The following is a 57,671-nucleotide window of genomic DNA, read 5'->3' on the forward strand; positions in this document are numbered from 1 at the left end:
CAACACCAACAAGGCCACCGCAGCCACCAGCGCGGCGGGCCAGTTCCAGTGCGGCAGCTGCTCCAGCAACTGCGGCAGGAAGCGGATCAGGTTGTTATCGGTCAGGTGGACGCCCACCACACTGGCCAGTTGCTTGAGGATGATGGTCAGCGCCAGGCCGAAGGCAAACCCACGCAACACCGGCTTGGCAATAAACGAAGTGACGCCACCGAGCTTGAACAGCCCGGCCAGCAGAAAAAACACGCCAATGATCAGCACCAGCCCGAAGGCCAGGGACAGCCTCAGCGCCGGGTCATCCCCCGCCAGGCTGGCCGTTGCCGCCGCCAACACCGCTGCCGACGACGAAGTCGCCGAGACGATCGCGAAACGGCTGGTGCCGAACAGGCCGTAGCACACCAGCCCGGCAAACAAGGCAATCACACCGGCCTGGGGCGGGAGCGCGGCAATGCTGGAATAGGCCACCGCCTCCGGCAACAGCAAACCGGCAATCGATAAGCCGGCAATTATGTCCTGGGTTCGCTTCGACGCAACGACAACGGGCGTATCGGTTTCAGTTTTCAATCGGCCCCATCCATCCTGGCTAAAAATGTGTTCCAGCTTAGCGCCCATTGCCGCGCGGCGGTTGCGCCGCGTCAGGTTTTCCGAGCGAAAAAAAGGCCGACTCGCCACGCGTGCGAATCGGCCCTGTTCGGTGCAGCGTGCGGTCAGGAGAGCAGCGAGTAAATCAGCGCAGTAATCGCCACCAGGCCGACCGCCGTGACAAACACGTTGGACGCCTGCCCGCGGTACTTGGCCATCGCCGGCACCTTGCGGATCGCGTACATCGGCATCAGGAACAGGATCGACGCAATGATCGGCCCGCCCAATGTCTCGATCATGCGAAGGATGCTCGGATTGAGCGTGGCGACGATCCAGCACACCACCAACATGAAGGCGGCGGTCATGCGGTCCAGGGTCTTCGGTGCCGGACGCCGGCCGGTTTTCGCGACCAGGCCCTTGAGGCCTTCACTGGCGCCGATGTAATGGCCCAGGAACGACTTGGCAATCGCCACGAACGCAATCAGCGGCGCGGCGAAGGCGATGGTCCGGTTGTCGAAGTGGTTGGCCAGGTACGACAGGATCGACAGGTTCTGTGCTTTCGCTTCAGCCAGTTGCGCCGGCGACAGGGTCAGCACGCAACTGAACACGAAGAACAGCACCATCGCCACCATCAACAGGTGCGCGCGCGACAGGATCTGCGAACTGCGCTCATCGGCATGCGCGCCGTACTGGCGCTTCTGGTCCACCGCAAAGGCCGAGATGATCGGCGAATGGTTGAACGAGAACACCATCACCGGAATCGCCAGCCACAAGGTGTTGAGCAACGCCGAAGGTGCCGGCACCACGTTGGCGGTGCTGAGGATGCCACCGTTCCAGTGCGGGATCAGGTACACCGCCAGGAACAGCAAGGCGACGATGAACGGGTACACCATCAGGCTCATGGCCTTGACGATCGCCTGCTCACCGCAACGCACCACGGCCAGCAGGCCGAGGATCAGCACAAACGCCAGGATCGCCCGTGGCGGCGGCATGATGTGCAACTGGTGCTCCATGAAGCTGCCGACGGTATTGGTCAGCGCCACGCTGTAGATCAGCAGGATCGGGAAAATCGCCAGGAAGTACAGCAAGGTGATCAGCGCGCCGGCCTTGACGCCGAAGTGCTCTTCGACCACGTCGGTGATGTCGGAACCTTCACGGCCGGACAGCACGAAACGCGTCAGGCCACGGTGGGCAAAGAACGTCATCGGGAAGGCCAGCAGCGCCAGGATCACCAGCGGCCAGAAGCCGCCGAGGCCAGCGTTGATAGGTAGAAACAAAGTGCCGGCACCAATCGCCGTGCCAAACAAGCCAAGCATCCAGGTGGTGTCCTGACGACTCCAGCTTGTAAGGATTACAGGTGTCGTGACATAGCGTTCGTCGACGCTATTGGCCTGATCATTCATCCGGTCGGATCTCCGCATTTCCACAGCCGGCACGAGTCAGAAAAACCTGACAGGCAGCGCCCCGGCTATAACAGGGGCGCGATTGTCCGGGATTCTTTTAAATAAGCAAAGGCTTAGCTGAGGAATGGTTAAGCGGTGCAGAGGCTCAAGGACGAGGTTGTCGGCTATTTTTTGCGCATTTGGCACGGAGAGCCCCCTGGGTGGTAGCGTGTCAGACGAGTCCCTTGTGGATGCCCGAAACATCGTCACGCCTTATAAGAAGTTGCCCGCGACGCTTGACAGCCAAACTTATGCCCCAGCATGATCGGCCATGAACCTTTTTCAGCAGCACCTCACCCGCACCACCACCACGACCGCTTCCGGCGGGTCGTGCGGTTGCTGTGGGTGCTTGAACTAGACACCTCACGGATTCAACCCAAGGCCCCGCCAGCAATGGACGGGGCCTTTTTTATTGCGCCGCCATCCGGCACGCGAAAGGAGCAACACCATGGCTGACGCCCTGCTGATCATCGATATGCAAACCGGCCTGTACGCTGGCCCGGAGCACCCCTTCGAACGCGAACGGGTGCTGCAGACCATCAACCAACTGATCAGGCGCGCGCGCCACGCCGGCGCACCGATCTTCGTCGCCCGCCACACAGGCCCGGCGGGCTCCGCGATTGCCGCGGGCAGCCCGTATTGGCAGGTGTGGCATGAGCTGGATGTCGATGAAGCGCGTGACCAGTTCTTCAACAAAACCCGGCCCAGTTGTTTCCTCGGCACCGATCTGGCGCAGCGACTGCGCGCGATGCAGCTCAATGAGCTGGTGATTGTCGGGATGAAAACCCAGTTCTGCATCGATACCACTTGCCGCGTCGCAGTCGAACTGGGGTTCTCGGTGATACTGCCCGAAGACGGCCACACCTGCATGGACACTGCGACGCTGTCGGCGGCGGCGATCATCGAACATCACAATGCCACGTTGGCCGGGGCGTTTGTGCAACGCGTGAGCGCCGCCGCGATCAGTTTCTGACAACGCAAATACCGTAGGGGGCACGCGTCGCCCCCAACACCTGCAAGCTCGGCCCTACGACGATTTTTCTGCCACAGCAAAGCGATTTTGCTGACAAATCCCGCATACTCTTGCTCTCAAAACCTTCAGGAAGAGCCGTCCGATGACAACCACTGTTCTGGTCCTGGTCGAAACCATCAACGAATACCTGCCCATCATCGAAAGCAATGACTTTCATGTGATCCTGGCACCGACGCCCGCCGAACGCGCCCAGGCCATCAAGGCCCACGGCGGGCAGATCAAGGCCGTACTGACGCGTGGCCCGCTGGGCCTGTATGCCGAAGAAATCGCCGCGCTGCCGTTGCTGGAGATCATCTGCGTGATCGGTGCCGGCTATGAGCATGTCGACCTGCAGGCGGCAAGCAACCGCGGGATCGTGGTGACCAACGGTGCCGGGGTGAACGCGCCTTCGGTGGCGGACCACGCCATGGCCTTGCTGCTGTCATTGGTGCGCGGCATTCCGCAAACGGACGCGGCAGTGCGCCACGGCGAGTGGCCCAAGGTGATGCGCCCTTCCCTGGGCGGCAAGCAACTGGGGATTCTCGGCCTCGGCGCGGTGGGCCTGGAGATCGCCAAGCGCGCCGCCCTCGGGTTCGGCATGCAGGTGAGTTACCACAACCGCCAGCCGCGCGATGACGTGGACTACATCTATTGCTCGACCGCCGTGGAGCTGGCACACACCTCGGACTTCCTGATCCTGGCCACGCCCGGCGGCCCAGGCACGCGCCACTTGATCGATCGGCATGCCCTGGATGCATTGGGGCCGAACGGCTACCTGGTGAATATCGGCCGTGGCAGCGTGGTGGTGACCGCCGACCTGGTCGCCGCCCTGGAACAGCGGCGTATCGGCGGCGCGGCACTGGATGTGTTCGACGACGAGCCCAAGGTGCCCGATGCCCTCAAGCGCCTGAGCAATACCGTGCTGACCTCCCATGTGGCCGGGCTGTCGCCGGAAGCCGCCCACGATACGGTGCAGCGGGTGGCCGACAACCTGCTGGAGTACTTCGCCGGCCGGCCGGTGCTGACGCCGGTCGCCTTGCCCCCGCCCGAAAAATGACCGATCAGGCACGCTGATCATCATCCAACACGCGAACCTATTAAGCCGCCCCGACCTTGTGGCCGGGCGGCTGGGCGCATTAGATTAGCCAATAGTCCGAGGCCTTTAGAATAAGCAGAAGGGATAAGCATGGCGCTGAACGACCAATCGACCCAGATCCGCCCAGGCGAAGAACTTGATGCCAGCCTGATCGATCCCTACCTCAAGGCCCATATCCCGGGCCTGAGCGGCACGCTCAAGATCAGCCAGTTCCCCGGCGGCGCGTCCAACCTGACCTACTTGCTGGAATACCCGGGCCAGGAATTCGTGCTGCGCCGCCCGCCGTTCGGGCACAAGGCCAAATCGGCCCATGACATGGGTCGCGAGTTCCGCATTCTCAATCAGCTGAAAGACGGCTTTCCCTACTGCCCCAAGGCCTACGTGCATTGCACCGATGAATCGGTGATCGGCGCCGAGTTCTATGTGATGGAGCGCGTCAACGGCATCATCCTGCGCTCCGACCTGCCGGCCGAACTGGGCCTGGACGCGAGCAAGACCGAAGCGCTGTGCAAAAGCTTTATCGACAAGTTCGTCGAACTGCATCAAGTGGACTACAACGCCTGCGGCCTGGCCGACCTGGGCAAGCCCGAGGGGTACGTGGAACGCCAGATCCGCGGCTGGAGCGACCGCTACGAAAAAGCCCTGACCCCCGACGCACCTCGCTGGGAGGCCGTGCGCGCCTGGCTCAACGACAAGATGCCGGCCGACCATCCCACCTCCAGCATCGTGCATAACGACTACCGCTTCGACAACGTGATCCTCGACCCGCACAACCCGATGCAGATCATCGGCGTGCTGGACTGGGAGCTGACCACCCTCGGCGACCCGCTGATGGACCTGGGCAACACCCTCGCCTACTGGATCGAAGCCGCCGACCCGGCGCCCGTGCAACTGATGCGCCGCCAGCCGAGCAACGCGCCGGGCATGCTCACGCGTCGCCAGTTCGTCGACTATTACGCCGAGCGCGCCGGCCTTGAGATCGACAATTTCGACTTCTACTACACCTACGGCCTGTTCCGCCTGGCCGGCATCGTGCAGCAGATCTACTACCGTTTTTTCCATGGACAGACCCAGGACAAACGCTTTGCGCAGTTCATTCAGATGAACAAGCTGCTGGAGCAGATGAGCCTGAATGTCATCGGCAAATCCGCCCTCTGATCGACCGAGCCAAGACCCACAAGGAACCCCCATGTCCAAGACCAACCTGTTCGACCTCGACGGCAAGATCGCTTTTGTCTCCGGCGCCAGCCGTGGCATCGGTGAGGCCATCGCCAAGTTGCTGGCCCAGCAAGGCGCCCACGTGATCGTGTCCAGCCGTAAGCTGGAAGGCTGCCAGCACGTAGCGGATGCGATCATCGCCGACGGCGGCAAGGCCACTGCGGTTGCCTGCCATATCGGTGAAATGGAGCAGATCAGCCAGGTCTTCGCCGGCATCCGCGAGCAGTTCGGCCGCCTGGACATTCTGGTCAACAACGCCGCGACCAACCCGCAATTCTGCAACGTGCTGGACACCGACCTGGGCGCCTTCCAGAAAACCGTGGATGTGAATATTCGCGGCTACTTCTTCATGTCGGTGGAAGCCGGCAAGCTGATGCGCGAAAACGGCGGCGGCAGCATCATCAACGTGGCCTCGATCAACGGCATCTCGCCGGGCGTGTTCCAGGGCATCTACTCGGTGACCAAGGCCGCGGTGATCAACATGACCAAGGTGTTCGCCAAGGAATGCGCCGAATTCGGCATCCGCTGCAACGCCCTGCTGCCGGGCCTGACCGACACCAAGTTCGCCTCGGCGCTGGTGAAGAACGACGCGATCCTGAAAATGGCCCTGGCGCAGATCCCGCTCAAGCGCGTAGCGGACCCGAGCGAGATGGCCGGCGCGGTGCTGTACCTGGCCAGCGATGCATCCAGCTACACCACCGGGGTGTCGCTGAACGTGGACGGTGGTTTCCTGTCCTGACCACATAAGCAGCACAATCCCCAGGTGGGAGCAGGCCCGCTCCCACTTTTTTTATCGCGTTGTCATACAGCCCCTTTGGAGCAAACGTCGCCAGCGAGTAGTCTTGGACCGACTCAGCCCCTCAGGAAAAACATGGAACTGCACGTGATCATCAACGGCCGCAAGGACCTGGCCGAACAGCTTTACCAGCAACTGCGCGAAGCCATCGACTCCGGCCGCCTGGCCGCCGGGGCGCAATTGCCGCCCAGCCGCCTGCTGGCCGCGCAACTGGGCGTGTCACGCAAGACCGTGTCCGACACCTACGCCACCCTGACCTACGAAGGCCTGCTGGTTGGCAAGATCGGACGCGGCACCTTCGTCAACAGCCGCACTCCGCCGACCGAACGCCTGCAAACCGCCACCGACCTGGCCTGCGCCGCCAACCTGGCGAAGTGGCAGGCACTGCCCTCGCCCATGCATCACCCCACGCGCGACAGTGCCCTGCGCTACGAGTTCCTCGGCGGCGCCACCAGCCGCCACCAATTCCCCCAGGACGAATGGCGACGCTGCACCCAGGACGCCCTGCGCCGTATTGCCCAGAACAGTGGCCTCTACAGCCAGACCGAAGGCCTGCTGGCGTTGCGCAGCGCCATCGCCGGGCACATTGCGTTTTCCCGTGGGGTCAAATGCAGCGCCGACGACATCGTGGTCACCAACGGCGCGCAGCAGGCTCTCGACCTGATCGCCCGCGTCGTGCTGGAGCCGGGCAGCATCGTCGCCATGGAAGACCCCGGCTACACCCCGGCGCGCCAGTTGTTCATGGCGATGGGGGCAAACGTCATCGGGGTGCCCGTCGACGATCAGGGCATTCAGGTCGAGCGGATCCCCGACGGTGCGCGGCTGATCTATGTGACACCGTCCCACCAGTTCCCCCTCGGCATGCCCATGAGCCAGGCACGCCGCGAAGCCCTGCTGGCCCGTGCGTTCGAGCTGGGGGCGATGGTTATCGAAGACGACTACGACAGCGAATTCCGTTACGAAGGCCGTCCCACCGACTCCCTGCAAAACATGGACACCCGAGGCGTGGTGACTTACGTCGGCACCTTCTCCAAAACCCTGCTGCCGGAGTTGCGCCTGGGCTATGCGGTACTGCCGCCAGCCCTATATGGCGCGGTGCTCAAGGCCAAGCAATTGACCGATCAACACAGCTCCACCTTGCCGCAATGGGCGTTGGCCAAGTTCATCAGCGAAGGCTATCTGCTCAAGCATATTCGCCGCTGCCACAGCGTGTATGCCGGGCGCCGCGAGCGCATCCTGCAGCGCCTGGCGGGCGACCTGGCGCCGTGGTTCGAAGCGGTGCCCACCGTGGCCGGCTTTCATATGGCGGCCCTGTGCAAGGTGCCGGTGAATATTGCGTTGTTGATGCAGCTGGCACGCCAGGTCGACGTGGGCCTGTACCCGCTCGACGTGTTTTTTCACGACACGCCGGTACGCCCGGGCCTGATCATCGGTTTCGGCGCGATCGAAACCCTGGACATCGACCCGGCCCTGGACAAGGTGCGCGACATTCTCCAGCAGATTGGCTAGAGGTTTTTCGGCTGGATTGGTCATTGGTCGGCGGGAGCACGCGGCGTAGGGTGAAGACCTCTCGAACGACTCGGAAACTCGCCATGAAACGCTCACTCGCAACCGCCCTGATACTGGCCTCGTTCAGTGCCTTCGCCCATGAACCGGTGTACAACCAGGAGTCGATCAAGGTTCTGCAAGAGCACGCCCTGAGCAACGTGCCCGGCAAGAAAACCATCATGCTGAGCGTCGATTACGCCGCGGGCCAGGCCACCGTGCCCCACAGCCATACCGGCACTGCCGTGGCTTACGTGCTGGAGGGCGCGATTACGTCGCGGGTCAACGATGAACCGGCGATCACCTACACGGCCGGCCAGTCATTCTACGAGCCGGCGGGCTCGCGGCACTTCGAGTCGAGCAATGCCAGCCAGACCCGACCGGCGAAACTGCTGGTGGTGATGGTGCTGGATGACAAGGCTGAGGTGCTCACCCCTCTGGCGCACGAATAGCACCGCTGCGAGACTCAAGGGCGATTGAATCGACGGCGCAGTGCTTCGATCGGCTCGCGGCAGGCGCAACCTTCAAGATGGTCATTGACCATCCCCGTCGCCTGCATCAACGCATACATCGTGGTCGGCCCCACGTAGGTCCACCCGCGTTTCTTCAAGGCCTTCGACAAGCGCACCGAAGCCGGTGACGTCGGGTTGGCGCGCCAATACGCCAGATCCACCCGCGCCGGGCGTTCGTCAGGCGTCGGTTCAAACGACCATAGCCATTTCGCCAACGAACCGGCTTCCTCCACCAACTCGCACGCCCTGCGCGCATTGTTGAGGGTCGAGACGATCTTCGCGCGGTTGCGCACAATGCCAGGGTCAGCCATCAGGCGTTCGATATCCGCTTCGCCGTACTGCGCCACACGGCGGAAATCAAAACCGTCGAACGCCCGCCGAAAATGCTCGCGCTTGCGCAGGATGGTGATCCACGCCATCCCCGCCTGAAACCCCTCCAGGCAAATCTTCTCGTACAACTGAATGTCATCCGCCACCGGCACGCCCCATTCATGGTCGTGGTAGTGCGGATATTCCGGCGCAGCGGTACGCCAACTGCAATGGGTCAGCCCTGCGTCGTTGGTGCTCAGTCCTGGTTTGTCCATCCGTCACCTCGCGTACTCAGCGGCGGATGATAAGCGAAAAAATTTGCGCCCCGTCAACCGCTCAAGCACCGCCCTCGCAGAGCAACTGGTCAGACCGCAACCGGCCAAGCCGCGAAAATCACTTGTGACCTGGAAAAAACCCAGCGTAGACTGGCCACGCACTGGACTTACCGGTATGACCACAACAATTAAGCCCTGGACCCACCAGGGCACCGAATAGAGATCCCTCCCATGTTCAGATGGTGCTCGCGTTCGATTTTCCTGCAAGTCGTGATCGGTCTGATGCTCGGCATCCTCTGCGGCCTGGCCCTTCCCGAATTCTCCTCGCAACTCAAACCCCTGGGTGACGGTTTCATCAAACTGATCAAGATGTTGATTGGCCTGATCGTGTTCTGCGTGGTGGTCAGCGGTATCTCCGGCGCCGGCGACTTGAAAAAGGTCGGGCGCATCGGCCTCAAGTCGGTGATCTATTTCGAAGTGCTGACCACCGTCGCCCTGGTGATCGGCCTGCTCATGGCCTTCAGCACCGGCATCGGCAGCGGTGCGAATATCCACCTGGAGCAATTGTCCTCCGCCGGCTTGCATGAACTGGCCGACAAGGGCCAACACATCAAGGGCACCAGCCAGTTCCTGATGGACCTGATCCCCAACTCGGTGATCGGTGCATTTGCCGACAACAACGTGCTGCAAGTGCTGCTGTTCTCGGTGCTGTTCGGCAGCGCCTTGAACCTGGTGGGTGAAGCGGCGTCGGGCATTTCGCGGCTGATCAACGAGCTGAGTCACGTGATCTTCCGCATCATGGGCATGATCGTGCGCCTGGCGCCGATCGGCGTGTTCGGCGCGATCGCCTTTACCACCAGCACCTACGGCCTGGACTCACTGCAGCACCTGGGCAGCCTGGTAGGCCTGTTCTACCTGACCTGCTTTATGTTTGTCGGGGTGATCCTCGGCCTGGTGATGCGCCTGTCCGGCCTGCGCATGCTGCCGCTGCTCAAGTACCTGCGCGAAGAGCTGCTGATCGTGATGGGCACCGCCTCGTCCGACGCGGTGCTGCCACAGATCATGCGTAAACTGGAACACTTGGGCATCGGCAGTTCCACCGTGGGCCTGGTGATTCCGACAGGCTATTCGTTCAACCTCGACGGTTTCTCGATCTATCTGACCCTGGCCATCGTGTTTATCGCCAACGCTACCGGCACACCGCTGTCGATGACCGACTTGCTGACCATCCTGCTGGTATCGTTGATCACCTCCAAGGGCGCCCATGGCATTCCGGGGTCAGCGCTGGTGATTCTGGCGGCGACACTCACGGCCATCCCGGCGATTCCGGTGGTCGGCCTGGTGCTGGTATTGGCGGTGGATTGGTTCATGGGCATCGGCCGTGCATTGACCAACCTGATCGGCAACTGCGTCGCCACCGTGGCCATTGCGCGCTGGGAAAAAGACATCGATATCCAGCGCGCCAACAAGGTACTCGCCGGCCAGCAGGGTTATGCGTTCCAGGCTAAAAAGCCGGTAGTGCCCGCGCACCAGGAGTTCTGACCCATTGGCATGAGCGACACAGATCACCAGTGGGAAGGAGCTTGCTCTCTCCCACACTCAATCGTCGCCTTTGTGGCAATTGTATTCGCAACATCAAGGAGCAATCGACGTGGTCACCCCCTCAACCGTCGTCAATTCAGTCGTAGAAAAACTCCGCGCCTCCCTGGCGCGGGGCCAGTGGCGGCGCGGTGAAATGCTGCCCGGTCAGCGTGAACTGGCCGAACAGCTGGGCATCAGCCGCCCCAGCCTGCGTGAAGCCGTGATCGTGCTGGAAACCCTCGGCCTGGTGCGCTCGATGCCCGGCAAAGGCGTGGTGGTGCTCGAAACCCACGTCAACGAGGCGCAATCGAGCGACGCCGTGGCCGACGCCAGCCTCGAAGATATCCTGCAACTGCGCTACACCCTCGAACCGTTTATTGTCGGCCTGGTGGCCCAATCCATCAGCAGCAAAGAGGTTGGCCAACTGCGCCTGACCCTGATGGACATGCGCGAAGCCCTCGACGCTGGCGACGCCGAAGCCGGGATGAATGCCTACATTGCCTTCCACGAAGAACTGTTCGCCCTCACCTCCAACCCGATCTTCCAGAACGTGGTGCAACAAACCAGCAACGCTCTCAAGCAGAGCGCACAGGTGCTGCGCAACTCCCCGGAACACCTGGCGGAACGCCTGCAGGAAAACGATGCCGTGGTGCGCGCCATCCGCAACAAGAACAGCGCCCTGGCCAGCGCCGAAATGCGCAAGCACATCCTCCAGGAAGGCCTGCGCATGGGCATTCGCTTGACCATCCCGGACGACCATCTGGGCAGTTGATTTTTGGAGACCGGCCATGACCGCCCACGCCTTGCCACGCGACCTGCCCATCACCGGCCTGCCCGCCATGTGCCTGGTGGCCGGTAAAAAGCCCTCGGTGAATGACATCTACCCACGGCTGTTCGACGCCATTCTCGAACAGCGCATCGCCCCGTCCACCCGGTTGACCGAGGAAAGCCTGGGCCAAACCTTCGGAGTGAGCCGCAGCGTGATTCGCCGGGTGTTGGCCAAGTTGTCGCACCAGCACGTGATCATCCTGCGCCCCAACCAGCGCGCCCAGGTAGCCGCACCGGATGCCCAGCAGACGCGGCAGATTCTGGAAGCGCGGCGGTTGACGGAGGTCGCGGTGGTACAACTGGCCTGCGCCCAGGCCACACCGATGCAGATCCGCCAGTTGCGCGAGCTGATTGCCCGCGAGCGTGATTGTATTGAACGCGACCAGCGTGGGCCGGCGATTCGCTTGTCGGGGGAGTTTCATCTGCAATTGGCGGCGATGGCGGGGAATGCGCCGTTGGCGCAGTTTCTCAACAGCCTGGTGCCGTTGACGTCGCTGATCATTGCCCAGTACGAGGCGCAAGCCAGCAGCTATTGTGCGTGGCAGGAGCATGTGGCGATTGTCGATGCGATCGAGCAACGGGCCTCTGGCATTGCGGTGAACTTGATGACCCGGCACCTGGATCACCTGGAGACCCGACTACTCAAGCACCACTGATCCCAAGTCGATGGTGCTCACAATGAAAAAGGGGGCTTGCCCCCGATAGTGGTGGATCAGTCATACCGGTGTTGACTGATCCATCGCTATCGGGGGCAAGCCCCCTCCCACAGTTGTTTACCGCTCGATCAAACCGATGCCAGCACCGACTGACCGCTCAACGCCAGGTCCAGCAACTCACGGTTGGCCACCGCGTACATGGCGTAGTCCGTGCCGACCGCGGCACGGATTTCCACCATCATTGCGCGCCAGCGATCGGCCATGTCCTGGTGCTGCTCAAGCCACAGGGCCACGCGGGCTTCCATGTCTTGTGGCGCTTCGGCCATTTGCAGTACGGAAATGGTGATCGCCCGTTGCTGCCAGTCCACGTCGTCGCGGAAGGCTTCGCGGGCCTGGGCCTGCCAGTTGTTGGCGACCGGCAGATCGCTGATCTGCTGCAGGTACCATGGCAAGTCCAGGGCGCTGCCGACGGCGAAGTAGGCCTTGGCCACTTCGGCGGCGTCATGCCCGGTCACGTCGGCGGCTTCGATGATCGGCAGCAAGGTGTACAGGTGCGTCGTGCCTGCAACCATGCGTGCCAACAACTCCGGTACACCGGCTTCGGTGTAGGCCTGGTAACGGGTCTGCCAGCCTTCACGGGTCGGGCCTTCGAGCAGTTCGTCGAGTTTGAGACCCAGTGCGGCCAGGTGCGGACCGAAGTGCGCGGTGTCACGCCCGGCATCCTGCTCGTTGCGACGGCTGCGCAGGAACCAGCGCGTGGCACGACGGCCCAGGCGCATCAGCTCGTCCATCAGCTCCAGTTGCACGTCGGCGGAGACCTGGTGGTCCAGGGCTTCGATCTGACGGAACCAGTGCGGGAGATGGAAAATGTCGCGCACGATCACATAGGCGCCCGCCACGTTGGCCGGGCTCATGCCGGTCGACTCTTTGAGCCGCTGCACGAAGGTGATGCCCATGTGGTTGACCAGGTCGTTGGCGATCTGGGTGCTGACGATCTCGCGCTTCAGACGGTGGCGACGCATCGCCTCGCCGAACTTGGCCACCAGGCTCGGTGGGAACGCGGTCTCCATGTCACGGGTCAGGTACTCGTCATCCGGCACCTGCGACTTGAGCAGGGCTTCCTTGAGGTCGATCTTGCTGTACGAGATCAGCACCGACAGCTCCGGACGGGTCAGGCCCTTGCCGGTGGCGGCGCGCTCGGTGAGCTGCTCCTCGGTCGGCAGGTACTCGATGGCGCGGTCCAGCTTGCCACGGCTTTCCAGGTCGCTCATCAGGCGCTTGTACTCGGCTGCTCGCTCGTAGGCACGGCGGGCGGCCAGGGACAGGGCCTGGGTCTGCTTGTAGTTGTTGCCCAACACCAGGCTGCCGACTTCGTCGGTCATGCTCGCCAGCAACTGGTTGCGTTGCTTGTCGGTCATGTCGCCGGCCTGCACCACTTCGTTGAGCAGGATCTTGATGTTCACTTCGTGGTCGGAGCAGTCCACGCCGCCGGCGTTGTCGATGAAGTCGGTGTTCGAACCGCCGCCATTGAGGCCGAATTCCACACGCCCCAGTTGGGTCATGCCGAGGTTACCGCCCTCGCCCACCACCTTGCAGCGCAGCTCGTTGCCGTTGACGCGCAACGCGTCGTTGGCCTTGTCGCCCACATCGGCATGGCTTTCGGTGCTGGCCTTGACGTAAGTGCCGATACCGCCGTTCCACAACAGGTCCACCGGCGCCTTGAGCAAGGCGTTCAGCAGTTCGGTCGGGGTCAGTTTGTCGGCCTGGATGTCGAAGCGTTCTTTCATCTGCGCCGAGATGGCAATGCTCTTCGCGCTGCGCGAGAAGATACCGCCGCCTTCGGACATGATGCTGGTGTCGTAGTCGCTCCACGCCGAACGCGGCAGCTCGAACATGCGCTGACGCTCGACGAAGCTGGTCGCCGGGTTCGGGTTCGGGTCGATGAAGATATGCAGGTGGTTGAAGGCCGCGACCAGTTGCAGCTTGTCGGACATCAACAGGCCGTTACCGAACACGTCGCCGGCCATGTCGCCGACGCCGACCACGGTGATGCTGTCTTCCTGCACGTTGATGCCGCGCTCACGGAAGTGACGCTGCACACCGACCCACGCGCCCTTGGCGGTGATGCCCATTTTCTTGTGGTCGTAACCGGCCGAACCGCCGGAGGCGAATGCATCGCCGAGCCAGAAGCCGTAGTCGATGGCGATACCGTTGGCGATGTCGGAGAAGGTCGCGGTGCCTTTGTCGGCCGCGACCACCAGGTACGGGTCATCGCCGTCATGCCGCACGACGTTGACCGGCGGCACCAGGGCGCCGTCCTTGAGGTTGTCGGTGATGTCCAACAGGCCGGAAATGAAGATGCGGTAGCAGGCGATGCCCTCGGCCGCGATCTCGTCGCGACTACCGCCCAGTGGCAAGCGGCGCGGCAGGAAGCCGCCCTTGGCGCCCACCGGCACGATCACCGAGTTCTTCACTTGCTGGGCTTTTACCAGGCCGAGCACTTCGGTGCGGAAGTCTTCTTCACGGTCGGACCAGCGCAGGCCGCCGCGCGCGACATTACCGAAGCGCAGGTGGACACCCTCGACCCGTGGCGAGTAGACGAAGATTTCAAACTTCGGCACTGGCTTGGGCAGCTCGGGAATGGCCCGCGGGTCGAACTTGAAGCTGAAGTACGCCTTGTTCTGGCCGTTGGCGTCGGTCTGGTAAAAGTTGGTGCGCAGGGTGGCCTTGATCAGGTCCAGGTAGCGACGCAGGATGCGGTCTTCGTTGAGCACCTGAACCTCGTCCAGGGCGCTGAGGATCGCTTGTTCCAGGCGTTGCTGCTTGTCTTCCAGGTCGTCGGCGGTGAGCTTGCGCGCCAGGTAGAAGCGCGTCTTGAACAACCGGGTCAACTCGCGGGCGATGTCGGTGTGGTTGTTCAGGGTGCTGGCGATGTAACCCAGGTCGAAGCCCAGGCGGATCTGTTTCATGTAGCGCGCGTAGGCACGCAGCAGCGCCACGTCGCGCCACGGCAGGCCGGCGGTGAGTACCAGGCGGTTGAACGCATCGTTCTCGGCATCGCCGTGGACGATATGCACGAACGCGTCCTGCAGGGTGTCGTTGAGCTGCTGGATATCCAGGTTCACGCCTTCGGCGGCAATGAACGCGAAATCATGGATCCAGAACTCACGGCCATTGGCATGACGCAGGCGGTACGGGAATTCACCCAGCACGCGCAGGCCGAGGTTTTCCAGGATCGGCAATACGTCGGACAGCGCCAGCGGGGTGTCGGCATGGTAGAGCTTGCAATGCAGCTCACGCTGGCCGGACACCTGGCCCAGCGGCTGATAGAAGCTCATCACCAACGGGTTGGCTTCGGTGAGGCTGAGCAAGTGCTGCATGTCGACCACCGCCGAATGCGCAGCAAAACGCTCGCGGTAGCCGGCCGGGAAACCTTTCGGGAAGTCCGCCAGCACGTTGGTGCCGTGGGCCTCGCCGAAGCTTTCGACCACCAGGCTGGAATAGTCGTCCTGCCAGCTGCGGCAGGCCTGCACCACTTCTTTTTCCAGTTGCAGCGGGTCGATGTCCAGGCGGTTCTTCGGGTCGACCCGCAGAATCAGTTGCACACGGGCCAGCACGGATTCGGAGAAGAACGTCCAGAATTCGCAGTCCGAGGCTTTCAGGCGATCCATCAGCACTTGCTGGATCTTCTGGCGCACTTCGGTGGAATAGATATCGCGCGGCACGTAGGCCAGGCAGTAGCAGAAACGCCCGTAGGGGTCTTTGCGCAGGAACACGCGGATCTTGTTGCGTTCCTGGATCTGCACGATCGACATCACGGTGCTGAACAGCTCGTCGACCGGGGTCTGGAACAGGTCGTCACGCGGCAGTACTTCGACCACCTGCGCCAGTTCCTTGCCCAGGTGCGCCTTGGCCTGGAAGCCCGAGCGGCGTTCGATTTCCGCGACCTTGCGGCGGATATAAGGAATCACCCGCACGCTTTCGCCGTACACCGACGAGGTGTACAGGCCCATGAAGCGGCATTCCTTGATGACCTTGCCGTCGGCGTCGATCTCGCGGATCGACACGTAGTCCGGATAAGCCGGACGATGCACGCGGCTCGGGTGGGCGGCCTTGGCGAACGACAACACGGTCGGCTCGCGCAGGTAGGACACGGCGTAGTCTTCGATGCGCAGGTCGTCGGCGGTAAGGCCGGCGCGCAGCAGCTTGGTCAGACCGAGGAAGGAGCTGGCGTCATATTCGATATGACCACCGTCCGCCTCGTCACGTACCACGAACTCTTCATAGCCGAGGAAGGTGAAGTGGTTGCCCACCAGCCATTCCAGGAAGTTCTTGATCTCGGCTTGTTCTTCGCCGTCGATGCTGAACCGGCTGGCGTCGATACCGACCAGCAGTTCCTGGACCTTGGCTTTCATCGGCTCGAAATCGGCCACGGCCACGCGCACTTCGCCCAGTACCTGCTCCAGCTCTTTGCTCAGCACGTTCAGTTCGGCGGCGTTGGCGCAGCGGTCGATTTCCAGGTACATCAGCGATTCTTGCTGGATGCCTTCGCCCTGGGTGCCCTTGGCCAGAATTTCCAGCAATTCGCCCTTGCTGCCACGGCGCGTGCTGAGCACGGTGGTTTGCAGGGTGTGGATGCTGTAGCCGCGGCGGTTCAGCTCGGTACGCACCGAGTCCACCAGAAATGGCAGGTCATGGTGCAGCACTTCGACCGCGGTGTGGGTCGACTGCCAGCCATGACGTTCGTAATCGGGGTTGTAGACCCGCACCTGGGGTTCGGTGTGGTCGAAGCGCTCAAGCAGGCGCCAGGCAGACAGGGTGCAACCGGCCAGGTCGGAAAGGCGACGTTGGGTCAGTTCGTCCAGGGAAATGATGCCGAAAAATTGTTCAGCGAACAGCGCCACTTGTGGCAGTGCCTGTTCACTGATGTGCTGCGCCAGTGCCGCTTGCAGTTGATGCTGGAAGTCGGCCTTGCTGGCTGCGGTGAAGAACGCCATCTGTGGTACTCCGCTTGGGCTTGTTATTGATGGAAGCGTCGCGTGTTATCCCCTTGCGGGGAGACCGTCAGCCCTGTTCGCAGGTAACGATACAAGCACCATAAACGAATCAGGGTGACAGGTGGGTGAAGCTGGACAAGACGATCAGGTCACATACAACTTCCATTGGACGTACACCTTGCCAGGCGACGGTGTGACGGGCAGGTCAGGCTCCCAGCAGTGAGCACATCCGTTGCGCAGCTTAACGAGTGTAGGAAGACAGCTGCTTGCGGCGCTGCGACATATTCGGTCATCGGCTGGCAATGAAGGGTTGCACAAAGGGCAACCACACACACCGAACGACAAAAAAGCCGGTCACCGGCGCTGATTTCAAGCCAATGATAGCTAACACACGCGAAGCCCGTCGGCACATACCTACGGCACATCAAGCAAGGGACCTCAAACATCAGGGAACTTTTCCTGCGCCAACCGCCAATCAAAAAAAAACACAGGGAGCGTGGTTAACCGACTGTCATCTATGCAGGCCTGTCATGATTACGCCAACAGCCCCCTCGCCCATCATTTCGCAACCCACCTCGTCACCGGATAACATCAATCCGCCGATTTCGTTCGCCGACAGCGGCGTATATTCTGCGCAATGGGATAAATATAACCAGGCGGCCCCCAGGCCACAGCCGATCAGTGACGAAGAGCGGTTCGAAACGTGGAAACTGCAAAACGCTGGCAAATCATCTCAATGGAAACTCGATAATCTCCCGGATTACGCGCCCCCCTCATACGCCAAAGAAATAAGAGCATTTCACGGGCACCCTGATGGAACCCCCTCCTCCGACTACCGAGGTTCCTTCGTTCGAAACCCGGCGCTCGAAAACCACATAATGGAAACTGCGCCCCCGGTTATGGGCCCGAGCCACCTTGTGGCAGCGCACGTCAAGTTTCAGATAAAACAACAATTTGGATTAGACGTTGATCCAGATAAAACCTACTTGACGACCATCGCTTACGACCACACTTCGCACAAGCGCCCCCACAAGGGATATATCGTAAGAAAAATTTCGCTCACCGATGCAGCCATGCGAAACATCCAGGGAGAAGAACTACCGTCAGGCGTGCCGCCGTTTAGATATTCAACCTATAAACAAGGCAAACCCAGCTTCGATATACATGAAGACTCAAGGCACTCCAAAGACCAGCCCAGTATCACCGGCGTCTTCAACGCGCCTGACAGAGGAAGGATTTCAACGCATTACACCGGCATTTATACCGAGCCCTCCAGTTCGTCGCCCAATTCGTACAGCGCTGAAAACCAGGTTTCCCTCTCACCTGACGATTTTATGAAAATGACATGGGACCACGCCTATAAAAAGCCTTACGACACGTACATTGATCAATACTGGGACGCAAACCGGAAAGAGTATCCGACACGTATAAAGTTTAATTTCATACACGCCGCCAATGAGCAATATCACAATCACTCCCTGAGCAAGGAAGACCTACTACTCGCTGAGCGGGCGGCCGGAACGCCACACGGCAAATCATTCGCACAACTCACACCAGATGACCTAAACAAGCCCTACCAGCCAGACCCCGGCCTGGAAACGAAATTCCTGAGTTACAGCGGCGCCCAGTCCTCAGACATATTTTATGTTCGAGACAAGAAAACCCAGAGAACACTTCTCTTCATGCCGGGAAACGCCCCTCAAATCATTTCGTCCGACTCCCCCGAAGCAATGAATAAGTGGCTCGGCGCACACACTGCCGACCCCAACAATGAAAACTCATTTATGAGCCATTTTCTGATGGAGGACGCACCCAGCACCCTGTTTTATGGCGGTATTCAAAAGCGCTTGCGGATCCACCAGGCCCTGGCAAAAGAACAAGGCGCCGATGCCTACTACGAACGGCTCCACGCTTGGGAAGAGGGCGCTATGTTCGACGGAAAGAGAGTGGCCGCCCCCTTCACGGAAACTCAGAAACGCACCGAGTCTGCCACTCGCACGGATGCGTACTACCAATTCGTGCTCAATACAGACCATACAAAAAACACCGTCATCCGAGCGTTGGGGTATCTGAGCCTGGGTACCACGGTACTCGCGCCACTCGGGATCGCATTTCCTCCCGTAGGTTATTTACTGACCGCCTTCTCACTAGGTGCGGGACTGGGGCGGGTGGGTATCGGAATAGATGACACTGCCAACAACAGGCCTGGCGGACCTGAGCGCATACTCGACGGTGCCTGGCGTTCCGTGACGCCCATCGCGTCTAGTGCGCTTGGCAACGCAGCGGCCCCCTTCGGCACCGCGATTAAAAACGTTGTGTTCAAACCATGACGCACGGATGAAATTCACACCGACATAAATATGGCAGCAGTGGCAAAATCCCCCTTTTGCGGCCAATAAACTCATAGGACTGCCATGCAATTGATCACTACCGACCTGATCGCCAACCCATGTGACGAAGAAGAAGACAACATGGCCATGCTCTGCTGCCATAGCGCTAAGGGCGAGATGTTCATACTGGCCCGTTACCCGGATGAAGACGAAGTGGAGCTGACCTGGGACGACGAACCATCGACCCTCGCGGGCCTGAAGGTCACGCTGAGTGACAGCACGTTGCTGATTGAGCTGGCGGCAGGCGATGCCGATGCGCTGGGCGGCAAGGATCACCTGGAGATTCTGCACAGCACCGCCCCTGAGGATTTGGCTGAAGTTGAAGAAACCCTGCAGAACATTCTCAGGGGCACAGGCACTTATATCCGTGCCTGAGGCTACTGCCACACAAAATTCCTACACGTTTTGCGAAAAATACCCCGCGCGCCGTTAGTCGCCGCCCCCCCCGATGCATTAAAGTAAGCCCCCCAGGCCCGGCGTTTTTTCTCGACGCTCGGGCTCATCTCTCCAGGAACCGTCATCGATGGAACATCGTGAAGCGCTGCTTGCGCTGCGAACCTTTCTTTCTACGCAGATTCTCGGCCAGGAAAAACTCATCGAGCGCCTGCTGATTGCCTTGCTTGCCGACGGCCATATGCTGGTGGAAGGCGCGCCGGGCCTGGCCAAGACCAAGGCCATCAAGGAGTTGGCCGAAGGCATCGAAGCGCAGTTCCATCGTATCCAGTTCACCCCCGACCTGTTGCCCGCCGACATCACCGGCACTGAAATCTATCGCCCCGAAACCGGCAGCTTCGTGTTCCAGCAGGGGCCGATCTTCCACAACCTGGTGCTGGCGGACGAAATCAACCGCGCCCCGGCCAAGGTGCAGTCGGCCTTGCTCGAAGCCATGGCCGAGCGCCAGGTCAGTGTGGGCCGCAGTACTTACGAGCTGTCGCCGCTGTTTCTGGTGATGGCCACGCAAAACCCCATCGAGCAGGAAGGCACCTACCCGCTGCCCGAAGCCCAGCTCGACCGTTTCCTGATGCACGTCAAGATCGGTTTCCCGGACGCGGCCGTGGAGCGGCGCATCCTGCAGCAGGCCCGTGGCGAGGCGCTCAACGGTGAAACCAAGCCCGAACGCCGCGTCAGCCAGCAGGCGATCTTTGCCGCGCGCAAGGAAATTCTCGGCCTGTACATGGCCGATGCGGTGGAGGAATACCTGGTGCAACTGGTCATGGCCACACGCACCCCGGCCAAATTCGACCCGGAAATGGCCGAGTGGATCGCCTATGGTGCCAGCCCCCGCGGCTCCATCGCCCTCGACCGCTGCGCCCGTGCCCACGCCTGGCTGGCCGGGCGAGACTTTGTCAGCCCGGAAGACATCCAGGCGGTGCTGTTCGACGTGCTGCGCCATCGCATCATTCTGTCGTTCGAAGCCGAAGCCGCCGGGATCGACCAGGACCGCGTGGTACAACGCATTCTCGACGTCGTAGCCGTCGCTTGAAATCGATGAACGCCAGCGATGGAGTGCGCGTCACGCTCAGCGAATTGATTGAGATGCGCCACCGCGTGCGCGAAGTGCAGCTGTTTTCCACGCCAAGCCAGCGCAGCCCGCTGATCGGCCTGCACCACTCCAAGCTGCGCGGGCGCGGGGTCGACTTCGACCAGGTGCGCGTCTACCAGGCCGGCGACGATGTACGCACCATCGACTGGCGCGTGACCGCGCGCACCCAGGAACCGCACACCAAGCTGTTCCACGAAGAGCGCGAACGCCCGATTTTCATCATGGTGGAGCAAAGCTGCCGCTTGTTTTTCGGTTCGGGGCAGATGTTCAAGTCGGTGCTCGCGGCCCAGGCGGCCAGCCTGATCGGCTGGGCGGCGCTGGGGCATAACGACCGCGTCGGCGGGCTGGTCTTCGGCGACAACGAGCACTACGAAATCAAACCGCGGCGCAGCAAACAGAGCCTGCTGCAACTGCTCAACCGCCTGGTGCGGGTCAACCAGAGCCTGAGCACCGAAAGCGGCCCCGAAACCGACGCCCTGGGCCTGGCCCTGCGCCGTGGCCGTGAAGTGCTGCGCCCCGGCAGCCTGGTGATCGTGATCTGCGACGAGCGCGCACTGACCGAAGGCGCCGAACAACAGCTGAGCCTGTTGTCACGCCATTGCGACCTGCTGCTGTTGCCGATCTCCGACCCGCTCGACCACGCCCTGCCCGCCGCTGGGCTGCTGCGCTTTGCCGAACGCGGTGCGCAACTGGAACTGGACACGCTGAACTTCGATTTGCGCCAGGCCTACAAGGCCCAGGCCGAAGCGCGCAGCGCCCGCTGGGAACTGCTCGCGCAGAAACTGCGGGTATTGCTGATGCCCTTGAGCACCCAGAGCGAAATGGTCGAGCAACTGCGCGAATACCTCAACCCGCAACGCCCGGTTAAAAAGCAATGAGCAGCCTCGACCAACTCCAACCGCTGATCGCCCCACCGGCGATCGGCTTCTGGCCGCCTGCGCTAGGCTGGTGGCTGTTGCTGCTGGTGATCCCGCTGCTGGGCTGGGGCGTGTGGTGGCTGCGCCGCTTCCTGCCCACGCGGCGTCCCGTGTCCCGCGCCGAACAACCGCTCGACCCGCTGCGCATCGCCGCCCTGGCCGAACTGGCGCTGATGCCCAAACCCTACGACGGCGCGCCCGCCGGGGCCTGGCTGCAGCAACTCAACGGCCTGCTCAAGCGCCTGTGCCGCAACGACTACCCCTACAGCCAGAGCCACACCCTCAACGGCCGCAAATGGCTGGCGTTTCTCGATAACCGCTGCCCCGCCGCCGGCCTCACACGCTGGATGGTGCTGGTGGAAGGCGCCTATAAGCCCGAATGCAAACTCGACGACAAAGCCATCGCCGGCCTGACCCAGGCCGTCGACACCTGGATTCGCAAACATGTTTGAGTTCGCCTGGCCGTGGATCTTCGCCCTGCTGCCGCTGCCCTGGTTGATGCGCCTGGTGCTGCCGGCGGCCGACAGCGGCGAGCCCGCGCTGAAAGTCAGCTACCTCAGCGACCTCGAAGGCCTGGCGGGCCGCCGGGCACGCTCGAACCTGCCCGGCTGGCGGCAACAGGCGCCTTTCGTCGTGCTGTGGCTGCTGCTCTTGACCGCCGCCGCCCGCCCGGAATGGCTCGGCGAACCGCTACCGATTGCCGCCAGCGGCCGCGATTTGCTGGTGGCGGTGGACGTGTCCGGCTCCATGGATTTTCCCGATATGCAGTGGGAGGACGATGACGTCAGCCGCCTGACCTTGGTCAAACACCTGCTCGGCGACTTCCTTGAAGGGCGCGAAGGCGATCGCGTCGGCCTGATCCTGTTCGGCAGCCAAGCCTACCTGCAAGCGCCGCTGACCTTCGACCGCCACACGGTACGCACCTGGCTGGATGAAGCGCGCATCGGCATCGCTGGCAAGAACACCGCCATCGGTGACGCCATCGGCCTGGCCTTGAAACGCCTGCGCCAGCGCCCGGCGCAAAGCCGCGTGCTGATCCTGGTGACTGACGGCGCCAACAACGGCGGCCGGATCGACCCACTGACCGCCGCGCGCCTGGCCGCTGAAGAAGGCGTGAAGATCTACCCGATCGGTATCGGCGCCGATCCGGAACAAACCGGTTCCCTTGGCGTGCTGGGCGTCAACCCGAGCCTGGACCTCGACGAACCGGCGCTCAAGGCCATTGCCGAGGCCACCGGCGGCCGCTACTTCCGTGCCCGCGATGGCGCAGAGTTGCAAGCGGTCAAGGAAACCCTCGACCAACTCGAACCGGTCGAACAGCAACCGACCCAGGCGCGCCCGGCCCAGGCGCTGTACAGCGGCCCCCTGGCATTGGCGCTGATCCTCAGCCTGTTGCTGGTGGTGCAGGAGCGCTGGCCGAACAACGCGCTGCAACGGCTGTTCAACAAACTGTCGACCAAGGGGCATTTTCTGCAACAGCACCCAGAATGGCGCCAGCGCCTCAAACGCCTGCGTTTGCGGAGGCGTCGATGATCGACCTGTGGCCGCACTGGTTCCGTCCCTGGTGGCTGTTGCTGCTGCCGCTGCTCGGCTGGTTGCTGTGGCAGCTGTGGCACCGGCAAAAGCGCGCCGGGCGCTGGCAGATGATCCTGCCGCCGGCGTTCCATGCCGTGCTGCTCAGCGGTGGCAATGGCCGTGAAAGCAAATCGCCGTGGGTGCTCCTCGGTATCGCCTGGCTGCTGGCAGTACTGGCCTTGCTCGGCCCCAGTTGGCAACGGGTGGAACAGACCAGCCAGAAGCCTTCCGACCCCTTGGTGGTGCTGCTCGAACTGACCCCGGAAATGCTCGCCACCGACAGTCCGCCCAGCCGCCTGGAGCAGGCACGGCGCAAGCTGTATGACTTACTGCAAGCGCGCAGCGACGCACAAACCGCCATCGTCGTGTATGCCGGCAGCGCCCACACCCTGGTGCCGCTGTCGGACGACCTGGCCACCAGCCGCAACCTGCTCGAAGCGCTACGCCCCTCGTTGATGCCCGAGCCCGGGCACCGCGCCGACCTGGCCGTGGAGAAAGCCCTCGGCCTGCTCAAGCAAGGCGGCCTCGGCCAGGGGCGTCTGCTGCTGATCGGCTCATCGCTGTCCAAGCAGGAACGCCAGGGCATCCGCTTGCTGCTGCAAGGCGGCCAGGCGCCAAGCCTGTCGATCCTCGGCATCGGTAGCCGCGAAGGCACGCCGGTGACCCTGGAGAGCGGCGAATTCCTCAAGGACGACCAAGGCGCCATCCTCGTGCCGCGCCTCGACAGCCCGACGCTCAAAGCCTTCGCCAGCGAAATGGGCGGCCGCTACCGTGCCGCGCGCCTGGACGACAAGGACCTGCGCCAACTGGGCATGCTCGACGCGCCGCAAGCCCTGCGCAACGACGGCCAACTGCTGCACCTCGACACCTGGGCCGACCAGGGTTACTGGCTGCTGCTGCCGCTGTTGCTGCTGGCCGCGTGCGCCGGGCGGCGTGGCTGGTTGTTCTGCTTGCCGTTGCTGCTGCTTGGCGCACCGCAGCCCAGTTATGCCTTCGAACTCCAGGACCTGTGGCTGCGCCCCGACCAGCAAGGCCAGTACCTGCTGAAGAAAAAACGCCCCGCAGAAGCCGCCGAACGCTTCCAAGACCCGCAATGGCAAGGCGTGGCGCTGTACGAAGCGGGTAACTACGCCGAAGCCATCAAGCGTTTTGCCGAGGGCAGTGACGCCTACTCTCACTACAATCGCGGCAATGCACTGGCCAGGTCCGGTGAGCTGGAAGCAGCCATCGATGCCTACGAACAGGCGCTGGAAGCCCAGCCCGATCTGCTGCCGGCCCTGAAAAACAAGGCCCTGGTGGAAAGCCTGATACAACAACAGGCGCAGCCCGAGCCGGCCCCGCCCGCAAAAAACGAAGATGACGAAACCACCCAACCCGGCCAAACTGCGCAACCGGGCGCCAGCGCGCAAAGTGCCACGGGTGGCGAGCAATCGCCGCAAAACCAGGGTGAAGCCGGCACCGCCGATACCCAGGCCGGCGCCACGCCACAAGCGGGCGGCAATGACGTGCCGGGCAGCGAGCTGGAGGACGAGCAAACCACCACCCCGCCGTTGCGCCCCAGCGGCGCCAGCCTGGACGGCGAACATCGCCAGGCCCTGGAACAATGGCTGCAGGAGATCCCGGACAACCCCGGCGAACTGCTGCGGCGCAAATTCTGGTACGAACAGCAACAGCATCAGGACAAGACTCGATGAGCCGCCGCACCACCCTTCTGCTTCTGCTCGCGTTGTCGGCAAGCCACGCCCAGGCGGCGAACCTGGTCGCCAGCGTCGACCGCAGCCGCCTCAATTCCGGGGAAACGGTGGAGCTGACGGTGGAATCCGGCGACGTCACGCAGTTCGGCAAACCCGACCTGTCGCCGCTGGAGGCGCAGTTCGAAGTCAGCGGCACGCGCCAGATCAACCAACTCACCACCCTCGGCGGCGATAACCACGCCACCACGCGCTGGATCATTACCCTGCTGCCCAAGCAAAACGGCACCGTGGTGATCCCGCCGCTGCAAGTGGGCGAATACACGACCCAGCCGATCAGCCTGCAAGTGCTGGAAACCACCAGCCAGGACACCAACGCCGAACTCGCGCCGGTGTTCGTCGAATCCAACCTCGACCAGAACACCGTGTACGTGCAGGCCCAGGCCCTGTTGACGGTACGCGTGTATCACTCGGTGTCGCTGTATGACGACAGCAGCCTCACGCCGCTGCAGATTCCCGATGCGCGCATCGAGCAACTGGGCGAATCACGCACCTACGAGAAGGTCATCAACAGCATTCGCCACGGCGTGATCGAAACCCGCTACGCGATCTACCCGCAGCACAGCGGCAGCCTGACGATTGCCGCCCAGACCTTCAGCGCGACCCTGGTGGAATCGCGCCCGCCGCAGGAGAACACGCTGCAGGGCACCAAGCCGGGCAAGCTGATCCACGTCAGCTCCGCGCCCCTCGAGCTGACGGTCAAACCCAAGCCCGAGCTGTACCCCGCCGAGGCGCCGTGGCTGCCGGCACGCAGCCTGACCCTGAGCGAAAACTGGAACCCCGAGCCGGACCACGTGCAGGTCGGTGATTCCCTGACCCGCAGCCTGACGGTCAAGGCCGAGGGCCTCTCCAGCGCACAACTGCCGGCACTGCCGAGCACCGAGATCAATGGCCTGCGCCGCTATCCGGACCAGCCGGTAGTCGGCAACCAGAACAACGACCGTGGCCTGATCGGCAGCCGAGAAGACCGCGAAGCCCTGGTGCCCACCCGCGCCGGCGCGCTGGACTTGCCAGCGGTGGAAGTGGTGTGGTGGAACACCCATGAGGACCACCTCGAACGCACCCGCCTGCCCGCCCGCACGCTGCAAGTAGCGAATAACCCGAGCCTGGTGGTGGACACACCCGCGACACCGACCGTGATCACCGCCCCCGACGATAGCCGCCTGTGGCTGTGGCAACTGAGCACCCTGCTCCTTGCCTGCACCACGTTGCTGGGTTTCGGCCTGTGGTGGCGCGCACGCCGCCAACCGGCGGTGCAACGCGCCGCACAAACCGGCCCGAGCCCGCGCACCCTGCTCGACGACCTCAAGCGCGCGACCCAGGCCAACGACCCCCAGGCCACGCGCCAGGCCCTCGACGCCTGGGCCCGGCAACAACCGGAAACCCTGGCCGACATGGCGGCGCGCTTCGTGCCGCTGTCCGACGCGCTGGATGGGTTGAACGGCGCGCTGTACAGCGAAAGCGGCCATTATTGGCTGGGTGAAGAACTGTGGCGTGCGGTAAAAGCCATTCCAATGGCCGAACGCGAGCAAGACCCGACGACCGACACCACCAGCTTGCCGCCGTTGTATCCCAAATAGCCCCCCTGATACGTCACGAATCGAGAGTCGGGACGGGGGGTGGGCCGGTCAACACCGAGCAAGCGGACCCACCACCACGCTGATAGCGGTGTATCAGTCAATTATGATGGCGGCTGACACGCCGCCATCGGGGGCAAGCCCCCTCCCACACTGGACCTGCGTCGTCTGATCTACATGGCCCGAACCCTGTCCTTCCGCGCCCTGGATTGCCTGCCCGCCAAGACATAACGCGTCCCCCTGTGGGAGGGGCTTGCCCCCTCCCACACTGGATCTGCGTCGTCTGGTCGACATAGCCCGAACCTGTCCGACCGCGCCCTGGATTGCCTGCCCACCAAGACATAACGCGTCCCCCTGTGGGAGGGGCTTGCCCCCTCCCACACTGGATCTGCGTCGCCTGGTCGACATAGCCCGAACCTGTCCGACCGCGCCCTGGATTGCCTGCCCGCCAAGACATAACGCGTCCCCCTGTGGGAGGGGGCTTGCCCCCGATGGCGATGGGCCAGACAACACTGAGCAAGCGGACCACCACCATCGCAGGCAAACCACCTCCCACACTGGATCTGCGTCGTCTGGAGCAGCGTGTGCGCAATACAGGTAAACTCCCCTCCTTTTCATCTTCTCCACGGAGCTCGCCTTGCGTCTGTTTCACACCTCCGACTGGCACCTTGGGCAAAACCTGCATGGCCAGGAGCGCGACTTCGAACACGCCTGTTTCCTCGAGTGGCTGCTGCGTCAGCTCGGCGCGCACGCGCCGGACGTGCTGTTGATCGCCGGCGATATCTTCGACACGGTCAACCCGCCGCTCAAGGCCCAGGAGCGGCTGTACGATTTCATCATCAGCGCCCACGAACAAACCCCCAACCTCACGATTGTGATGATCGCCGGCAACCACGACTCCGGCTCGCGCATCGAACTGCCCGCGCCGTTGATGCGCCGTTTGCGCACCCATGCCCTGGGCCGGGTGTTGTGGCTCGATGACAGGCAACTGGATACCGAGCGCTTGCTGATCCCGCTGCCCGGCGCCGACGGCAAGATCGCCGCCTGGTGCCTGGCGCTGCCGTTCCTGCGCCCGGCGGAAGTCACCGGGGCGCAACTGGGCGACGATTACCTGCGCGGTATCGGCCAGGTGCATGAGTGGCTGATTGCCGCAGCCAACGCCAAACGCGAGCCCGGCCAGGCGCTGGTTGCCATCAGCCATGCACATATGGCCGGCGGTTCGGTGTCGGAAGACTCCGAGCGCAGCCTGATCATCGGCAACGCCGAAGCGCTGCCCGCCAGCCTGTTCGACGCCAGCGTCAGCTATGTCGCCCTCGGCCATCTGCACAAGCCGCAGCGGGTCAACGGCGAGGAGCGCATTCGCTACAGCGGTTCGCCGATTCCGTTGTCGTTTTCCGAAATCGGCTACCAACACCAGATTCTCGACGTGACGTTCGACGGCGCAACCCTGCTCAGCGTCGAACCGCGCCTGATCCCGCGCGCGGTCAACCTGCAACGCCTGGAAGCCGCGCCACTGGCCGATATCCTCAAGCAGCTCGGCGACTTGCCGGACATCGACCTGCTCGCCGAAACCCAACGCCAGCCGTGGCTGGAAGTGCGCGTGCGCCTCGACGAGCCGCAACCCGACCTGCGCCAGCAAATTGAAACCGCCCTGCAAGGCAAGGCCGTGCGCCTGGTGCGTATCGCTGCCGAGTACGCCGGCAAACGCGGCAGCGACGACACCGACAACCAGCGCTTGATCGAACTCGACCAGCTCACCCCCCAGGAGCTGTTCAGCCGCGCCTGGCAGGACAACTACGGCAGTGAAGTGGATGAACAGACCTTGAAGGACTTCGCGGTGCTGCTCCAGGAAGTGCAACAGGAGGGCGAACAGCCATGAAGATCCTCGCCATCCGCCTGAAAAACCTCGCCTCCCTGGCCGGCCCGTTTGAGATCGACTTTACCGCCGAGCCCCTGGCCAGCGCCGGGTTGTTCGCGATTACCGGGCCGACCGGCGCCGGCAAAAGTACTCTGCTCGACGCGCTGTGCCTGGCGCTGTTCGGTGCCGTGCCACGCCTGGGCGATACCGGCCAGGCCAAGATGCCCGACGCCGACAGCGATATTTCCATCGGCGACCCGCGCACGTTGCTGCGACGCGGCACCGGCGGCGGGTATGCCGAGGTCGACTTTGTCGGCGTCAACGGCCGCCGCTACCGTGCGCGCTGGGAAGCCAACCGCGCCCGCGACAAAGCCAGCGGCAAGTTGCAGAACAGCCGGCAAAGCCTGATCGACCTGGACAGCGACCAGTTGCTGGCGAGCCAGAAAACCGAATACAAGACCCAGCTGGAGTTGGCCCTGGGCCTGAACTTCGAACAGTTCACCCGCGCGGTGCTGCTGGCGCAGAGCGAGTTCAGCGCCTTCCTCAAGGCCAACGACAACGAGCGCAGCGAACTGCTGGAAAAGCTCACCGACACCGCGCTCTACACCCAACTCGGCCGTCGCGCCTTCGACAAGGCCAAGGACGCCAAGGACGCCCACAAACAACTGCAGGACCAGGCCACCGGCGTGGAACCCCTGGCCCCGCAAGCCCGCGCCGAGCTGGACCAACAATTGGCCCACGCGCAGCAACAGCTCAAGACCGAGCAAGCCCAGCTCAAGCAGCTGGAGCTGCAGCACACCTGGCTCAAGGAACTGCGCGAATGGCAGGAGCGCAAGCTCAGTGCCGTCGAACAGTTGCAGCAAGCCCAGCAACACTGGGACAGCCAAGGCCCGCAGCGCGAGGACTTGAGCCGCCTGGAACAGTTGGCGCCGCAGCGCCATCACTTCGCGCGCCAGGCTGAGCTCGACACCTTGCTCACGCCGCTGGCCGCGCACATTCAAGCGCAGATCGAGCAGCAAACCGATCTGCATGGCCGCCAGGAGCAAGCCCTACAACAGCAGGCATCGGCCCAAACAGCGCTGGCCGCGGCCCTGCAAGCTCAGGTCGACGCCGGGCCTTTGCTGCGCCAGGCCTTCGAGGAACAGAACACCCTCGCCCACCTGAACAAGGAACTGGCCAAGCGCAACGAGGACCAGCAACAGCACGAAACGGCCTGCGCCGAAGGTCAGGCCTTGCTCAAGGGCTTGCAGGAAAAGCACACCCACGTCGCCGAGCGCCTGCAACGCCTGGCCGCCGGCCTGGAACGCAGCGCCGCCCTCGCGCCGTTGAGCGAGGCCTGGAACGCCTACAGCGACCGCCTGCAACAACTGATGCTGATCGGCAATCGCCTGAACAAAGGCCAGGCCGAACTGCCGCAGCTTGAACAGCGCGCCACCGCCGCCGCCGAGAAGTTCGCCCAACAACGCGATGCCCTCGACCTGCTGTACCAGGAGGCCGGCGCCGAACCTCACGCCGTCGCCGAGCAGATCCAGTTACTCGCCAGCCTGCTGCAAGACAATCGCAAGCAGCAACGCGCCTTCGAAGACCTGACCCGGCTGTGGGACAACCAGCAACAGCTGGACCAGCAAGCCAGCGTGTTGACGCAAAAACTCGCGGACGCGCAACAACAACGCGATCAGTTGAACCAGACCGGCCTGCACACCAAAGCCGAACTCACGCGCGCCGAACAGACCCTGACGGTGACCAAGCAACTGCTGGAGCGCCAGCGCCTGGCCCGCAGTGCCAGTGTCGAGGAGTTGCGCGGGCAATTGCAGGATGACCAGCCCTGCCCGGTGTGCGGCAGCCAAGCGCATCCGTATCACCAACCCGAAGCGTTGCTGCACAGCCTCGGTCGCCACGACGAAAACGAAGAGGCGATGGCGCAGAAAGCCGTCGACAGCCTCAAGGAAAAACTCACCGAGCTGCGCGGTGAAGTCGGCGGTTTGATCGCCCAGCAAAAGGAATTCCTGCAGCAACAGGAGCAACTGGCAATCCAACAGCAAGCCCTGGCGCCGAGCCTGGACGCACACCCGCTGGCGGCTGCGCTGTTCAATCAGGAGGCGGCCCGGCGCGGCGCCTGGCTGGCCCAGCAGCTCAGTCAACTGACGCAAAACATCACCCAGGACGAGCAACGCCAAGGCGCCTTGCTCAACCTGCAACAAAACGCCGGGCGCCTGCAGCAACAGCTGCAAGCCGCCCAGGACGCCAGCCAGCAGGCGCGCCAGTTACTGATCGACCAGCAACGCGAACTGGCCAACGACCGCGAACGCCTCGACGAAGAACTCCAGGCGTTCGCCAGCCTGTTGCCGACCGAGACACTCGAGGGCCTGCGCAGCGAACCGGCGGCGACCTTCGTGCAGTTGGACCAACAGGTCGGTCAGCGCCTCGAACAGTTGGCCCATCAGCGCGATGAACTGGCCGAGCAACAAGCGCGTCAGCAGGCGATCGAGAAAGAACACACCCATCAGCAACATCGCCAGCAGCAACTCGACGCATTGCGCCAGCAGGTCAGCGAACTGGCCGCCCAGCAACACGCGGCCCAGGAAAAACTCACCCGCCTGCTCGGTGAACACCCACGCGCCGAAGACTGGCAACAGCAACTCGAACAGGCCGTGGCGCAGTCTCGGCAAAGCGAAGCCGACGCCAATCAACAGTTGCAGGACATCCGCAACGCCTTGATCCAACTGGCCGCCGACCTCAAGGCCCAGCAAGACCGCCAGCACACGCTGCACGCCGAACAACACGCGCTCGCGACACGCTTGGGCGAGTGGCGCGCCCTGCACCCCGACCTGGACGACGCCGGGCTCAAGCGCCTGCTGGCCTTGGACGAGGCCCATGCCAGCGCACTGCGCCAGCAACTGCACAACAGCGAAAAAGCCGTCGAGCAAGCCCGGGTTCTGCTGCAAGAGCGCGAACAACGCCTGGCCGAGCACCAGGCGTTGCACAACGGCAACCTCGACGCCGAACAACTGGACGCCCAACTGGCCACGCTCAACCAGCAACTGGCCGAGGGCGAAAAACACTGCGCCGAACTGCGCGCGCGGCAATCCGAAGACCAGCGCCGCCAGGACGCCAACCACGCCCTGGCCGAACAGATCACCAAGGCTTATGAAGAATGGCAACGCTGGGCGCGCCTCAACGCGCTGATCGGCTCGGCCACCGGCGACACCTTCCGCAAGATCGCCCAGGCCTACAACCTCGATTTGCTGGTACACCACGCCAACGTGCAACTGCGCCAACTGGTGCGCCGCTACCGCCTCAAACGCGGCGGCAGCATGCTCGGCCTGCTGGTGAGGGACACGGAAATGGGCGACGAACTGCGCTCAGTGCATTCGTTGTCCGGCGGCGAGACGTTCCTCGTCTCCCTGGCGCTGGCGCTGGGCCTGGCGTCGATGGCCTCGAGTACCTTGAAGATCGAGTCGTTGTTTATCGACGAAGGTTTCGGCAGCCTCGACCCGGAATCCCTGCAATTGGCCATGGACGCGCTGGACGGCCTGCAAGCCCAGGGCCGCAAGGTGGCGGTGATTTCCCACGTACAGGAAATGCACGAGCGCATTCCGGTGCAGATCCAGGTCAAGCGTCAGGGCAATGGTTTGAGCACCGTGGAGGTGAAGTGAGCGAGGCGCTGCTGTACTCGTTTCGCCGTTGCCCCTACGCGATGCGCGCCCGCCTGGCCCTGCGCTATTGCGGCGTGCCGCTGCGGATTGTCGAAGTCAGCCTCAAGGCCAAGCCGGCCGAGATGCTCGCACTGTCGCCCAAAGGCACGGTGCCGGTGTTGAGCGTCGACGGTCGGGTGATCGACGAAAGCCTGGACATCATGCGCTGGGCCTTAGCGCAAAACGATCCGCAAGACTGGTTGCTACAGGGTGATCCCGCGGTGCAGGCGCTGATTGCCGAGAATGACCTGGGCTTCAAACATCACTTGAATCGCTACAAGTATGCCGAGCGCTACCCGGAGCGGCCGATGGAAGCGTATCGGGCCGACGGTGAGGTGTTTTTGCAGAAGCTGGAGGCGTTGCTGGCTGACCGTGCGTATTTGCTCGCCGATCATCCAAGCCTTGCGGATATGGCTGTGGCGCCGTTTGTGCGGCAGTTTGCCCATGTCGATCGGGAGTGGTTTACGCGCACCTCATATCGACGGGTGCAGGCGTGGTTGCAGTGGTTTCTGGACTCGCCGCTGTTTATCGCGGTGATGGCCAAGCCTGAATCTGCCTGAATCGATGTGGGAGCGGGCGCGCCGGCTCCCACAGGGCGCTCAGTACTGGGTTTTGTGATCCAGTGCGGCGTAGAAGTTGGCACTCTGTTGCAGGTATTTCTGGGTGTAGGCGCTGGTGCTGGATTGTTTGCCGATGATGTTCACGCTGGCCGCAGCTGGCAGTGCAACAGTGGCGGAAACAGCGGAGGCGGCGATGATCGAGAAGAGATTGAAGTTCATGTCGGTAACCCTTGTGTTCGTTTGGTTGAGTGGCCGGGGAGGCCTTGGAACTCAACTTACGCCCGAGGGTTGGGCCTTAGAAATGCTTTGAAACAGTAGCTGTTATTAATCGAATTAATAAAGAGGATCAGGCCCCGCCGTGCGGGGCCTGTGGCTTATTGACGCACCAGGAACTTGAGGTCGCTGGGCGCATCGATCGGTAGTTTTTGCACGGTTTTGCCGAGCAGGCCGGTGTGTGGATCGCGTTCGATCACCACGATTTCATTGCTTTTCTGGTTGGCGACCAGCAGGAACTTGCCGCTCGGGTCCAGGCTGAACTCGCGCGGATGGTCGCCGTCCACGGAACGGCGCTGCAGTTCCTTGAGATGCGCGGTCGCCGGATCAATGCTGAACACCAGCAACTGATTGGCGGTGCCGCGATTGCTCACGTACAGGAACTTGCCATCGCTGGAAGCATGCAGCGCCGCGCCGGCCTTGTCGGACACCGGTTGCCCGGCGGCGAAGTCCACCAGCTGGGTTTGGTTGAGCGTGCCGTCGTGGTAATCGAACACCGCGACCTGAGCGCTCATCTCGGTGGTCAGCCAGGCATGCTTGCCGTCCGCGCTGAACAGCAAATGCCGCGGGCCGCTGCCCGGCGGCAAAGGCACCGATGCCGGGTTGGCCGGGGTCAGGGGCTGCTCAGGGTTGGCCTTGGGATCGTAGCGGTAGGCAAACACCTTGTCCGCGCCGAGATCCTGCACAAACACATACTTGCCATCCGGCGCCGGCACCACCGAATGCACATGGTTGGACGCCTGGCGTTGCGGGTTGACCCGGCTCGCCGGGTGCCCGCTCAACTGCACGGGCGCCGCCAGTTTGCCTTGGGCGTCCAGCGGCAGAATCGCCAGGCTGCCGCCCGGGTCTTCAAGCACCGAATAGTTGGCGACGAACAGGTAGCGGCCATCGGCGGCCACGCTGGAATGCGTCGGCTCGCTGCCCAGGCTTTGAACCTGATTGATCAGCGTGAGCTGATGGTTCTGCGGGTCGATGCGGTAGCTGCTGACGCGACCGACCGCGTCCTGTTGGCCGGGGCCGTTTTCATTGACGACAAACAGATGCTGCTGATCCTTGGAGACCGTCAGCCAGGACGGGTTGGCCGTTTTTGCCGCCAATACCGGCTGGCCCTGGAACCGCCCGGTGCGGCTGTCGAATTGCAGGCGATAGATCCCTTCGCTGCTGCCGGCGGTGTAGCTGCCGACCAACAGTTCATAGGTGTCGGCCGGTGCGGCCTGTGCCGACATCGCCCCGACGCTGCCCGCGATCAACAAGGGCCAGAATTTACGCATCAGCATCCGCTTCATCCTCTTCATTATTATTGGCGGTGATTGCGCTCATGCAGACCAGACGGTGCTCGCCCACATCACCGGTCAGCGTCCAGCTTTGCAGAGTCTCATCGAAGACCGCGGCCTGCAGCTGTTCCAGACTGAAACTCCAGCGTTTTTGCGCACGGCCATCCATGGCGATGATCAGCAGCTTTTTTTCATCCAGTGCGAACTCGAAGGCATGCAGCCCGTCGATTTCAAGCATGTCGCTGGTGGCAAGGACGGCCGTCAAAGTAGTAGTCATCACAGTCTTTCATCAGGTTCAAAGGGCTAATGATAGGCCACTTTGCCGCCAGGACCTAAAACCATAACCGGCTACCGCATCGGCGCCACACCGCGGATTACCGTGCAAGGGCACGTCTTTATTCAACGTAAAGGAATACCCATGCCAGACCACAATCTCCCCCTCGCCGCCGACCCGCTGCGGGAAGCGCTTGAAGCCCAGTTTCTCAAGCGTCCGACACTGCGCGCAGTCACCGCGCAGATGCTGGCGCGCAACCTGGCGGAGAAATATCCGCCGTTGACACACCCCCTCGCCGACCTGCGACTGGCCGTACCCCGTGACGGTGGCGGGCGGGCGTTGCTGCCGTTGCTGGAGGTCGCGCTGGACCATCTCGCCGACGGCAGCTTTCCCGATGTGTCGACGCGCCACGGCCTGGATAGCTACTTGAGCGATGCCAGCGGCACGCGGCTCGGTTATCCGGCCAATGGCGCCCACGCCTATGATCTTGACGTCATCGAAGCCGTCATTCGCGAACTGCCGTCGCTGCTGTTTATCGGCTTCCAAGACGCCATGGCCACCTATTGGGGCGAAGACAGCGACGCCCGCGGCAGCCGCTGGAAATGGCTGGCCGACGTGCTGCAAGGCACGCTGCTCGACGCCGCCGCACGCCACGCCCAACCGTTGGGCATCCTCAATACGCTGGCGCGCTACCCAGACCGTGCCACCCGCGCGCGCCGCCCGGCCCCCGACAACGCGATTCATGCCTATACGCTAGAGGCGCACCTGACGCGCGCAGGCAGCCTGCTCACGCTGCAAGCGAGCGACCTGCTGGTGGTGTGCCGCGAGCAGGTGTTGCTGTGCCGTCTGTCCGGCGCAATCGAGGCCTACCCTGACCTGGACGCCTTCGGCCAGGCCTGGGCCGACCACCTGCAACAGCGCTTCAGCGTCGACAGCATCACCTGGCAGCAGTACGAACCCGACGGCAATATTTTCGAGGTCCAGGCCGCGCTGATCCTCAACCAGCAATTGGAGGACCTGGCCGCCCTGCAACTCCCGGCCAACAGCACGGTGCAGGCCTTGGAACAACAGTTTGCCGCCATCACCCAACCGGCGCGGTTTTTCGCCAGCGCCCGCGGCACGGCGCTGGCCACGCTGGCGTCCCTCCAGGCCGCCCTGCCCGACTGGCTGCAACGCGCCAGCGCCGCCGACCGCCTGGCTTACCGCGAATGCCTGCTTGAACAGGCCGGGATCAAGCGCCAGACCCTCGGCGATTCCGACTTCGATGGCCTGGAAACCCTGCATAGCTATGCCGCCGAGCACTTGAACCATCAACTGTGCCTGGATCGCGCTGTCGCCCTGGGCGGCCAGCGTACCTGCAACGACGCGGCACGCGCTGCCGGCTACCGGGCCGACGAGTTGACCCTGACCTTTCATGTCGCGGTGGGCAGCCTTGCAGGTGGTTACCTCGCGCCGGTATCCATGAGCCTGGTGGACCTGGCGCTGAAGAACCTGTCGGGAAGCCCCAGAGGCCGCATGACGCTCAGCCATCGCAGCGGCCGGGCGCTCGAAGCGTGGTTGACGCCCGCCTACGTGCTGCAACTGGTCCAGCGTGTGGACATCGGCAACAACTATCCCGCCTACCTGCGCCGGGAACTGATGGGCGACACCGCCGCCGCGCGCAAACGCCAGCGGCTGTTCAACCAACAGCGGCCCCTGCACCTGAAAACCCAGGCGCTGGAGCACGCGCTCCGCGGCGAAGCCGGCCTGACCGCGCGCGGCGCGCGCTGTGTGCGGGCACTGCTCGCAACCAACCCGCTGGCACGCCGGGTCGATGGCGACGAAATGGTCATCCGCCCCCTGGCCTTTCTACGCACGCCGGCAGCCATAGCGGACGTGGTACAGAACATGTTCATCATCGAACCGCTCGACACCCGGCTGGGGCCGCACCTGCTGTACCGTCCGGCCTATCGCGACGCGCTGCTCGAGTTCAGCAGCCGCGAACACCTGCTGGCGGCCATTGTGCAACCCGGTGCGCTACAGGACAGCGTGCTGACCTGGCTGCCCGACCCGGCCAGGGCGATCTACAGCAACGGCGGGTTCAGCCAGCCGCACATCCTGCGCATCGGCATCGGTTCGGAGTTCGACCGGCTGCCCGAGGTGCCCAAACCCGCAGAATTGGCGCCGGCCGGCGATGCGAGCGGCGACGAAATCCTGCAAGCGCTCAACCACGGCAGCCTGATGGACTATCTGTTCGGCTGCGAAACCCGCCAGTTGCTGGACCAGGCCGAGCGCGAATCGACCTCGAATGCGCAAAGCCGCTGGGCGTTGATCCTCGAAGGCATGCAATTGGGCTTCAACACCTTGTTGATGGCCGTGCGCGGCCCCCTGGCGACGATCGGCTGGCTGATCCAGGCGACGCAAAGCCTGACCCAGGACCTGCTGGCGCTGGAGAGCCCTGACCCTACGGCGAAAGAGCTGGCGTGGGTCGACCTGCTGCTCAATATCGGCATGCTGCTGGTGCATCAAGGCCCCCTCAGCGCGCACAGTGCCAGCCCGCCGCTCGACGAACAGCCCGTCACGCGCGCGCCCTTCCGACGCCCGCCCGGCCTGGCAACCCGCCATGCAGCGGCGGTCGAACGCGGCGTCATCGGCCTGCCCAGCGAACCACCCGGCGGTGGCCGCACGCCGTTGGACTTCGACCATTCGTTGGCCGGCGACACCGCCGCGGCCGCGCTGCTGGAGAAACTGCGCGCCGTCAACGTGCCGTGGCCCGTGCCCGCTCCCGCGCCACTCGACACCGGGCCTCACCAAGGCTTGTACCGCATCAACGGCCTGTGGCATGCCTCGGTGGCCGGGCTGTTATTCAGGGTCAGCATCGTCCCGGGTTTTGCTGACGTGTTCATCGTTCATCCGCAAAAACCCGAACATCCCGGGATTTTGCTGAGAACCGATGGCAACGGCCATTGGTCGCTGGACCGCGGGCTCAAACTGCTGGGTGGCGGGCCCAAGCGCCTGGCCGCCTTGCGCGAAGAAAACCTGCGCAAGAAACAAGAAGTGCTCGCCCGGGTGCAAGTGCTCAGTGAAGACATGCAGCACCTGATGGCGCCATTCCAGGCAGCGAGCACGCAGATATCTCCCGCCCTGGACGCCTTGGTCAAACAACGCAAAACCGCGCAGTTGGTGTGGAACCTGCTGCAAAAAGCCAGCGACCAGCAAAGGCCCGCCCTGGAAACACGGCACCAGCGCGAAACCCTCAAGCATCAGCAATTGCGCACCGAGTTTCAGATTCTGCTGGAGAACCTAGAATTGCTGTTTGCCCAATCACTGGCCCCGCGCCTGGAGATGGTCAAGCTCGGCGTAGAACTGGAAAAAGTCGGCGGTGCCGGCGTGCATGTGCATGACCGCGCGAAAATCCTCAAGACGGTCTGGGACCAACAACTGTTTATCCACGAGATGCTCCTGGGCCGGTTGAACGCCATGCGCTTTTCCGGCGCGGGCGAACCCATGGCGCGAATGGCGCGCCGCATGTTCGTGAATAACTTGCTCGGCGACTCCACGGTCTACGACGAATACGTGCGCAACGCCACCGAGTCAGCAAACATCCGCCAGCACATGGCCGAGGTTTCCGTTGCCATGGAAACCACCCTGGAACAGCTGGAAAACGATTCGCTGGCGGGGCGCACGATACGCCAGGAGTTGCTGGCACAGATCGAATACCCGCAGAATTTTTTCCCCGACAACCTGCGGCTCAACGCCCTCGACTACCTGGCCGTCAGCAGCGTGGAGATGACCGATGTACGCCTGCCACCGCAGGAAGAGCTGTACGTCAAACGCCTGGAGCAAACCGACCTGAGCGCGGCGCTGCTGTCTCACGTCGAAGTGCGCAGCAGCACCGAATACACCCTGGTCGAACAACGGCAGGTGTACGAGAGCGTGCTGAAAAAGTACCGCCGTTATGAAGAGGCGATCCGCGTACTCAAGGCGCTCAACCCGAGCCGCCTGCGCCCGCAGGCCGAACGTCTGCTGGCGGGCCTCGAATACGCCCAGGCGCTGGCGAACAGCGAGCTGGAATCGGTGGTGCGCAAGCAGGAAGCGTTGGAGGTGGTGCTGCCGCTGTCGAAAACCCTGCGCGCCAAGGCGCCGACAAAGCGCGTGTTCAAGACCCGCAAAAAAGAGTATTTGATCGGCGAACTCAAGCCGGCCGATGCGCAGAACGCCGAGGAGCACTTCACCCTCACCGATACGCTGACCGGTGAAGCCGTTGCCTCTTTCAACAAGCACGCGGACGGCTGGGCGACCACCGCCGAACCGCCTTCCCAAGCCCCCACGCATCCCCCGCGAGGCCGCACGCTGGCGACCCTCAAAGGTTTGGCCCAGACGCTGATCGAACAGCGCCGCGACATTGAACGCGTCATTACCGCCGACCGGCAAAAACTCGACTCGCCGCGTACACGCCAACAGGTCAACCCGGGCGACTGGGATGAGCTGCTCAGCGGGCACGCGGACAAGCTCACCGCGCTGGCCGAGGAAATCCAGCGCGACCACCTCGACAAACCCTCGGCCCAGGACCTGATCGATGAGTACCAGGCCCAGGCCCGCGATATGCTGCGGCTGGCGGAACGGGTGTGCAGCGAGGGCTACAAGCGTCAATGGCCGACCCAGGAGAGCCTCGAGTATCTGTGGCAACACCAGCAGATCGATATCAACCTGACCAGCCTGGCCGACCCGCAACGGCCGACCCTCAGTGGCGATTTCTTCACCGAATACGCGGTGTATGACAAAGCGAAAAAACCGCCGACGGTACTGTGGTATGCCCACTTCCATTACGCCAGCGCCGACGCCCCGCCTGCACGCTATACCCGCGCCCATCTGAAACTGGCGGAGCAGCGCAAATACACGCAGAAGGATTTGCTCAAGCAACACGTCCAGAGCAGCTTGCGCAACCCCCAGGAGCCGGGCGCCGAGCCGATCAGGCGGATTGTCTACGTATTGATCACGCCGCCGGTGGATCAGTTGTTCCTGGCGATCGCGCCCATACCGCGCGCAACCCGGTGAGCGCAGTGTGACGTTGCAGGTGGGGGCGCAACCGCCCCCACCGCTGCACTCAGTGGGCGAACAGCGAATTGCCTTTCTGCCCGGCCAACTTCTCCGGTTTGATCAGGAACCGCGCCAGCGCCGGCAGCAGCCACAGCGCGCCGAACATGTTCCACAGCAGCATGAAGGTCAGCATCAGGCCCATGTCGGCCTGGAACTTGATCGCCGAGAAGATCCAGGTACACACGCCGATCGCCAGGCACAACCCGGTGAACAGCACCGCCTTGCCTGTGGACTTGAGCGTCTGGTAGTACGCCTCTTGCAACGGCAGGCCAGCGCGCAGGAAACTTTCCAGACGGCTGTAGATGTAAATGCCGTAGTCCACGCCGATGCCCACGCCAAGGGCCACCACCGGCAAGGTCGCGACCTTGACGCCGATGCCCATGAACGCCATCAGCGCGTTGCCCAGCACCGAGGTCAGCACCAGCGGCAGCACGATGCACAGGGTCGCCGCCCAAGAGCGGAAGGTGATCATGCACATGGTCGCCACGCACAGGTACACCAGGATCAGGATGGTCAGCTCCGACTCCTTGATCACCTCGTTGGTAGCGGCCTCGATCCCGGCGTTACCGGCGGCGAGGATGAACTCCAGGCCGTCCTTGTTGTTTTCCTTGGCGAAGTCCTGCACCGCATGCACGGCGCGGTCGAGGGTTTCGGCCTTGTGGTCGTTGAGGAACACCAGCACCGGCGCCAGGGAGCAGTTGTTGTTGTACAGGCCATCGGCGCGGGCGATGGAGTTGTTCAGCACATCCGGGTTGCGCGACAGGGTTTCCCATTTCAGGTTGCCCTCGTTCATGCCCTTGATCATCTGCTTGGACACGGTCACCAGCGAGATCGCCGACTGCACGCCCTCGGTGTTCTGCATCTTCCACATCAACTGGTCGATGGGCGCCATGGCTTCATAGCGCGAGCAGCCTTCGGCCTTGGTCTTGACCATCACCACCAGCACGTCGGAACTGGTGGAGTAGTTGTTGATGATGAAGTTGTTGTCCTTGTTGTAGCGCGAGTCCGGGCGTAGCTCCGGCGCGCCCTGGTCCAAGTCGCCGATCTTGAGGTGCTGGCTGTACCAGAGGCCGCCGCTGAACGCGACCAGCGCCAGGGCGACGGAAATCGGCGCGACCTTCGGGTTGGCGAAATTCGACAGCAGGCGCCAGAACGGGTGTTCGCGATTCGCGTCTTTCTTGCTCCTGGCCACGGCGCGCTTGCTGATGCCCGCGTAGGAAATCGCCACCGGCAGCAGGATCAGGTTGGTAAACACGATCACCGCCACGCCGATGGACGCGCCGATGGCCAGTTCCCGGATCACCCCGATGTCGATGATCAGCAGGGTAATGAAACCCACCGCATCCGCCAGAATCGCGATCATCCCCGGCAGGAACAGTTGCCGGAAGGTACGCCGTGCGGCAGTCAGCGCATTGTCCGCGTCGCTCGATTGCAGAGCGATACCGTTGATCTTCTGCACGCCGTGGGAAATACCGATGGCGAAGATCAGGAACGGCACCAGCATCGAATACGGATCGAGCCCGAAGCCGAAGAAGTGCATCAAGCCAAGTTGCCAGACCACCGCCACCAGCGTCGTGCTCAACACCGCGACGGTGCTGCGCAGGCAGTTGGTGAACCACAGCAACAGCACCAGCGTGATGACGAAGGCAACGCCGAAGAACAGCACGACCATCACCAGCCCGTCGATCAGGTCGCCGACCTTCTTGGCGAAACCGACGATGTGGATCTTGACGTTGGGGTTCTGCGCTTCGAACTTGGTGCGGATCTTGTCTTCCAGTTCATGGGAGAACTGCCGATAGTCCAGGGCCAGCAACTTGCCCTGGTCCTGCGGGTCCGGGTAGGACTCCAGCAGCGGGATGTCGACGATGCTCGACTTGAAGTCGTTGGACACCAGGCGCCCGACCTGACCGGACTTGAGCACGTTGTTGCGCAGTTGATCGAGGCTCTGCGGCGAGCCGTTGTAGCTCTGCGGGATCACTTCACCGCCGGCAAAGCCTTCCTCGGTGACTTCGGTCCAGCGCACGCTGGGGCTCCACAGCGACTTGAGGCCCGAGCGGTCGACGCCAGAGATGTAGAACACCTCGTCGTTGATCTGCCGCAGGGTCTCCATGTAGTCCTTGGTGAAGATGTCACCGTCCTTGGCCTCTACCGAGATACGCACCGTGTTGCCCAGGTTGGCCAGGTCGTTGCGGTGTTCCATCATCTTTTCGATGAAGGGGTGCTTGAGCGGGATCATCTTTTCGAAGCTGGTGGAGGGGCGAATCAACGTCGCCTGCCAGAACAGGAAAATACTCACCAGCAGGCAGATGACGATCACTGCCGGGCGGTTGTTGAAGATCAGGCGCTCAAGAAAGGTCGCTTTATCGTTGTGATGACTGCTCATTCTTTCCCCGCCTTCTTATTGTTTTGTGGGTTCGGCGCCGGTTGGCGTAGCAACACGAACACCCCCCTGCCCGACCAGAATCAAGTTGCCATTGCCCGCCGCCGTCACCGCTGAGAGTGAAATACGGTCCGGGCGATTGAATACGCTGAAAGTCTGGCCGTCGTCATGGCTGACCACCACGCTGCCGCCGTTACCGACCACCACCAGCGCGCCGTCATCGAGCAAGGTCGCCCCGGACAAGCCGAACTCCAGGGCGCCGCGCGCCGCATTCAGTTCGACCTGCTCCCAGGTGCTGCCGAAATCCGTGGAGCGGTACAGGTTGCCACGCAAGCCGTAGGCCAACAGGGTGTGCGGCTGGGCGGTGCCGATCACGCCGAACAGTGAACCCTCGTAGGGGCCTTCGAGTTTTTCCCAGGTCTGGCCGTCGTCGCTGGAGCGGAACATGCTGCCCTGCTCACCGACGATAAACAGGCCGGCGTCCTTGATCTGGGCGATGGCGTTGAGGTGGAACTGGTCTTCGTTGTCGAGGCGCTCGCTGACGTCTTCCCAGGTTTTGCCGCCATCGGTGGTTTCGATCAGCGCCCCGTAGGCGCCGACGGCCAGGCCGTGGTTGGCGTCGTTGAACCAGACGTCGAGCAACGGCGCTTCGCGCTTGAGGTCCTGGTATTGCTGGACCCAGGTGGCGCCGCCGTCGACGCTGGCGAGGATCTGTGCATCGTGGCCGACGGCCCAGCCGTGTTTGTCATCGACAAAAAACACCGCCGTGAGCAGTTGGCGGGTGGGGACTTTGGCTTGGGTCCAGGTGCTGCCCTGGTCATCGGAATAGAGGATGTGCCCGCGATCACCGACCGCCACCAGGCGCGAGCCCGCGTGGACCACGTCGATCATCAGGCCCTTGGCGGCCTTGGGGGATTCAATTGCAAACACCGGCTGTGCGGCGGTATCGCTGGCTGCCAACAGCGGTGGCGACAACGCGGCACCGGCCAGCAACGAGAGCGCTGTGGCCAGCAACGCAACCCTGCGTGCGGCGCGTGGGCGGCAAACAACCCAACCCATGACAGGCTCACTCATAGACCTTTCTCCCATTTATTATTGTTAGGTCGTCTTACCTTCCCGGGCTCTGAAACCTGCAATCTAGAGCGCCTGGAGGAAGTAGGGGCCATCCTATCGGGCTTTCGAATCGTCTGACAATCGGCGCTACGTTATCTTTTGTTAACTGGCGGCTTTTAACCCTGCGCTGAATATAACCACATCAACTGCAATGATATAGCCGCAGAAATGAATTATTTTTTCCACATATTGAATTATGAGAATTTATATTCCATTAATAGCCTCCCTGAAAACAATAATCCAAAGGACCACGGCTATGCGCAAACTCGGAATCGGCCTGATCGGCACAGGCTTCATGGGCCGCGCCCATGCCCTGGCGTTCAATAACGCCCGCACGGTATTCGAGCTGCCGGTCAGCCTCAGACTGGCCGCCCTGGCCGATGCCGACACCGAACGCGCCCAGCGCTGCGCCGATGCCTGGGGATTTGCCCAGGCCCATGGCGACTGGCAAGCGCTGGTCAACGACCCCACGGTCGATGTGGTAGCGATCACCACACCGAACCATTTGCACTACCCCATGGCCATGGCCGCGCTCGCCGCGGGCAAGGCGGTGTACTGCGAAAAACCGCTGGCGGTCAGCCTGGCGCAGGCCGACGCCATGCGCCACGCCGCGAGTGCGGCGGGCGTGGTGACGCGGGTCGGCTACAACTACCAGCACAACCCGATGATCGGGTGGGCAAAGCAGATCATCGCCAACGGCGAATTGGGCGAAATCATCAGTTTCCAGGGTGAGTTCAGCGAAGACTTCATGGCCGACCCGGCGTCACCCTGGTCGTGGCGCTGTGAGGTGGAACATGCCGGTGGCGCCCTGGCAGACCTGGGCAGCCACTTGCTGTCGATGGCACGCTATCTGGTGGGCGATGTGGTCAGCGTGTGCGCCGATACGCAGACCGTGCATGCACAGCGCCCCGCCGTCAAAGGCGGCGACACACTCAAGTCGATTGCCGTGGACGATCAGGTACACGCCCTGCTGCGTTTCGCCAACGGCGCGCGCGGCACGGTGAGCAGCAGTTGGCTCAAGCACGGTTACAAGAACCACCTGGCGTTTGAAATCAGCGGGACGCAAGGCTCATTGGCCTTCGATCAGGAGCGCTTGAACGAACTGCGCCTGTGCCGCAAGGGCCAGGACGGCTTCCAACGCCTGCTGGCCGGCCCCGCCCTGCCCGGCTACGCGGCGTTCAGCCCGGCCGCCGGCCATCAGTTGGGCTACAACGAATTGAAGACGCTGGAAGTGCACGAGTTGATTCTGGCAGTGACCGGCCAGGGCGCGGACGGCAGCGACTTCGACGCGGCGTGGGCGGTCGAGCGGCTGGCGACGGCGATTCGCGTGGCGGCTCGCGAACAACGCTGGGTCAATGTGAACTCGGTCTGAAATGTGGGAGGGGGCTTGCCCCCGATGGCGGTGGATCAGTCGATAGGCTCGGTGACTTCAACTCCGCTATCGGGGGCAAGCCCCCTCCCACATTTAGATCACCTAGAGATTCAAGTTAACGCAGCGCGCGGCGCAGCACCTTGCCCACCGTGGTCTTGGGCAGCTCGGCGGTTTCCTTGGGCGGCGTGGGCGCTCAAGCGGCTGGCGACGGCGATTCGCGTGGCGGCTCGCGAACAACGCTGGGTCAATGTGAACTCGGTCTGAAATGTGGGAGGGGGCTTGCCCCCGATGGCGGTGGATCAGTCGATAGGCTCGGTGACTTCAACTCCGCTATCGGGGGCAAGCCCCCTCCCACATTTAGATCACCTAGAGATTCAAGTTAACGCAGCGCGCGGCGCAGCACCTTGCCCACCGTGGTCTTGGGCAGCTCGGCGGTTTCCTTGGGCGGCGTGGGCGCTCAAGCGGCTGGCGACGGCGATTCGCGTGGCGGCTCGCGAACAACGCTGGGTCAATGTGAACTCGGTCTGAAATGTGGGAGGGGGCTTGCCCCCGATGGCGGTGGATCAGTCGATAGGCTCGGTGACTTCAACTCCGCTATCGGGGGCAAGCCCCCTCCCACATTTAGATCACCTAGAGATTCAAGTTAACGCAGCGCGCGGCGCAGCACCTTGCCCACTGTGGTCTTGGGCAGCTCGGTGCTGCGAAACTCCACGTACCTGGGCACTTTGTACCCCGTCAGGTATTCCCGGCAATGGGCCAGGATCTGTTCCTGAGTCAGGTTCGGGTCTTTGCGCACCACGATGATCTTCACCCTCTCGCCGGTCACGCCATCTTCCACACCGATTGCCGCCACTTCAGCAACGCCGGGGTGCAGCGCCACCACGTCTTCGATTTCATTGGGGTACACGTTGAAGCCCGAGACCAGGATCAGGTCCTTCTTGCGGTCGACCAGGCGGATATAGCCGCGCGTATCCATCACCCCGATATCGCCGGTCGACAGCCAGCCCTCGGCATCCAGCACCTCGGCGGTTTCCTTGGGCCGCTTCCAGTAGCCCTGCATCACCTGCGGGCCGCGCACTTGCAATTCGCCCTGCTCACCGAGGTCGGCCAATTCGCCGTCTTCGCGCATGAAACGCACCCAGGTCGACGGCAAGGGCACGCCGATGCTGCCGGTGAATTCCATCTCGCGCATGCGGAAAATGTCGATGGGGCTGATGCTCACCACCGGCGAGCATTCGGTCAGCCCGTAGCCTTCGATGATCGGCAGCCCGGTGACTTCCTTCCAGCGCTTGGCCACCGCCGTGTGCGTGGCCATGCCACCGGCGATCACCATGCGCAGGTCGGAAAAGTCCCGCGCACAGAACTCCTGGTTCTCCAGCAAGCCGTTAAACAACGTGTTGACCCCGGCAATCCCGTTGAAGCGCTCCTTGCGCAGGATCATCTGCACGCGCTTCACGTCCCGCGGGTTGGCGATCAGGATGTTGCGCCCGCCCAGGCACATGAACATCAGGCAGTTCACCGTCAGCGAAAAGATGTGATACAGCGGCAACAAGGTGACGTTGGTTTCCTGCTTGTCCTGGTCCAATTGGTTGCCGACCCAGGCCTTGGCTTGCAGCAGGTTGGCGATGATGTTGCGGTGGCTGAGCATCACACCCTTGGCGTCACCCGTGGTGCCGCCGGTGTATTGCAGGAAGGCCAGGTCGTCGAGGTGCATGTCCACCGGGAAATGGGTCAGCGCCCGTCCTTGCTTGAGCGCCTGATTGAAGCGTACCGAACCGCGCAGGTTGAACCTCGGCACCTGTTTCTGCACGCGGCGCAGGATGAAGTTCATCGCCGCGCCCTTGAAGGTGCCGAGCAAGTCGCCGATGGCCGCCACCACCACGCGCTTGACGCTGCTGCCGGGCATGGCTTTTTCCAGGGTGTGGGCGAAGTTCTCGAATATCACCACTGTCTCGGCGCCGCTGTCCTTGAGCAAATGCTTGAGTTCATGGGCGGTGTACAGCGGGTTGACGTTGACCACCACCGCACCGGCCAGGATCGTCCCCAGCAGGCAGATCGGGTACTGCAAGCAGTTGGGCATCATCAGCGCCACGCGGTCGCCGGTCTTCACACCCTGGCCTTGCAACCAGGCGGCAAACGCGATGCCCTGCATGTGCCAGTCGGCATAGGTCATTTCGGTGCCGATGCTGACGTAGGCCACCCGTTCGCGGAATTTTTCCAGGTGCTCCAGGAACACCTCGCGCAGCGACGGGTAGTCCTCGATACCGGCATCGATGTCCGCCGGGACGCCGGGCAGGTAGGCGTTCAACCAGATGCGTTCGGTGTGTTCCAGGCTGATAGCGTTCATGGCAATTTCCTTGTTGTTGTTTTGGATAGCGCTACTTTTCGACGATGGCGGTAATGCCCAGCCCGCCCGCCGCGCAGATCGAAATCAGGCCGCGCCCGCCGCCACGCTCGTGGATCGCCTTGGCCAACGCTGCCAATTGCCGGCCCCCGGTGGCGGCGAAGGGATGCCCGCAGCCCAGGGAGCCGCCGTTGACGTTCATCTTGGCGCGGTCGATGGTGCCCAGCGGTGCGTCCAGCCCCAGCCGTTCGCGACAGTAGTCGGCGTCTTCCCAGGCCTTGAGCGTGCAGAGCACCTGGGCGGCGAACGCTTCGTGGATCTCGAAGAAATCGAAGTCGGCAAAGCCCAGGCCCTCACGTTTGAGCATGCGCGGCACGGCATAGGCCGGCGCCATCAGCAGGCCTTCGCTGCCGTCGACAAAATTCACCGCCGCGGTCTCGCCGGTGCGCAGGTAAGCCAACACCGGCCAGCCGTGTTCGGCGGCCCACGCTTCACTGGCCAACAGCACCACCGAGGCGCCGTCGGTCAGCGGTGTGGAGTTGCCCGCCGTGAGCGTGCCGTTCTGGCGGTCATAGGCCGGGGACAGGCTGGCGAGCTTCTCCAGGCTGGTGTCGGCGCGCAGGTTGTTGTCCCGCGCCAGGCCGCGATAGGGGCTGATCAGGTCGTCGAAGAAACCGCGTTGATAGGCGGCATCCAGGCGCTGGTGGCTGCTGAGGGTCAATTCATCCTGGGCCAGGCGCTTGATCTGCCAGCGCTTGGCCATTTCTTCGCAGTGCTCGCCCATCGACAGACCGGTGCGCGGTTCGCCATTGCGCGGCAGCAGCGGCTTGAAGAACATCGACGGACGCACCTTCAGCAGCGCCTTCACCTTGTCGCCCATGGCCTTGGCGCGATTGGCCGCAAGCAAGGTGTGGCGCAGCGCTTCATTGAGGCCGATGGGCGCGTCGGACGTGGTGTCGGCGCCACCGGCGATGCCCACGTCGATCTGGCCGAGGGCGATCTTGTTCGCCACCAGCAAGGCCGCTTCCAGGCCGGTGCCGCAGGCTTGTTGCAAGTCGTAGGCCGGGGTTTGCGCAGACAGCGTGGTCGATAACAGCGACTCACGCGCCAGGTTGAAATCCCGCGAGTGCTTGATCACCGCGCCTGCGGCGAACTCGCCCAGGCGCTGGCCGTGCAGGTTGTAGCGGTCGACCAGGCCTTGCAGCGCGGCCACCAGCAAATCCTGGTTACTGTCGTGGGCGTACACCGTGTTGGAGCGGGCAAACGGAATGCGGTTGCCGCCGATGATCGCCACGCGGCGGGTCGGGGCCGGGTTGAAGCTGTAGTCATTCATTTAAGGCGCTCGTTCCAGATAAAAAGCCCGCGCATGTGCGGTTTGTCACCGGCGAAGTTGCGCACTTCGAACTCACGCCGCGGGCCGCTCACGGGGCGGCGCCACAGCGCGACCTGGCCGGGCAGGAAGATCGGCAGCTTGAAGTCGCAGTGCGCTTGCGCCTGATCCAGGCCGCCCGGCGGTTGCTCGGCGGCCAATGCGCGGCCCAATGTCCACATGCCGTGGGCGATGGCGCGGCGAAAGCCAAAGAGTTTTGCGCCGATCAGCGAGGTATGAATCGGGTTGAAATCCCCCGAGACCTTGGCAAACCGCCGGCCCACGTCGGCGGGCAGCACCCAGCGCTGGGTGCGCAACAGGCCTTCTTCCTGCAAGGGCAGCACGTCCGCCCATGGCTCACCCACCGGGTTTTTCACGTCGCGCCGCAGGTACAGGCTGTCGCTTTCCCACAGCAGCGTGTCCGCACCGTAGGCCCGGGTGGCGATGCTCAGCGCCTGGCCCTTGGGGTGCGCCACCCAACGCTCGCAATACACCTCCAGGCGCAGGGCCTGGCCCGCGTGCAAGCGCTGGTGCTGACGAATGCGATTGGCCAGGTGGACCATGCCGCTGGCCGGGTACGGGAAACTCGGCCGGGTCAGCAGCATCAGGTGCGACGGGAATGCCAGCACCTGCGGGTAGGCCAGCGGCACGCCCTGCTCATGCCGGAAACCACAGGCGCGGCCATACGCGGCGATGCCGGTGGCCGACAATTCCACCGCCGAACGCACCAGACGCGCCTTGGGCAACTCAGGCGCGCCGTCGAGCTTGGGTTTGCGCAAGGCGCGCAGGCCGTCCAGCAACAACTGGGGCTGCGACGGCGGCGGGTCGATGATCTGCGTCACGTAGTCCATGGCTCAAGCTCCCAGCAGGCTTTGGCCGCACACGCGCACGACTTGGCCGTTGACGCCGCCGGACGCCGGGTGGGCCAGCCAGGCGATGGTCTCGGCCACGTCGATCGGCTGGCCGCCCTGGGACAGCGAATTCATGCGCCGCCCGGCTTCGCGGATCAGCAGCGGGATCTTCGCGGTCATCTGGGTTTCGATGAATCCCGGCGCCACCGCGTTCACCGTGACCTGCTGCGCCGCCGCCAACGGTGCCAGGCCGTGGACCAGGCCGATCACCCCGGCTTTGGAAGTGGCGTAGTTGCTTTGCCCGAGGTTGCCGGCGATGCCGGAAATCGACGACACACAGACGATACGCCCGCCCGGGTTCAGGCCCTGGCATTCCAGCAGCGCGTGGCTCAGTTGCAACGGCGCTTGCAGGTTGACCGCCAGCACATTGCGCCACGCCGCTTCGGTCATCTTGGTGATGGTCTTGTCGCGGGTGATCCCGGCGTTATGCACCACCACGTCAAAGGCGCCGGATTGGCTGACATGGGCCTGCAACAGCGAGGCCGCATCTGCTGCGGTAATGTCCAGTGGCAACGCCGAGCCACCGACGCTGGCGGCGGCATGTTGCAGCGCGTCCTCGGCTTGGGGCACATCCACGCACACCACATGGGCGCCGTCGCGGGCCAATACCTGGGCAATCGCCAAGCCGATGCCACGGGAGGCACCGGTGACCAGCGCGCGGCGGCCGGCGAAGGGGGTGTCCCAGTTGACCGTGACAGGGCCGTCCAGCGGTTTTTCCAGGCGCACCACTTGCCCCGACACATAGGCCGAACGACGCGACAGAAAGAAGCGCAGGCTGCTGTCCAGGGCGTCTTCGGCCCCCGGCGCGACGTAGATCAATTGCACGGTGATCGCCCGGCGCAGTTCCTTGGCCAGCGAACGCACCAACCCTTCGAGGGCGCGCTGGGCGATGGCCTGGGGCAAATCCCGACAGTCTTCGGGAGCAGTGCCGAGCACCACCACGCGGCCATGCTGGGCGAGGCGCTTGGCGTTGGCGTGGAAAAATACGTAGAGCTCATCGAGCTGCTGCAGGTCGACGACGCCAGTGGCATCGAACACCGCGCCCTGCACCTTGACCGTAGACGGCGCCTTGAGGGTCGCTGCAGTGGCGGCGACCGTGTCGGTGGCGCTGAAAATCTGTTGCACTTGCACAGCCAGGCGCCCTGCCCCGGCGACGATCACCGGGTTGGCCAGGCCTTGCTGGCCACGGCGATGACGTTGCAGCAGCAACGGTTGCGGCAGGCCGATGGCCTGGGCCAGGCGTCGGCCCCAGGGAGAATTGACGAACGATAGGTAGCTGTCACTCATATAAACATCCACTCACGATACGGTATCGGTATGAACGCCCGAGCCATGTAGGCGCGTTCATTCAGTGCCACTCAATTGACCGAAGCATTCTCGCCCTGGCTGGTACGACGCTGGGTAGATGGTTGCAACACGTGCTTACGCTGCTGCAACGCCTCGAGCAGACCGAAGTCCTGCGGGAAGTCGTCGACCTGGATGCCGTGGTCGGCATATTCCACATAGCGCGCGAGCAAGGCGTCTTCATCGCTGCTGATCAAGTCCAGCGCCCGCGCCTTGACGCGCCAGGCGGCAAAGGCCGTGGCGGCGATCGGCATCGCTTCGAGCAAGCCCTGTTTGATCGCAGGCTTGAGCCGTGCTTCGATCAGCTCCACCTGCGGCAACAGGCGGAAAGCCAATTCGCCGTAGGCCAGCTTGTCGATTTCCGGACGTGGGATATAGGAATTGGCCAGCAAGCGCTCACGGGTTTCGCCGGGGGTCTGCACCACATCCGCCACCTGGGCCAACAGCCGGTCCGAGGGTTTACGCAGGGGAATACCGAACGGAAAACTCAAGCCGCGCACCACCGCCGCAGCGGCCTTCGACGGATAGTTATCGAGTGTTTCGGTGAGGGCTTCATGGGCGCGCAGCAACGCATCCTGGGCCGACCAATGCACCAGCGGCAAATCCGCCTGGGGCCGGCCGTCATCTTCAAAGCGCTTGAGCACGCAAGACAAGATGTACAACTGCGAAAGAATATCGCCCAGGCGCCCGGTGATACTTTCCTTGCGCTTGAGCGCACCGCCGAGCACACCCATGGAAACGTCCGAGATCAAAGCCAACACCACCGACAGCCGATTGGCCTGACGGTAGTAGGACGCCAACGCCGGCTCGGTCTTGGCGGGTGCGGAAATCAGGCGCCCGCCAGTGAGCGAATGCACTGCGGCGCGCACCGTATTGGCCAGCACAAAGCTCACATGGCCGAACATTGCGCTGTCAAACGCTTCAAGCGCCTTGCGCCGATCGGGGTTGCGCGCCGCTTCCATCTCGCGCAACACATAGGGATGGCAACGGATCAGGCCCTGGCCAAAGATGATCAGGCAGCGGGTCATGATGTTCGCGCCTTCCACCGTGATCGCAATCGGGCTTTGTTGATAAGCGCGGGCCAGGAAGTTGTTGGGGCCCATGCAGATGCCCTTGCCGGCGACGATGTCCATGCCGTCGTTGACGATCATCCGCGCGCGCTCGGTGACGTGGTATTTGGCGATGGCGGAGATCACCGAAGGTTTCTCGCCGGCATCCAGCGATGCCACCGACACCTTGCGCACCGCGTCGCAGGCATACAAATGCCCGGCCATGCGCGCCAACGGGGCTTGCACGCCTTCGAACTTGCCGATGGGCAGGCCGAACTGTTTGCGCATCGCCGCATACGCGCTGGTGCCGCGTACTGCGACCTTGCCCAGGCCGACGTTGGCCGACGGCAAGGAAATCGCCCGACCGGCCGCCAGGCATTCCATCAGCATGCGCCAGCCGTTGCCGACCTGTTCGCGGCCGCCGATGACCCACTCCAGGGGAATGAACACATCCTTGCCGGTGGTGGGACCGTTCTGAAACACCGCGTTGAGCGGCCAGTGCCGACGACCGCTGTTCACGCCCGGATGGGAGGTTGGGATCAACGCGCAAGTGATACCCAGCGAACCCGGCTGGCCGAGTAGACCTTCCGGGTCTTGCGCACGAAACGCCAGGCCAAGCACTGTGGCAATTGGGCCAAGGGTGATGTAGCGCTTGTCCCAGGTCACGTTGAAACCCAGCACTTCCTCGCCTTCGTGCAGGCCTTTGCAGACGATGCCCAGATCCGGAATCGCCCCGGCGTCGGAACCGGCATACGGGCTGGTCAGCGCGAAACACGGGATGTCTTCGCCACGCGCCAGGCGCGGCAGGTAGTAATTACGCTGGGCATCGGTGCCGTAATGCAGCAGCAATTCCGCCGGGCCCAGGGAGTTGGGCACCATCACCGAAATCGCCGCCGCCGAGCAGCGTGTCGACAGCTTCATCACCACTTGCGAATGCGCGTAGTGGGAGAAGCCTTTGCCGCCGTACTGCTTGGGAATGATCATGCCGAGGAAACCGGCGTCCTTGGTGTACTGCCAGCCCTCGGGGGACATGTCTTGCCAGACCTGGGTGGTTTCCCAGTCGTTGGCGATGTCGCACAGGGTTTCGACTTCGTTGTCGAGGAAGGCTTGCTCCTCGGCGCTCAGGCTGGCCGGCGCGGCTTGCAGCAGGCGCTGCCAGTCGGGTCGGCCGCTGAACAGTTCGGCATCCCACCACACGGTGCCGGACTCGATGGCCGCGCGCTCGGTGTCGGACATTGCCGGCATAACTGTACGAAATAGGCTCAGAGCCTTGCTGGTCAACAGGCGGCGACGCAGCGGTTTGATTGTCATCAGCAACGCCGGCAACACCACTAGCAGCGCCACGACGGTGGTGCCGAAAACGGCGACCGCGTTGAACAGGTAGCCGGCCGCCAGCCAGGCCAGGCCGGCGCCCAGCCAGTGGACAGCGGCGGCTTGTCGATACGCCAGGGCAATCGCGGCTGCGAAACCCACCAATAACCAGATCACCATGGGGATACCTCTACTCGATTCAGGGCGTGGCGAACGCGCGGATCAGTCGAAATGACCTGCGGTGCAAAACCACGCTACAAACTCAGAAAACCAGATTAAAATTTTATTTTGAAATTTTTATTTAATGCTTTGATGAAAACATTCGAAGCTGAGCGAGTCAGCCGTGTTGAGCCCATGTGAAAGAGAGTGGAACGGGTCGCCTGCGCGACCCGTCGATGCCATGCTGGGACAAACCGTGCAGAAAGATGCGCTGACTGCTCGTTTCCAGCGTCGCGGCAAGGCTAAAACGATGAATCAGAACTCGTAGGTTGCCGACATGCTGACCACTTCACCCTTTGCTTCAGACTTGCCATCCAGCGAACCACCACCAAGGCGATCCACATTCTTGGTTTTGAGGTTGACGGTTTCCACGAACTGCCGAGAGTACGCCCCATCAATGCTCAACCCAGGAATCGCACGGATCTTGTAGCCAAAGCCCAAGGAAGCGAACGTCCGATCACCATCCGGAATACGCGGGTCACGCGTGGAGTTACGGGTTGGCGTCTGGTCAAAGGCCACGCCGGCGCGCACGGTTAAATCATCGGTGAGTTTGTAGTCTCCGCCGAGCGAGTACATCCATGTGTTTTTGTAGTTATAAGGAATCGACACAATGGTGCTGCCATTGGACTTCAAGGTCAGGTCCTTGAACGACGACCACTCGGTCCACGTGACGCTCGCACCCAAACTCAAGCGATCAGAGAACTGATGTACCCAGTCAATGGATGTATTGGCCGGGATGTCCAGTTGCGTCGTAGCGTTGGCGCCACCGGGATAGAGGTGCAAGCCCGGGTATGCCAATTCCACCAGGGTTTTGCCATCAACCACCGGTGTGGTCATCAACGCTTCCGATCCCGGATCGGCGTAGATATTGTATTTGCCCTCCAGTTTGTTCTTGATTTTGGCGTGGTAATTCAGGCCGAGCGTGTCGAATTCCGTGGGTTTCCAGACGACACCGGCAAACCAGCCAAGGGAGTTGTTGTCCACCTTGACCCGCATCAGCGCATGCCCCATGCCTGCCGGAAATGGAATACCCCCCAACCCTGGCGACTGAGCGGCGGCGGCATAGAGATCGACGTTCTGACTTACAAAACCTTTGGTGTGCTGAAGAATGGTACCGCCACCCACGGAAAACTGATCATTGACCTTGAACGACAGAGAAGCGGTCAAGCCAACCGTTTCGATTCGGGTATCCACGGCAAAATCACGGCCTTTCCAGTCCGGGTCCCAAGTCGTGCGTGCGCCCATGGGCACCACTTGGCTCAGGCCAAAACTGAACCGGTCATTGATGGGGATCACCATGAAACCGGTAGGCACCCAAGCCTCGAAACCACCCTGGCCACCGTCCCCGGTGCGGTCGTGATAGACCGGCGAAAAGTTTTCATCAAGGGTGGTATCCGACATCGGACGGCCTGAATAATCGTAAGCCGAGCCTTTGTACTTGATGTTGATGTCCGCGTAGTTGATGGTGAATTGCGAGATGGTTTTATCAATGAACGCCATCGCCGCCGGGTTATTGAACGCCGATGATGGATCGTCCTTGAACATCGAACCACCACCGAATGCCCGGCCCCACCCGGCTGTGTTAGCGGTAGGAGTCATGAAGCCACCTGCCTGAGCCGCCCCTGCTGCCACCAGACATCCCAGCAATGTCAGGCCGATGAATGCGTGTGCCTGCTGTTTTTTATTATTCATGCTCCACTCCTTATTGTTTTTATCCGTAACGCTCAGCTGATACGTCGGGCTTTTGCGCAACAGACGCCTCTGACGAGGCGCCTGCCTTTGCACGGGTGATCAGTCCGTTGTTCTTATTGCATGTGCAGAGTCGGCGCCTTGACGGACAACGACTGAACAGCACAACTGCCCGAGAGCGACTGGCTGGAAGTCGTCGAGAGCGTTTGAGTGACTTCATCCCAAACCAGATTCAGCGTGCCTGGGCCACAGTTGGAAGGCGGGAAAGCAACGGTCCAGCCAACATTGGTCACAGTAGCGGTGCCCTTTTTGGTGACTGGGTCGTAACTGGTTGCGCTTAATACCCAACCTGGAGACGGAATGTTCTTCAGGACAGGCAAGCCACAGAGTCCGCCGCCAGAGAGAGTTGCCGCAGTGATGGTGACCACACCGCTAGTCACCGTGCCGCCAAAAGTGACTCCGCACGTGATAGGGGCGCCCGCAGACGAAGGAGACGTCACCACAATGGTGCCGGCACTAGTAGTGAAAGGTCCCGCAGGCGTGATCGTCGCCGCGTTGGCCATCGAAGCCGCGCCAAAGCACAGAGCAAGCGAAGTTGCACAAACGAGGGTTTTCAAACTTTTCATTATTTTTCCTCACATGTTATGGCGAGTCATTCGCCAGGGGGTAATGGCCATGAACGAGAGGTCACGGAGAAACTGCAGAACTTCCCTTTCCAGCCAAATTTCAATTCAATTACCACTGCAACTATTGGATATATCTATTCGACAACTTTGAAGTTGGCCGGCATCTTGATCGACACCGTCTTGATCTTGCAGTCTTCGCCAATCGGCACATTGACGGCTTCCAACTTGCCGGTGGCGTTATCCCAGGTGCCGTCGGCCGTGGAGGGGCCGCACTTGCCGCCCAGGCCGAAGGCGTGGACGTCCACGCTGATCTTCGACATCGAGCCGCTTTGGGTGTCTTTGGCCACCAAGATCCACGGCAGGTTGATCGCTTCGACCCGGCTGCACTTGAGGCCGCCGTCGAATTCGACCTTGTCGACATTGACGGACGAACCGTCGGCGGCAACCTTGCCCGCCACCTTGATGGTGCAGTCGGCACTGATCAGCTTGCCTTTGGAAAAACTGATGGGCCCTTGGGCAGTAAACGCACTACCGGCAGGTTCAATACGGGCAGCCTGGGCTTGCTGATAGACAATCAGACCCAATGCCGCCAATAAGATATGGGCGGTGAACTTGGCAGGTGTTTGCATGGTGAACGTCCTTCCCTTGCTTTTATTTTTGTGGGGTCAAACAACTCTCTTGCAATGAAATCGATAAACGCTGGGCGATAAGAAACCGCGCGAGACAAAGATCCCGAGCACGCCAGGTAACTTTTTCAGTTCATCTCAGAACGTTTTGCTATTGCCGCCGTATTGTTTCAGATAGTGCAGACGCTTGGACGGTTGAAGATTGGTCAGGGTGATATCCCCGGCATAATGCCTGAGCACCCGATGGTCCATCCGTCGTCGCCACAAATACGGCACGTAAGCCCAGACAATCATGCTTGCATAACCGTAGGGAAGTTGCGGCGATTCATCGAAGTGACGCAACGATTGATAACTGCGCGTCGGATTGGCGTGATGATCGGAGTGCCGTTGCAGTTGGAACAGAAAGATATTGGTCACGATCCGGTTACTGTTCCACGAATGTCGCGGCGAGCAACGCTCATAACGGCCGTTGGGCAACTTCTGGCGTTTAAGGCCGTAGTGTTCGACGTAGTTCACCACTTCCAGCAGCGAGAAGCCGTAGATGCCCTGGATGATCAGGAACGGAATCACCGCCGCCCCCAACCAGGCAATCATCACGCCCCACAACACCACGCTGTACAGCCAGGCGCTGAGCACGGCGTTTTTCCAGTGCCAGGCCGGCAGGCCGAGTTTGCGCAGGCGTTCGCGCTCCAGGTTCCACGCCGAGCGTGCGCTGAACCACACCGAGCGCGGCAGGAAAGCCCAGAAACTTTCCCCCAGCCGCGAGCTGGCCGGATCTTCCGGGGTGGCGACACGGACGTGATGACCCCGGTTATGTTCGGTATAGAAGTGCCCGTAGAACGTTGGCGCCAAAGTGACTTTGGCCAGGAATACTTCCAGCGGCTTGGGTTTGTGCCCCAGCTCGTGGGCGGTGTTGATCGCGATGCCAGTCGCCGCACCCGTGGACATGGCCATGCCCAGGTACGTGAAGGCACTGACCTGGCCGTGCAGTTGGGTGCGCGAGGTGAGATAGGCGGCCGTTTTCGCCAGCCAGCTCGAAGGTTCCAGCGCGGCGGTGGCCTGGAGCAAACCGCCGTTGATGATCCAGTCGATACCCCCGGCAGCCAGCCAACCGGTGATCACCACCGAAGCGATGACGAACAGCACGCCGGTGTAGATGATCCAGCGGTAGTAGCGTTGCGATTCGAGGTGGTTGACGGCGGACTCGGGCGGGTTACTCACGTCTTCGCCCAACAGGCCATCGATCAGCGGGATGAGGCCGAAGATCACCAATACGCCAACCCACCACAGTTGTTGCACGCCGCTGGTGATTGCCAGTGTGCCGGCGAGTAAAGGCGTTGCCAGGGGCAGGATGCCGAGCCACCACAGGTGGCGTTTGCCGTCGGCCCAGACCTGCGGGGTGGCCAGGGTCTGATTCATGGCAACCTCCGGACGAGGCAGGTGCAAAACAGGTTCAAGGAGCGCGGAAGGCTCCGGGAAATCAACCATGCGATAAAAGACGTTTTTTTCATTGTTATTCGCTCTTAGGCATTTCAAAAATCATTTCAAAACAAACATTGAAATATTTTTTTAAATAAATAACGCGGAATCGTTAGGTCGTCAACTAGTTTATCGAGCCCTTTTTTGCGTGACCGAGCAGTCTCTTTTTCAGCTGGCTGGTCAGGTGTCTAGAGCGCGCATTGACGCCGTTGTGCCGCGACTCGGAT

At 62.5% G+C, this 57,671-nt stretch carries 40 protein-coding genes (1 of these 40 cut by a window edge); 22 read left to right on the forward strand and 18 right to left on the reverse strand.

Features of this window, described 5'->3' with window-relative positions; genetic code table 11:
• Nucleotides 1–561, reverse strand: partial view of a SulP family inorganic anion transporter gene (locus TU80_RS13105; RefSeq protein ID WP_057004648.1) — the beginning only. It extends 1,092 nt beyond the left edge of the window; the window shows 561 of its 1,653 coding nt (coding positions 1–561); the start codon lies at nt 559–561; its stop codon lies beyond the left edge, outside the window.
• A gap of 143 nt (nt 562–704) precedes the next feature.
• Nucleotides 705–1,982, reverse strand: a complete 1,278-nt coding sequence (locus TU80_RS13110; protein WP_057004649.1) for a serine/threonine transporter — start codon at nt 1,980–1,982, stop codon at nt 705–707.
• 487 nt (nt 1,983–2,469) lie between these two features.
• On the opposite strand from TU80_RS13110, the gene TU80_RS13115 reads away from it, so the two are divergent.
• The 6 genes from TU80_RS13115 (at nt 2,470) to TU80_RS13140 (ending at nt 8,140) form a co-directional block, all read left to right on the forward strand.
• Entirely contained in the window at nt 2,470–2,994 is a 525-nt protein-coding gene (locus TU80_RS13115) for a cysteine hydrolase family protein (protein WP_057004650.1), read from the forward strand.
• Between the two features lie 142 nt (nt 2,995–3,136).
• Entirely contained in the window at nt 3,137–4,090 is a 954-nt protein-coding gene (locus tag TU80_RS13120) for a 2-hydroxyacid dehydrogenase (protein ID WP_017846472.1), read from the forward strand.
• Nucleotides 4,091–4,219: 129 nt separating this feature from the next.
• Entirely contained in the window at nt 4,220–5,287 is a 1,068-nt protein-coding gene (locus TU80_RS13125) for a phosphotransferase family protein (protein WP_017846473.1), read from the forward strand.
• Nucleotides 5,288–5,318: 31 nt separating this feature from the next.
• The gene (locus TU80_RS13130; RefSeq protein ID WP_017846474.1) at nt 5,319–6,086 is read left to right on the forward strand and encodes an SDR family oxidoreductase; all 768 of its coding nucleotides are present in this window, start codon (nt 5,319–5,321) and stop codon (nt 6,084–6,086) included.
• Nucleotides 6,087–6,218: 132 nt separating this feature from the next.
• On the forward strand, nt 6,219–7,652 hold the full coding sequence (gene pdxR / locus TU80_RS13135) for a MocR-like pyridoxine biosynthesis transcription factor PdxR (protein ID WP_046383650.1): 1,434 nt from the start codon (nt 6,219–6,221) through the stop codon (nt 7,650–7,652).
• Nucleotides 7,653–7,735: 83 nt separating this feature from the next.
• Entirely contained in the window at nt 7,736–8,140 is a 405-nt protein-coding gene (locus TU80_RS13140) for a cupin domain-containing protein (RefSeq protein WP_017846476.1), read from the forward strand.
• 14 nt (nt 8,141–8,154) lie between these two features.
• On the opposite strand, the gene TU80_RS13145 is transcribed toward TU80_RS13140, so the two are convergent.
• The gene (locus TU80_RS13145; protein WP_057004651.1) at nt 8,155–8,784 is read right to left on the reverse strand and encodes a DNA-3-methyladenine glycosylase I; all 630 of its coding nucleotides are present in this window, start codon (nt 8,782–8,784) and stop codon (nt 8,155–8,157) included.
• Nucleotides 8,785–9,000: 216 nt separating this feature from the next.
• Here TU80_RS13145 and TU80_RS13150 point away from each other — a divergent pair, with 216 nt between their 5' ends.
• From TU80_RS13150 to TU80_RS13160, 3 genes are all read left to right on the forward strand, one after another.
• The gene (locus TU80_RS13150) at nt 9,001–10,326 is read left to right on the forward strand and encodes a C4-dicarboxylate transporter DctA (RefSeq protein WP_173677810.1); all 1,326 of its coding nucleotides are present in this window, start codon (nt 9,001–9,003) and stop codon (nt 10,324–10,326) included.
• 109 nt (nt 10,327–10,435) lie between these two features.
• Nucleotides 10,436–11,137 (forward strand): FadR/GntR family transcriptional regulator, encoded by a 702-nt coding sequence (locus TU80_RS13155; RefSeq protein WP_017846479.1) that lies wholly within the window; start codon nt 10,436–10,438, stop codon nt 11,135–11,137.
• A 16-nt stretch (nt 11,138–11,153) separates the two neighbouring features.
• Nucleotides 11,154–11,849, forward strand: coding sequence for a GntR family transcriptional regulator (locus TU80_RS13160; protein WP_057004652.1), 696 nt, complete (start codon nt 11,154–11,156; stop codon nt 11,847–11,849).
• A 128-nt stretch (nt 11,850–11,977) separates the two neighbouring features.
• Here TU80_RS13160 and TU80_RS13165 read toward each other — a convergent pair whose 3' ends face one another.
• Nucleotides 11,978–16,846, reverse strand: a complete 4,869-nt coding sequence (locus TU80_RS13165; protein ID WP_057004653.1) for an NAD-glutamate dehydrogenase — start codon at nt 16,844–16,846, stop codon at nt 11,978–11,980.
• Nucleotides 16,847–17,376: 530 nt separating this feature from the next.
• Between TU80_RS13165 and TU80_RS13170 the strand changes: the two genes are divergently transcribed.
• From TU80_RS13170 to TU80_RS13220, 11 genes are all read left to right on the forward strand, one after another.
• Entirely contained in the window at nt 17,377–19,176 is a 1,800-nt protein-coding gene (locus TU80_RS13170; RefSeq protein ID WP_134939643.1) for a dermonecrotic toxin domain-containing protein, read from the forward strand.
• An 84-nt stretch (nt 19,177–19,260) separates the two neighbouring features.
• Nucleotides 19,261–19,611: a hypothetical protein gene (locus tag TU80_RS13175; protein WP_057004655.1), complete on the forward strand. Its 351-nt coding sequence runs from the start codon at nt 19,261–19,263 to the stop codon at nt 19,609–19,611.
• Between the two features lie 148 nt (nt 19,612–19,759).
• Entirely contained in the window at nt 19,760–20,719 is a 960-nt protein-coding gene (locus tag TU80_RS13180) for an AAA family ATPase (protein ID WP_003218556.1), read from the forward strand.
• Between the two features lie 5 nt (nt 20,720–20,724).
• On the forward strand, nt 20,725–21,657 hold the full coding sequence (locus TU80_RS13185) for a DUF58 domain-containing protein (protein ID WP_017846483.1): 933 nt from the start codon (nt 20,725–20,727) through the stop codon (nt 21,655–21,657).
• Complete coding sequence (locus TU80_RS13190; protein ID WP_057004656.1) at nt 21,654–22,148, forward strand: DUF4381 domain-containing protein; 495 nt, start codon at nt 21,654–21,656, stop codon at nt 22,146–22,148. The genes TU80_RS13185 and TU80_RS13190 overlap by 4 nt, the downstream gene beginning before the upstream one ends.
• Nucleotides 22,141–23,229, forward strand: coding sequence for a vWA domain-containing protein (locus tag TU80_RS13195; RefSeq protein ID WP_057004657.1), 1,089 nt, complete (start codon nt 22,141–22,143; stop codon nt 23,227–23,229). Before TU80_RS13190 ends, TU80_RS13195 begins: the two co-directional genes overlap by 8 nt.
• Nucleotides 23,226–24,965, forward strand: coding sequence for a tetratricopeptide repeat protein (locus TU80_RS13200; protein WP_057004658.1), 1,740 nt, complete (start codon nt 23,226–23,228; stop codon nt 24,963–24,965). The genes TU80_RS13195 and TU80_RS13200 overlap by 4 nt, the downstream gene beginning before the upstream one ends.
• Entirely contained in the window at nt 24,962–26,602 is a 1,641-nt protein-coding gene (locus tag TU80_RS13205; protein ID WP_046383655.1) for a BatD family protein, read from the forward strand. Before TU80_RS13200 ends, TU80_RS13205 begins: the two co-directional genes overlap by 4 nt.
• A gap of 634 nt (nt 26,603–27,236) precedes the next feature.
• Entirely contained in the window at nt 27,237–28,478 is a 1,242-nt protein-coding gene (locus tag TU80_RS13210; RefSeq protein ID WP_057004659.1) for an exonuclease SbcCD subunit D C-terminal domain-containing protein, read from the forward strand.
• Nucleotides 28,475–32,113: an AAA family ATPase gene (locus tag TU80_RS13215; protein ID WP_057004660.1), complete on the forward strand. Its 3,639-nt coding sequence runs from the start codon at nt 28,475–28,477 to the stop codon at nt 32,111–32,113. The genes TU80_RS13210 and TU80_RS13215 overlap by 4 nt, the downstream gene beginning before the upstream one ends.
• Nucleotides 32,110–32,712: a glutathione S-transferase gene (locus tag TU80_RS13220; protein WP_057004661.1), complete on the forward strand. Its 603-nt coding sequence runs from the start codon at nt 32,110–32,112 to the stop codon at nt 32,710–32,712. The genes TU80_RS13215 and TU80_RS13220 overlap by 4 nt, the downstream gene beginning before the upstream one ends.
• A gap of 39 nt (nt 32,713–32,751) precedes the next feature.
• Here the strand turns inward: TU80_RS13220 and TU80_RS13225 are convergent, their stop codons facing one another.
• The 3 genes from TU80_RS13225 to TU80_RS13235 form a co-directional block, all read right to left on the reverse strand.
• Nucleotides 32,752–32,931, reverse strand: a complete 180-nt coding sequence (locus tag TU80_RS13225) for a hypothetical protein (protein ID WP_046383659.1) — start codon at nt 32,929–32,931, stop codon at nt 32,752–32,754.
• Between the two features lie 155 nt (nt 32,932–33,086).
• On the reverse strand, nt 33,087–34,262 hold the full coding sequence (locus TU80_RS13230) for a lactonase family protein (protein ID WP_057004662.1): 1,176 nt from the start codon (nt 34,260–34,262) through the stop codon (nt 33,087–33,089).
• A complete protein-coding gene (locus TU80_RS13235) occupies nt 34,249–34,536 on the reverse strand; it encodes a DUF5629 family protein (protein WP_046383661.1) in 288 nt (95 codons plus the stop codon). Before TU80_RS13235 ends, TU80_RS13230 begins: the two co-directional genes overlap by 14 nt.
• A 141-nt stretch (nt 34,537–34,677) precedes the next feature.
• Between TU80_RS13235 and TU80_RS13240 the strand changes: the two genes are divergently transcribed.
• Complete coding sequence (locus tag TU80_RS13240; protein WP_057004663.1) at nt 34,678–39,570, forward strand: DUF6543 domain-containing protein; 4,893 nt, start codon at nt 34,678–34,680, stop codon at nt 39,568–39,570.
• Between the two features lie 49 nt (nt 39,571–39,619).
• On the opposite strand, the gene TU80_RS13245 is transcribed toward TU80_RS13240, so the two are convergent.
• Together TU80_RS13245 and TU80_RS13250 are read right to left on the reverse strand one after the other, a co-directional pair.
• Complete coding sequence (locus tag TU80_RS13245; protein WP_046490929.1) at nt 39,620–41,995, reverse strand: efflux RND transporter permease subunit; 2,376 nt, start codon at nt 41,993–41,995, stop codon at nt 39,620–39,622.
• 15 nt (nt 41,996–42,010) lie between these two features.
• On the reverse strand, nt 42,011–43,051 hold the full coding sequence (locus TU80_RS13250; protein WP_169850576.1) for a WD40/YVTN/BNR-like repeat-containing protein: 1,041 nt from the start codon (nt 43,049–43,051) through the stop codon (nt 42,011–42,013).
• Between the two features lie 310 nt (nt 43,052–43,361).
• Between TU80_RS13250 and TU80_RS13255 the strand changes: the two genes are divergently transcribed.
• The gene (locus tag TU80_RS13255) at nt 43,362–44,477 is read left to right on the forward strand and encodes a Gfo/Idh/MocA family protein (protein ID WP_057004664.1); all 1,116 of its coding nucleotides are present in this window, start codon (nt 43,362–43,364) and stop codon (nt 44,475–44,477) included.
• Between the two features lie 643 nt (nt 44,478–45,120).
• On the opposite strand, the gene TU80_RS13260 is transcribed toward TU80_RS13255, so the two are convergent.
• The 9 genes from TU80_RS13260 to TU80_RS13295 form a co-directional block, all read right to left on the reverse strand.
• Nucleotides 45,121–46,824: an AMP-binding protein gene (locus TU80_RS13260; RefSeq protein ID WP_057004665.1), complete on the reverse strand. Its 1,704-nt coding sequence runs from the start codon at nt 46,822–46,824 to the stop codon at nt 45,121–45,123.
• Nucleotides 46,825–46,855: 31 nt separating this feature from the next.
• Nucleotides 46,856–48,154 carry an acetyl-CoA C-acetyltransferase gene (locus tag TU80_RS13265; RefSeq protein WP_017846499.1) on the reverse strand — a complete coding sequence of 433 codons (1,299 nt, stop codon included), beginning with the start codon at nt 48,152–48,154 and terminating at the stop codon, nt 46,856–46,858.
• The gene (locus TU80_RS13270) at nt 48,151–49,041 is read right to left on the reverse strand and encodes a MaoC/PaaZ C-terminal domain-containing protein (protein WP_057004666.1); all 891 of its coding nucleotides are present in this window, start codon (nt 49,039–49,041) and stop codon (nt 48,151–48,153) included. The genes TU80_RS13265 and TU80_RS13270 overlap by 4 nt, the downstream gene beginning before the upstream one ends.
• Nucleotides 49,042–49,044: 3 nt before the next feature.
• Nucleotides 49,045–50,388, reverse strand: coding sequence for a 3-oxoacyl-ACP reductase (locus TU80_RS13275; protein WP_057004667.1), 1,344 nt, complete (start codon nt 50,386–50,388; stop codon nt 49,045–49,047).
• Nucleotides 50,389–50,459: 71 nt separating this feature from the next.
• A complete protein-coding gene (locus tag TU80_RS13280) occupies nt 50,460–52,985 on the reverse strand; it encodes an acyl-CoA dehydrogenase (RefSeq protein WP_057004668.1) in 2,526 nt (841 codons plus the stop codon).
• Nucleotides 52,986–53,279: 294 nt separating this feature from the next.
• Nucleotides 53,280–54,716 carry an outer membrane protein transport protein gene (locus TU80_RS13285; protein WP_057004669.1) on the reverse strand — a complete coding sequence of 479 codons (1,437 nt, stop codon included), beginning with the start codon at nt 54,714–54,716 and terminating at the stop codon, nt 53,280–53,282.
• Between the two features lie 113 nt (nt 54,717–54,829).
• The gene (gene praB, locus TU80_RS31550; protein ID WP_164887053.1) at nt 54,830–55,339 is read right to left on the reverse strand and encodes an alkane oxidation protein activator PraB; all 510 of its coding nucleotides are present in this window, start codon (nt 55,337–55,339) and stop codon (nt 54,830–54,832) included.
• Between the two features lie 134 nt (nt 55,340–55,473).
• Nucleotides 55,474–55,968 carry an alkane oxidation protein activator PraA gene (praA, locus tag TU80_RS13290; RefSeq protein WP_017846505.1) on the reverse strand — a complete coding sequence of 165 codons (495 nt, stop codon included), beginning with the start codon at nt 55,966–55,968 and terminating at the stop codon, nt 55,474–55,476.
• Nucleotides 55,969–56,103: 135 nt separating this feature from the next.
• Nucleotides 56,104–57,384, reverse strand: coding sequence for an alkane 1-monooxygenase (locus TU80_RS13295; RefSeq protein ID WP_057004670.1), 1,281 nt, complete (start codon nt 57,382–57,384; stop codon nt 56,104–56,106).
• Nucleotides 57,385–57,671: the final 287 nt, after the last annotated feature.

Origin of the sequence: Pseudomonas veronii (assembly GCF_001439695.1) — a bacterium.
Lineage (GTDB): Bacteria > Pseudomonadota > Gammaproteobacteria > Pseudomonadales > Pseudomonadaceae > Aquipseudomonas > Aquipseudomonas veronii.

Excerpts from the sequence above, each read along its gene's own strand:
- TU80_RS13110 (WP_057004649.1), bottom strand. The coding sequence starts at position 1,982 with ATGAATGATCAGGCCAATAGCGTCGACGAACGCTATGTCACGACACCT.
- TU80_RS13115 (WP_057004650.1), top strand. The coding sequence starts at position 2,470 with ATGGCTGACGCCCTGCTGATCATCGATATGCAAACCGGCCTGTACGCT.
- TU80_RS13120 (WP_017846472.1), top strand. The coding sequence starts at position 3,137 with ATGACAACCACTGTTCTGGTCCTGGTCGAAACCATCAACGAATACCTG.
- TU80_RS13125 (WP_017846473.1), top strand. The coding sequence starts at position 4,220 with ATGGCGCTGAACGACCAATCGACCCAGATCCGCCCAGGCGAAGAACTT.
- TU80_RS13130 (WP_017846474.1), top strand. The coding sequence starts at position 5,319 with ATGTCCAAGACCAACCTGTTCGACCTCGACGGCAAGATCGCTTTTGTC.
- pdxR (WP_046383650.1), top strand. The coding sequence starts at position 6,219 with ATGGAACTGCACGTGATCATCAACGGCCGCAAGGACCTGGCCGAACAG.
- TU80_RS13140 (WP_017846476.1), top strand. The coding sequence starts at position 7,736 with ATGAAACGCTCACTCGCAACCGCCCTGATACTGGCCTCGTTCAGTGCC.
- TU80_RS13145 (WP_057004651.1), bottom strand. The coding sequence starts at position 8,784 with ATGGACAAACCAGGACTGAGCACCAACGACGCAGGGCTGACCCATTGC.
- TU80_RS13160 (WP_057004652.1), top strand. The coding sequence starts at position 11,154 with ATGACCGCCCACGCCTTGCCACGCGACCTGCCCATCACCGGCCTGCCC.
- TU80_RS13165 (WP_057004653.1), bottom strand. The coding sequence starts at position 16,846 with ATGGCGTTCTTCACCGCAGCCAGCAAGGCCGACTTCCAGCATCAACTG.
- TU80_RS13170 (WP_134939643.1), top strand. The coding sequence starts at position 17,377 with ATGATTACGCCAACAGCCCCCTCGCCCATCATTTCGCAACCCACCTCG.
- TU80_RS13175 (WP_057004655.1), top strand. The coding sequence starts at position 19,261 with ATGCAATTGATCACTACCGACCTGATCGCCAACCCATGTGACGAAGAA.
- TU80_RS13180 (WP_003218556.1), top strand. The coding sequence starts at position 19,760 with ATGGAACATCGTGAAGCGCTGCTTGCGCTGCGAACCTTTCTTTCTACG.
- TU80_RS13185 (WP_017846483.1), top strand. The coding sequence starts at position 20,725 with ATGAACGCCAGCGATGGAGTGCGCGTCACGCTCAGCGAATTGATTGAG.
- TU80_RS13190 (WP_057004656.1), top strand. The coding sequence starts at position 21,654 with ATGAGCAGCCTCGACCAACTCCAACCGCTGATCGCCCCACCGGCGATC.
- TU80_RS13195 (WP_057004657.1), top strand. The coding sequence starts at position 22,141 with ATGTTTGAGTTCGCCTGGCCGTGGATCTTCGCCCTGCTGCCGCTGCCC.
- TU80_RS13200 (WP_057004658.1), top strand. The coding sequence starts at position 23,226 with ATGATCGACCTGTGGCCGCACTGGTTCCGTCCCTGGTGGCTGTTGCTG.
- TU80_RS13205 (WP_046383655.1), top strand. The coding sequence starts at position 24,962 with ATGAGCCGCCGCACCACCCTTCTGCTTCTGCTCGCGTTGTCGGCAAGC.
- TU80_RS13215 (WP_057004660.1), top strand. The coding sequence starts at position 28,475 with ATGAAGATCCTCGCCATCCGCCTGAAAAACCTCGCCTCCCTGGCCGGC.
- TU80_RS13225 (WP_046383659.1), bottom strand. The coding sequence starts at position 32,931 with ATGAACTTCAATCTCTTCTCGATCATCGCCGCCTCCGCTGTTTCCGCC.
- TU80_RS13230 (WP_057004662.1), bottom strand. The coding sequence starts at position 34,262 with ATGCTGATGCGTAAATTCTGGCCCTTGTTGATCGCGGGCAGCGTCGGG.
- TU80_RS13235 (WP_046383661.1), bottom strand. The coding sequence starts at position 34,536 with ATGACTACTACTTTGACGGCCGTCCTTGCCACCAGCGACATGCTTGAA.
- TU80_RS13240 (WP_057004663.1), top strand. The coding sequence starts at position 34,678 with ATGCCAGACCACAATCTCCCCCTCGCCGCCGACCCGCTGCGGGAAGCG.
- TU80_RS13245 (WP_046490929.1), bottom strand. The coding sequence starts at position 41,995 with ATGAGCAGTCATCACAACGATAAAGCGACCTTTCTTGAGCGCCTGATC.
- TU80_RS13250 (WP_169850576.1), bottom strand. The coding sequence starts at position 43,051 with ATGGGTTGGGTTGTTTGCCGCCCACGCGCCGCACGCAGGGTTGCGTTG.
- TU80_RS13255 (WP_057004664.1), top strand. The coding sequence starts at position 43,362 with ATGCGCAAACTCGGAATCGGCCTGATCGGCACAGGCTTCATGGGCCGC.
- TU80_RS13260 (WP_057004665.1), bottom strand. The coding sequence starts at position 46,824 with ATGAACGCTATCAGCCTGGAACACACCGAACGCATCTGGTTGAACGCC.
- TU80_RS13265 (WP_017846499.1), bottom strand. The coding sequence starts at position 48,154 with ATGAATGACTACAGCTTCAACCCGGCCCCGACCCGCCGCGTGGCGATC.
- TU80_RS13270 (WP_057004666.1), bottom strand. The coding sequence starts at position 49,041 with ATGGACTACGTGACGCAGATCATCGACCCGCCGCCGTCGCAGCCCCAG.
- TU80_RS13275 (WP_057004667.1), bottom strand. The coding sequence starts at position 50,388 with ATGAGTGACAGCTACCTATCGTTCGTCAATTCTCCCTGGGGCCGACGC.
- TU80_RS13280 (WP_057004668.1), bottom strand. The coding sequence starts at position 52,985 with ATGGTGATCTGGTTATTGGTGGGTTTCGCAGCCGCGATTGCCCTGGCG.
- TU80_RS13285 (WP_057004669.1), bottom strand. The coding sequence starts at position 54,716 with ATGAATAATAAAAAACAGCAGGCACACGCATTCATCGGCCTGACATTG.
- praB (WP_164887053.1), bottom strand. The coding sequence starts at position 55,339 with ATGAAAAGTTTGAAAACCCTCGTTTGTGCAACTTCGCTTGCTCTGTGC.
- praA (WP_017846505.1), bottom strand. The coding sequence starts at position 55,968 with ATGCAAACACCTGCCAAGTTCACCGCCCATATCTTATTGGCGGCATTG.
- TU80_RS13295 (WP_057004670.1), bottom strand. The coding sequence starts at position 57,384 with ATGAATCAGACCCTGGCCACCCCGCAGGTCTGGGCCGACGGCAAACGC.